The following is a 57,671-nucleotide window of genomic DNA, read 5'->3' on the forward strand; positions in this document are numbered from 1 at the left end:
CGTAGCCAAAGCTTTTGCTGCTATAACTATTTTGGAGGCCTTAGGCGAGTTAAAAAGTGCCTTGGGGATGTGGAATATGGAGGATAAAAGCTATTTTAGATCTAGATTGTTTGGTGCTTTAGCCTTAGGCGCTGGTGCTTTCCTATTATTACTTGAAAGTGGATTAGCTATAGGGATTGGTGCTGCGTTACTAGTTTTAAGTTTATATTTAATTGCTTATAGCAAAAAATACGATAATTTTACCCCTATCGATCACTGGTTAAATCGTTGTTATTTTGGGGTGCAAAAAGAGTTTGCCTATTTGGGGTACGGCGCTTATCACGAAGAGCAGCACTCATTTGTCGGTTTTGGGCATTCGGTGAATGATTATTTGGTTGCCTTGTCGGGCATTGAAACTTTTATCATCTTTAAAAAACCAAGTTCATTTAGTGGGATGAAGCTATATCACCGCCACCTCTATTTTTATTTAACATACCCAAACTGCGCTACTATTGCCCAAAAGCCGTTACAGGCTTCAGTTAAATTATTTGGCAAAAATGGGCAAAGCGATGAGGATTTGATTGAATCTCGTTTTAATATCCGTTCAACAGGGGTAAATAAAGACTCAGTAGAGGCGCATCCCCCAATCCACCTAAACGAAGATAAAGCCAAAGAAACCCTAAAAATCACAGAGTATGTGACCCTCGACAAAGGTTATTTTATGGAACATTATGAAGCAAAAACCTTTAAAACCCTCACTCAGGGCAAAGCAATATGGAAATCTGATTTTAACGATATTGAAAAAATCGAAGTGAAAAAAACCGATCCTAATCAGTCAGATAGCCACCTAACAGCCATAACATGGGTAGCGGGCACCTTTGCTTATGATCTAGTAAATAGCTATCAAATCAATATCAGCCCTAATGCACAAGATGATGACGAAATCCCACTCATCATTAATCGCAGCAGTAACCAATTTCACGATGAATAAATAAAAAGGAGAGTCATCATGCCATCAAAATACCGTCCACAAATCTTTGGTTGGTTTGGCGATCTGGATAAAGGCCCTTATAGTGTGCCCCTGCATGATCGTCGCTTAAGCTATGCCAATAATAACTACTGTGCCTTTATTCGTCAGGATCTCAATGATCAGATTTTTTATACCTGTCTCTATTTTGTTATTGTTATTGTTTTATTAATACTTCTTATTGGTTTTCCTACATTTATTATGGATTATGATCATCTAGATAGTGGTAGCATGCTTTGTTTTATTGGAATTATTGGATTTATTACCTGTTGTCTCGGTATGTATTATGCTGTTCCTCAACTGTATCATAATCTATTCTCCCATTGTGGCAGTCCCATTATATTTAACCGTAAAACGGGTAAAGTCTATGTTAACGAAAGTTACTTTTTTAACTTTAAAGTATTACGACATCCTGCGGTATTTTTACAACCGAAAAAACGCCGTATAAAGGAGTATGATTGGGACGATCTACATGGCGTTATTATTCATAATATGTCGCGTAATGCCCTAACCTCGACCGTGTTAATGGTGTGCAAACCGGGCACGCATCAAGTGATTGATCATATTATGTTAGATCCTATTCGAGCCGGCGCAGGGAGCACATTTGTTTGGGGGTGGATCAATAGTTTTATGGTGTATTATAAATCTGCCAATATCGATGATGGCGAATATAAATCAGATCAAGAAGCGGAATTTAAAGCCCATAGGATTGACGGTCAAGGCTGGCCCGAATGGATGGTTGAAGCGTTTAATGCCACATCATTAGAAGCGCTAGCTGAAATTAAACAACAGCACAATATAACGGAATAGCCCAAAAGCTGTTGCAGTTTGGCAAGAATGGGCAAAGCGGTATGGAAATCTAATTTTAATGATATTGAAAAAATCGAAGTGAAAAAAACCGATCCTAACCAGTCAGATAGCCACCTAACGGCGATAACATGGGTAGCGGGCACCTTTGCCTATGATCTAGTAAATAGCTATCAAATCAATATCAGCCCTAATGCACAAGATGATGACGAAATCCCACTCATCATAAATCGCAGCAGCAACCAATTTCACGATGAATAAATAAAAGGAGAGTAATCATGCCATCAAAATACCGTCCACAAATCTTTGGTTGGTTTGGTGATCTAGGTAAAGGCCCTTATAGTTTGCCCCTGCATGATCGTCGCTTAAGCTATGCCAATAATAACTACTGTGCCTTTATTCGTAAGATTCCTTCTGATCAAGCTTTTTATTTATGTATTTACATTATTGCTGTTATTCTTTTATGCTCTGCAGTAGTTCTATTGTCTATATTGACTTATTTATGTAACCCAATTTTAGAAACCCATATATTTTTAGTTGCGTTAAGTGGTGTCATTTTATGCTTTGTTGCTATGTATCTTGTTATTCCAGAAATTTATCAGAATCTATTTTCCCGTCGTGGTAGTCCCATTATATTTAACCGTAAAACGGGTAAAGTCTATGTTAACGAAAGTGACTTTTTTAACTTTAAGTTTTTACGGCACCCTGCGGTATTTTTACAACCGAAAAAACGCCGTATAAAAGAGTATGATTGGGATGATTTGCATGGCGTTATTATTCATAATATGTCGCGTAATGCCCTAACCTCGACCGTGTTAATGGTGTGCCAACCGGGAACGCATCAAGTGATTGATCATATTATGTTAGATCCTATTCGAGCCGGCGCTGGTAGTACATTTGTTTGGGGTTGGATCAATAGTTTTATGGTTTTTTATAAATCTGCTAATATCGATGACGGCGAATATAAATCAGATCAAGAAGCGGAATTTAAAGCCCATAGGATTGACGGTCAAGGCTGGCCCGAATGGATGGTTGAAGCGTTTAATGCCACATCATTAGAAGAGTTAGCTGAAATTAAACAACAGCACAATATAACGGAATAGCCCAAAAGCCGTTACAGTTTGGCAAGAATGGGCAAAGCGGTATGGCAAGCCCATTTTAATGATATTGAAAAAATCGAAGTGAAAAAAACCGATCCTAACCAGTCAGATAGCCACCTAACGGCGATAACATGGGTAGCGGGCACCTTTGCTTATGATCTAGTAAATAGCTATCAAATCAATATCAGCCCTAATGCACAAGATGATGACGAAATCCCACTCATCATAAATCGCAGCAGCAACCAATTTCACGATGAATAAATAAAAGGAGAATAAAATGCCATCAAAATACCGTCCACAAATCTTTGGTTGGTTTGGCGATCTGGATAAAGGTCCACGTTTAGTGCCCCTGCATGATCGTCGCTTAAGCTATGCCAATAATAACTACTGTGCCTTTATTCGTCAGGATCTCAATGATCAGATTTTTTATGCTTGCCTTTATTTTGTTGCTATTATTTTGGGAAGTATATTAGTTGTTGGTTCTTTTATAATGATTTTCTGGTTCAATGATTCTGACATTGGTGACAAACTAACGATAATGGGGATAATTGGCTTTATTGCCTGTTGTGCCGCTTTATATCTATCCATTCCTGAATTTTACCAAAATGCTTTCTCCCGTCGAGGCAGTCCCATTATATTTAACCGTAAAACGGGTAAAGTCTATGTTAACGAAAGTTATTTTTTTAACTTTAAAGTATTACGGTACCCTGCGGTATTTTTGCAACCGAAAAAACGCCGAATAAAGGAGTATGATTGGGATGATTTGCATGGTGTTGTTATTCATAATATGTCACGTAATGCCCTAACCTCGACCGTGCTAATGGTGTGCCAACCGGGAACGCATCAAGTGATTGATCATATCATGCTAGATCCTATTCGAGCCGGCGCAGGGAGTACATTTGTTTGGGGTTGGATCAATAGTTTTATGTTTTTTTGTGATGTTGCCAATATCGATGATGGCGAATATAAATCAGATCAAGAAGCGGAATTTAAAGCCCATAGGATTGCCGGTCAAGGCTGGCCCGAATGGATGGTTGAAGCATTTAATGCCACATCGCAAGCAGAGTTAGCTGAAATTAAACAACGGTACAATATAACGGAATAGCCCAAAAGCCGTTACAGTTTGGCAAGAATGGGCAAAGTCATGAGGATTTTTCAGCGGATTTAATTGCGATCACTTGTTTTTGTCTCAGTACAACTGAATAAAGTTAAAATAAATAGAATGTCTAATAACTTTAGGTTCCCAAAAATACCTATAGTATTATCAACAAAATGCTCCAGCAACTTCGTTGTACAAAGGCAAGGGATATTGATCCTAGCGAAAACAGTCAAGCTATGATTTACTTGCTCGAAACTTTTCTTCCATAAAGTGGAATGCAAATGTGTCTCTTCCCTCCAATTTTTCATTATGTCAATGTTGGCTTAATTATTCGACCTGATAAGAGGATAACCGATGCTTATCCACTATGAGATAAAAGAATCGATTATCAATTAAAAGAATAAAAAATTGCTTATTTAGGTGAATAATCAGCACTAAAATAGTGATCACTTATTTTCGATAATTCACCATTACTAATGAGCTTTTTGATCCCCTCATTAATATCTTTAGTTAGCTGTTCGCCTTTACTCCCTTTACTGATTAATAAGTAACTATATGGCGAACCAATACGATCAGCATCTTCTTTGTTTAATTCTATTATTTTAAGACTAAGATTATGTTCGTTAATCAATTGTGATAGCATCACTTTATCGATTAATTGAAAATCATATTGTCCGGTTTCAACATGTTGAAGTACTGGTAATAAATCAGCTTCACTATACACAATTTTAACAGGATTATTGGGATGCTGTTCATTATAAATCTCTAATGCGGTAGCATAATTCAGTCCCGGTGTCACTTCGGTTGATTTGCCATTTAGATCGGCAAAGTTTTTAATATCGTTATTGTTTTTTGCCACCGCAATGGCGTATTGGTTTTTAAAAATAGGATCAGAATAAAAATATTTTTCTTTGCGCTTTTCATTCATGGCATAATTATTGGCACCTACCTGATAACGTTGCGCATCAAGCCCTGCTAAAACCGATGGAAATTCTGTAAGTTCAAAGCTAATCTCATATTGCGGTAACTTTGCAAATATTGCTTTTACCACATCAATATCATACCCCATTAACTCTCCTTTCTCATTTACTGTGGTGAAAGGGCTCGGTGCACCCGATGTTGCAATAATAATTGTTTCTTTACCTTTTGCTTCTTCGCCTTTATTTTGGTTATCACAGCCAATTAATAATAAAGTCCCTACTGCTAAAATACTTAACCATTTTTTGTAATTCATAAAGCTATTTTCTCCTTAACTTTGGCTTAACATTGCCAACGGATTTATTGAACTGTTTTTTATCTACATTTTAAATAAAACCCATGTTTCTCATGTCAGTTATATGATCAGCTTGATAACGTGCCATACCTGTTTTCATTACTTCAAAACCTAAATTTTTATAAAATTCGACGGTTTGTGGATGGGTGTAAAGGATGATATTGCACTGTTTTACTTGATCAACGAGTTTATCAACAATCAGCCGTCCATACTGCTGGCCATGTAGATGTTGTGCCAATGCAATGTTATATATAGCTGCCTGACAAACACCATCAGATAACGCACGTCCAACACCCACTACTCGGTTTTTTTCCATTAAAAATACAACAGCATAGCTATTACGAAACACTAGTTCTTGTGTTTTAGCATCCAATGAACTAAGTCCATAAAAAGTCAGTAAATCAGCAACATCTTGCCAATTAATTCCATCGCAATGTTGTTGAATAATAATATTCATTCATACTCCATTTATTAAATTTCATAATCTATTTGCCCTGCAGAATAATATCTGGCTAAAAAATCTTTGGTTCTTGATTGAGTTGGATTTGAAAACACCTGCTGCGGTGAACCATCTTCAATGATTTGCCCTTTATCTAAAAATAGCACCCGAGTTGCAATATCATGTACAAAACTCATTTCATGAGAAACTAAAATCATAGTAATGCCTGATTTAGCGGCTATTTTGATGGTTGCTAACACTTCACCCACCAGTTCAGGATCAAGTGCCGAGGTGGGTTCATCAAGCAACAACACTTTCGGTTCCATAGCTAACGCCCTAGCAATTGCCACTCGTTGTTGTTGCCCACCTGATAACTGTTTTGGATAATGATAGATTCGCTCCGCAAGTCCAACCTGAGCCAATTTTTCATAGGCTATCTGCTGCGCTTTATCCTTTGGATATTTTTTCACAATCATTAATCCTTCCATAACATTTTCTAAAGCATTTTTTTGTTGAAATAAATTGAATTGTTGAAATACCATTGCTGTTTGCTGACGAAATGCGACAATTTCATGCCTTTTTCTACAACTAACATCAAATTCAAAATGATCAATACGGATCTGACCTTGTTGTGGTTTTTCTAATAAATTTAAACACCGTAAGAGTGTTGATTTACCGGCACCCGATGCCCCAATAATCGCGACAATTTCATGGGGGCGAATATGAAAGTTAAGTTGATTCAATATCAGATTATGATGAAAAGATAATGTTAAATTTTGCACATTAATCATAATAATTTTCCTCGGCGATAACTGGGGGTGTTAACACTGTCAGAAATGGTTAAGCGCTTTTCCAAATATTTCATAATCAGTTCAATAATAATGGTTAATGCCCAATAAATTAATGCCAATGAAATATAAACTTCAAAATAACGATAACTATGCCCAGCTAAAGTTTTCCCTCGACCGGTCATTTCGGTTACCGAACAGACAAATGCTAATGATGTACCTTTTAGTAAACCAATTAACGCATTACCTAAATTAGGTAAGGCCACAATAACAGCTTCAGGAATGATAATTCTTCGTAACAATTGGCTATAGGTCATGCCCAATGATTGCGCGGCTTCAATCTGCCCTTTATTCACAGACTGTAATGCTGCGCGGATTGTCTCTGAATTATAGGCTGCCTCGTTAAACGAAAAAGCAATTAACACAAACAACATTGGAGATATGCCATTAATATTGTAGTGAGTGTCATAAAAATAATTGATATAACGCAATAAGATAGGAATACCATAAAAGCTTAAATAGAGCTGTACTAATAATGGCGTTCCTCTTATAAAAGAGACAAATACCACTGATATTTGCGATAATATCGGTATTTTATTCATTTTGATGATGGCAATAATCAATCCTAATATTACCCCAAGTAGCATCGAGAAAAAGGTAATAAAAAGCGTTACAGGCAGATAAGCAAGTAACATTGGGATTTGAGTAAAAATCAATCCAACATCTAATATATTTGGCATTGTAATTATCCCATTAATAAAATTAGTGAGTTGAACTAAACTGCTTATCTCGGTTGTGGGGGGTATGCCAATGGCTTATATCTGGTCCTAAAGGTAAGATATCATAAGGATTATGCGCATTATCGCCCAAAAAATAGCCTTTCTTTATTGCTTCAAAATCAGTTGTTTCACCAAAAGCAGGTATTTGATAAAGATCTCGAGCATAAGCCCATAAGTTAGGGTAGTCGATAATTCGATTACGATTGGTTTTAAAGGCGCCATAGTAGGCAACATCAAATCGAGCTAATGTCACATAGAGGCGAATATCAGAATCAGTTATCTTATCACCGAATAGATAACGCGATTGACTCAAACGCTGTTCTAGCTTATCTAATCGATTAAAAACAAGATGATAAGCATGTTCATAAGCTTTTTGCGAACGAGCAAAACCTGCTTTATACACGCCATTATTTACTTCATGGAATATTACATCGTTTAACGCATCAATATCCGCACGTAATTTTTCAGGATAAAGATCAGGCGCCCCCCTTTTATGAAAAGGTTTAAATGCGGTTTCCCAATAATAGGTCAGTTTAAAATAATCATTATTGACAACTTTGCCCGTTTTTACATCGACAACCGTTGGCACTGTCGCCCTGCCGTCATACTCAGAATCAGTTGAAGCATAGATTTCAGGTAGATAACGAATACCCAGTACAGGATCGACACCACCAGCATCAAGCGAAAATTCCCAGCCATTAGAGGTTCTAATCGGGCTTACTTTACCTACACTAATTACATCGTCTAATCCCAATAATTTGATAGCTATCATTGAACGATGTGCCCAAGGACAAATAGCTGCCCAAATTAAACGATAACGGTCGGCTTCAACGGGTAATTGTTCGGGATTATTGCCAAATGGTGTATCAAAACGATTAGCTTGGCGGACAAATGCTCCATTTTTATCAATCTCATTATTTTCATTAGTAACGACCTTTCCTATAGCAAAAGACATATGCTTACTCCTTATTATTTTGGTACTGCAAAATTTAACTATCTAACATCTTAGTCCAATCTAGCATCAAATATTTTGCAGTTAAAATAACAAATAAGCATATTTATATAATTATCAATTATATAGAAAGTAAGCTACTATATGAAAATAGTCTTAAGTTAAATATTTATTTTCCTAAACGTCTATATAATCTTTCTGGACGACCAATCTTTCCGTGATTAAGTTCGACTGTTAATAATTTAATTTGGACACAATACTCTAAATATCGCCTAGCAGTTGTTTTGCTAATATTGGCTTTTTCTACTATTTCATCAACAGTAAGTGCGTTCTCACTCTGCATAAAAATGTCTTTCACTTTTTGTAATGTGATTTCCTCAATGCCTTTTGAGTGACGGTTCATATTAACAAAGTCTTTAGTTTGCAAATTGAAAAGCTCATCAATTTTTCTTTGATTGACGTGTTTTTGTAGGCTTTGTCGATATAAAAAGAGTTCAAAACGCTCAAGTGAATGCTTTAATCGTTGATAAGAGACCGGTTTAATCAAGTAATCAAACGCTCCATAACGAATTGCTTTACTACAAGTATCCATATCACTTGCTGCGGTAATAAAAATAACATAACAATCTAGATGATTGTTGATGATGTATTCAAATAATTCTATTCCTTTTCCATCAGGCAAATAGTTATCAAGTAATATTAAGGTTGGTTTTAATTTTTCTACCATTTTTTTAGCTTCAGATAAATTCGAAGCAATACCTACTACTTTGACTTTTGTATCTTTTTGAATAAACTCTGCATTGAGTTCTGCTAAAATAGGCTCATCTTCAACAATAAGCACTTTAATGTTATCTTCTTGAAATTCTTTCATATAATTGCCTTTCTACTATTTAGGTATAAATACAGAAAAAATTGTTCCATAAGGGGTATTATCTTCAAATGTAATATAACCATTGGCCTTTTTTATATAGGTGGAAACAAGGTGTAAACCAATGCCATGTTCTTTCCCCTCTTGAGATGTAACGCCGGGTTCAAAAATTGAATCACGAATATTTTCATCAATACCACAACCTTGGTCACTGATCTCAAGTACAAGTTCATCTGTTGCATCACTAAGATATAAATAAATTGTTTTATCGCCATGATCATTTTTTAAACTGGCATTAAAGGCATTATCAAGCAAATTACCTAAAATTGACATAAATTCTGTTTCGGTGATAAGTGAAGGTAGTGCACTTAATTGGCATGCAGGATCAAAGATTAGATTTAATCCAATTTCATGTGATTTTGAATATTTACCAATTAACAAACCACATACAGCTGGCACTTTAAAATGTGCAGTAATAAAATCTAAATTATTTTGATTATCAGCAAAATGCAATGCGATAAAAGACTGCGCTTCTTCATATCGTTTCATATAAATTAAACCTGATAACGTTGCCAACCAGTTTAAATGCTCATGCCTTAATGCACGCAAATTATCAACATATTGTGTTACTTGCGTTAATTGCATACTTAATATATTAATATCATCAAAGTTACGAAATGTAATGACCCAACCTTGAGTTTTATCATCGATGACCACCCGAACTTTGCTGGCAATGACAATAATGTTGTTGAAATAACAAATATGATCATGTATGTCTTCAGTTTGGTTATCATTTTTATAAATAAAATCGCTTGATTTAATAAACGACCTCAAATCATGTTTATGTAATTCATCATCACTTATTTTAATATCTAACATCGTACGAGCAGATTGATTAATATTGATAATTTTATAATTAAGATCAATTGCAATAACCCCCTCAAAAATCGACTCCATGATCGACTTTTGGCTTTTCACCAATAGTGCAATTGCTTTAGGCTCCAAATTAAACATCTGTTTTTTAATTGCTTTTGAAAAGCAATATGAAAAGATAAATAACGCTAAAAACAATAAAGAACAAAAAAAGATAAATGGTATAAATTGCTTTATATGCAATGCATAAATTCCATCAATCATGTAACCGACCGAGACTATGCCGATAATTTTACCATGATCGTTAATTGGTGCTTTCCCTCTTAATGCTAAGCCAAGAGAACCTTCACTAATGGAGATGCTACTATTACCGTTAAGAACCTCTTGGTTATCACCACCGACCATTGGCGAGTGTAACGGGCTATTAGCCGTGTGAAATAAACGATTAGCATTCGCATCGCCAATAACAATATAACTTGCGTCGCTTTGCTCAAATATCTCTGTGATTAAATTAGCAATTTTATTTGTATCTTTTTCTTTGACATATTCAATTAAACTTGGTAAAACAGATAGCTCTTTTGCTTGAATTTGCGCCTTTTCGCCCAAACTTCTATATAAGTTCGTTTCGGTGGTGTTCCAAATATAGCTTTGTAACAGCGCAAGAACGATCAATGAAAAAAACAAAAGCGATAAAAAAAGCTTTGTTGTAAACGATAACTGGATTTTTTTTCGCATTTTTCCATTCGCTTTTCAAATTAAACTCTGATAAGTGTAACACAGCATTAAAAAATATATAGCCTTTAAAACCATAAAAACCATAGTTAATTTATGATTTATATCACAAAATTTTCATTAATTTTTTGTAAAGATAGACACCAACAATTTCGAATAAATTAAGACATTTTGGAGAAAAAAATAAATGGTGAATTTTAACTCATCTGAAAAAAATATTAATGGAAAAGAATCAACGAGTAAGCCAGCCGAAGAGAGGTTATATGGCTGGCCATATAATTGGTGGCGACTAATGGATAACTATAAAATTGGTGTAATCCCGCTTCCATTATTTATTATTGCCGGTATTCTTATCTTTGCGGAAGTGTTAGTAACAGGCAAATTACCTAGCGAAATCGTTGTGATGGTGGTTACTTGTGCTTTCTTTGGTTTTTTATGTGGTGAAATTGGTAAACGCTTACCTGTTGTTGGAAAAATGGGAGCTGCGGCAATTTGTGCAACCTTTATTCCATCTGCACTCGTTTATTATGGTATTTTGCCTACACCAGTTGTTGAAGCAACAACCAAATTCTACAAAGATACGCATATCCTTTATTTATACATTTGCTGCATCATCGTAGGTAGTATTATGAATATGGATAAGAAAACACTTATTCAAGGATTCTTAAAAATCTTCGGTCCAATGTTATGCGGTGAAATCGTTGGTATGCTTGTTGGTGTTGGTGTTGGTTATTTACTTGGTTTAACACCATTTGAAACTTTCTTCTTCTTAGTATTACCAATTATGGCAGGTGGCGTTGGTGAAGGTGCAATCCCTCTTTCTATTGGATACGCTTCAATTTTAGGTATGGAGCAAGGGGAAGCGCTTGGACGTGTATTACCAATAGTAATGTTAGGTGGTTTAACAGGTATTATCTGTGGTGGTATTCTTAACCGCATCGGTAAAGCTTATCCACACTTAACTGGTAACGGTCGACTATTACCTGCAGACGATGAGATTGCTGATAAAAAAGCGGCGAAAACAGAATCTATTATTGATGTGACAACATTTGCTTCAGGTGTATTATTAGCAGCTATTCTTTATATGGTGGGTATGATTGGTCACAAAGTGACGGGTATTCCAGCACCAGTAGGAATGCTATTTGCGGCAGTTTTTGTTAAACTAGTATCTGGTGTTTCACCTAAAGTATTAAGTGGTTCACAAGTTGTTTACAAATTTTTCCAAACATCTGTTACCTATCCAATTTTATTTGCCGTAGGTGTGGCAATTACACCATGGGATAAAATCGTTGCAGCATTCACTGTTACAAACTTAATTGTTATTGTTTGTACGGTAGTTAGTTTAGTCACCACTGGTTTCTTTGTTGCGAAAAAACTTGGCATGTACCCTGTTGATGCTGCTGTTATTTCTTGTTGTCAAAGTGGTCAAGGTGGAACAGGTGACGTTGCGATCTTAACAGCTGCAGAACGTATGGAGCTTATGCCATTTGCACAAATTGCAACTCGTATTGGCGGTGCAATTAATGTATCAATATCATTACTAATTCTCGGCAATTTCTTAGTATAGATTTTACATTTCAAAGAGCGACCTTAGTTTATACTAAGGTTGTTCATTTTTATTTCGTATTTATAATTAACACAAACAGCTTTTAAGGAGTTTTCATGAAGCTTGTCAGTTATCTTGTCTCTGGTAGAGCAAGTTTTGGTCTTCTTACTCACAACGGTATTGTTGATTTAAAGCAAAAATTAGGTGATAAATATGCCGATTTAAAATCACTGCTTGCAGATAAAGAAGGACTATCTGTTGCCAAAACCTATCTTGATGCCCCAAGTGACATTGATGAACAAGACATTACTTATTTACCCGTCATTCCAAATCCAAACAAAATTTTATGTGTTGGCATGAACTATGCCGAAAAACGAGCTGAATTTAATGAAACCAGCTCCGCACCAACTCTGTTCGTTCGTTTTCCTGACTCTCAAACTGGTCACAAAACCAATATTATTAAACCAGCTATTACTAATGAATTGGATTATGAAGGCGAGTTAGCCATTATCATTGGTAAAGCTGGTTTTCGTATTAAGGTTGAAGATGCGTTATCATATGTAGCAGGTTATAGCTGTTATATGGATGGCTCAATTCGTGACTGGCAATATACATGGTTTACCGCTGGTAAAAACTGGCCAAGCACTGGTGCATTCGGTCCATGTATTACAACAAGTGACGAGATTGCCGATCCAAAAGAATTATCGTTAACCACTTATTTAAATGGCGAGCAAATGCAACATGATTCTATCAAAAATCTTGTGCATACGGTGCCTGAATTAATTTCATATATCAGTACATTTACTCATTTATCACCTGGGGATGTCATTCTTACGGGTTCACCTGGTGGAGTGGGTAAAAAACGTCACCCGCCTGTGTTTATGCAAGATGGTGATATTATTGAAGTTGAAATTACCAAAATTGGGCGTTTAACTAACTCTGTTGTTGCAGAAAAAAGGTAACATTATGTATGATTTAGCTGATTACACTGTTGTTGATATTTCCAAATCAAAACAAGATTATCAAGAAATTGAGCAGCTATTGTCGCGCTCTGATCTCAATTTAGATTCACAAGTTACCATTTTTATGGTCGTAAAAATCGATGCTAAAATTATAGCTTGTGCAGGGATTGATCGTGATATTATAAAATGCGTTGCTATTGATCCTGATTACCGTGGCAATCAACTAAATCTCACTTTAATGGATCACACCATAAAATATGCTAACGAAAACGGTTATTTTCACCTTTTTTTATATACAAAGCCTGAAAATATAGATTTTTTTAAAGGATGTGGTTTTTATCCTATTGTTGAAATCACCGATCTTGCTGTCTTAATGGAAAATAATCCTGTTGGCATTAAACAGTACTGTAAGCAACTGCACGCACAGCAAAAAGAGGGAAAAAAGATTGGCAGTATTGTTATGAATGCCAACCCTTTTACTAAAGGCCATCAATATCTTATACAATATGCAGCCAGCCAATGTGATTGGTTACATGTTTTTGTCGTCAATGAAAATGCATCACAATTTTCATTTGATACACGTTTAAAGTTAGTCAAAGATGGCACGAAACAGATAAAAAATGTTACTGTGCATGCTAGCTCACCTTATATTATTTCTAGGGCAACATTTCCGACTTATTTTCTAAAAGATAAGGCAAAAATTGATCGAGCCTATATGGGTATCGACCTGCTTATATTCCGAAATTATATTGCACCAACACTTAATATTACTTATCGATTTGTTGGTACTGAACCTTTTGATGAAGTCACTAAAGCTTATAATGAAGCAATGTCTTATTGGCTTACAGATAAAACAGTCAGTGAACAATCAGCAATTACTGTTGTTGAAGTTCCACGGATAACCGAAGGCGACACTATCGTATCGGCATCATTAGTGAGAAAATTATTGGCATCTGAGCAATATGAAGAGGTAAAAAAGCTAGTTCCATCTACTACATGGGATTACCTTTCAGCTAATTTGGATAAATTTAAAATTTAATACGTTTTTAAAGGTAAAAAAATGAAAATACAAAAAGAAGCCATGGCAGGGACTCTTGAATCTAGCGATTTGTTAGTCAAAGCCATACCAAACACGGGAATTGAAATTGTTATTAATAGTGATGTTAATAAACAATTCGGCGATCAAATTCGTGCAGTTGTTGAGCAAACTTTAAATGAGCTTAATGTAACCGACGGTTTAATCATTATTGATGATAAAGGTGCACTTGATTGTGCTATTAAAGCAAGAGTTCAATGTGCGGTATTACGTGGCGCAGAAGAAGAAAACTTAGATTGGAGTAAATTATTATGAAAAAATTACGTCGAAGTATGCTATTTCTTCCAGGTGCAAACGCCGCAATGTTATCGACTTCGTTTGTTTATAAACCTGACTCAATCATGTTCGATCTGGAAGATGCTGTTTCTATTAAAGAAAAAGATTCAGCACGTTTATTAGTAGCACAAACATTGCTTCTTCCTGTTTATAAAGAGCACGGAATTGAAACAGTAGTACGAATCAACTCACTTGATACTCCATTTGGTTTAAAAGACCTTGAAGCAGTAGTAAGAGCGGGTGTTGACGTAGTACGTTTACCGATGACTAACTGCGCAGAAGATATTCATGAATTAGAAGCACACGTTGAAAGAATTGAAAAAGAGTGTGGGCGTGAAGTGGGTAGCACTAAATTAATGGCGGCAATTGAATCGGCTCAAGGCGTTGTTAATGCCGTTTCTATTGCTCAATCTTCTCCACGCTTAATCGGTATTGCACTAGCTGCATTTGACTATCTTGTTGATATGCAAACAGAGCGTGGCGATGGTACTGAGTTATTTTATGCTCGCTGTGCAGTATTACATGCAGCACGTGTAGCTGGCATTGATGCATTTGATGTGGTGTATTCAAATGTTAATGATGATGAAGGTTTCTTAAAAGAAGTTAGCCTAATTAAAAAACTCGGATATAACGGTAAATCACTTATCAATCCAAGACAAATTGAACTATTACATAATGCATATGCTCCAACAGCGGCTGAAGTGGAAAATGCACAAAAAGTGGTTGAAGCAGCAGAAGAAGGTGAAAGAAAAGGCCTTGGCGTTATTTCCCTAAACGGCAAAATGATTGATGCACCGATTATAGCTCGTGCTAGAAAAGTTATCGAGTTGGCAAAATATTCTGGTGTTCGTAAAGAAATTTGATAGGATTGAAAAATGACTACTTCTATAAACAAAAAAATTGATGATTTGCTTAAACAGCACCCTGATCTCAAGAATATTACGCCTTTTGTTGACGCTAACGCAACAACACCATATTTAAAAGATGAGTCTAAATACACGCGTAAATTGTGTGATTCTATTGAACAGGCAATCAAAAAATGTGAATTACGCGATGGTATGACTATCTCTTTTCACCACGCATTCCGTGAAGGTGATAAGGTTATCAACAAAGTTGTTGAAACTATCAGTAAATTAGGTATTAAAAACTTAACACTAGCTTCAAGTTCGTTATTAAGCTGTAACTCAGCATTAATACCTCATATCGAATCAGGTGTAATTACTAAAATTTATACCTCTGGTCTACGTGGTAAATTAGCCGATGCAATTTCACACGGTTTAATGGAAAACCCTGTCCATATCCATTCTCATGGTGGACGAGTAAAACTTATCCAAAGCGGTGAAATTAACATTGATATCGCCTTTTTAGCTGTATCAACAGCTGATGAGCAAGGTAACGCGAATGGTGTATCAGGTAAATCACAATGTGGTGCTCTTGGTTATGCCATGGTTGATGCGCAATTTGCGAAGAAAGTAGTATTACTTACTGAAGATATCGTTGGTTATCCTAACCATCCAGCAAGTATTCGCCAAGATCAAGTTGACTATATTGTTAAAGTTGATGAAGTCGGTGATCCAACTAAAATCAGTGTGGGGGCAGCACGTATCACTAGCAATCCACGCGAACTGATGATCGCGCGTTATGCTGCTGATGTTATTGAACACTCAGGCTATTTCAAAGATGGTTTCTCAATCCAAACAGGTTCTGGTGCATCGTCAACTGCGGCAACTCGTTTCCTTGAAAATCGTATGCGTGCGAAAAATATTACTGCATCATTTGCATTAGGTGGTATTACAGCAAGTATTGTTGATCTTCATGAAAAAGGCTTGGTTAAACGCTTATTAGATACTCAAAGCTTTGATGGCACCGCCGGACAATCTTTAGGTAAAAATAAAGATCATATTGAAGTATCAACCAATGTTTATGCAAACCCTGCATCAAAAGGTGCGAGCGTTGATGAACTTGATATTGTTATTTTAAGTGCTTTAGAAATTGACCTTGATTACAATGTTAATGTATTAACTGGTTCTGACGGCGTTATGCGTGGTGCATCTGGTGGTCACTGTGATACAGCTGCTGGTGCAAACTTGACAATCGTTGTTGCCCCACTAATTCGCAGCCGTATTCCAACTGTAATTAAAAAGGTAACAACACTAGTTACTCCTGGTGAAAGTGTTGATGTACTTGTGACTGACCATGGTATTGCGGTTAATCCTAATCGCCCAGAAATTGCTGAACGTTTAAAAGCAGCTAATTTGCCAATTATGAGCATTGAAGAGCTTTATCAACGTGCTGTATCTTTAACTGGTGAACCAAAACCAATCGAGTTTAAAGATAAAATTGTTGGTATTGTACATTTCCGCGACGGTTCAGTTATTGATGTCGTACGTCAAGTTAAAGACTAATTTTAGTCTTAATTAATAGAGTAATGGCCTAACATGTAAAAGTGTTATGCTATTACTATTTTTATTCAATGGAAAAAATGCTAATTAAATTTGATGATGGCACTCCAATTAATCTTGAGCAAATGCTATTAGCCAAGGAAAAGCGAGTGGAAAACCAAAAACAGGCAATGATATGTTATAAACATCCGATCATATCATTAAGCCTAGTTATTCCGGGTGCTATAAAAAACAGCAGCGGTGCTCGTTATCTTTTTGATGAAGCTATCAAAGCTTTACAGCACTGTTTTTTACAAAATGACATCACGATAATCAATGAAGATCACTATCACTACATCACCGGTTCAGAAGCCATTATAGCAGTAAAATGTTCAGCTAAGACGCTTAAAAAATACTGTATGGATATTGAAAATAATCACCCTTTAGGGCGTTTGTGGGATATTGATGTTATTGACATTGTTACACAACAAAGCCTGTCACGCTCACAATTTGACAACCAACCAAGGCAATGTCTGGTCTGTCATGAAGCAGCAAAAGTATGCGGTAGAGCCAAACGACATTCAATCAATGAAATTTTTATAGCGATTGAAAAAAAGATAGAAAAATTCCAGCAAATATAAACAATAATCATCATTGCAAATAGCGCGGATTGATGAAATAACACAACTACCATATATCATCAACCCTAATTATAATCTATAAAAACAGTTAAATTGTTTCAAGTGCTTGCTGTAAATCAGCCAGTAAATCTGTAATATCTTCCAAACCAACTGAAATACGCAATAATTGATCTGAAATACCAGCTGTTTTTCGTGCTTCAGCACTAATACCTGAATGTGTCATTGTCGCTGGATGACACACAAGACTTTCAACTCCACCAAGTGATTGAGCCAATGTAAAAATATTAAGAGCCTTTAAAAATTTCGGCATCACATCGGCATCGCCAGCTAATTCAAAACTGAGTAATGAACCAAAACCTTTCTGTTGTTTTTTAGCGATATCATGCCCAAGGTTAGTTGGTAAAGATGGATGAAATACTTTGGCTATTTTGGGATGGCTAGCAAGGAATGCAACGACTCTTTGTGCATTGTCTTGTTGCAAATTCACACGTGCAGCAAGGGTTCGTAACCCACGTAATAAAAGATAACTATCAAATGATGAGGTCAATGTACCAATGTTATTTGCCCACCATAAAACATCTGTAGCAAGTTGTTGGTCTTTAAAGACTAAAATCCCTGCTAATAAATCTGAATGACCGTTTAAAAATTTAGTACAAGAGTGAGTAACAATATCAGCACCAAGCTCTAATGGTTTTTGCAAAATAGGCGTCATAAACGTATTATCGACTAAAACTAAAGCACCTACGTCATGTGCTTGCTGCGCAATTTTTTTAATATCAACAACACGCAGTAATGGATTACTTGGTGTCTCAATCAAGACTAATTTAGGATGCAAGCTTAATGCTTCTTGCAATGCGCCCAAGTCAGACTGATCAACAAATTTTACCTTAAAATAACCTTTCTGGCTCAAACTATTAAACAGCCGATAGCTACCGCCATAACAATCATGAGGGGCAACAACTAAATCATTTGGCGCTAATAAGGCAACGCTAATAAGGTGAATTGCTGACATGCCACAGTTAGTTAAAATAGCATCGACACCACCTTCTAATTTTGCAACAGTCTCTTCCACCAATCGACGACTTGGATTGGCTTTGCGCGCATAATCAAATTCTCTTGGTTTCGCAAATTCTTCATAACGATAACACGTAGATGGTGTGATAACAGGTACAACACTGCCATATTGATCATCAGTATTGAGCCCACCACGAACAGCAATTGTTCCTTGGCTTAAATTGTTAGCTTGGCTAGTCATAATAACGCTCCCCCTAAATAATACTTTGCTTACTTTAAGAATAGATTGTATAAGAATAGCACACTGATTATAGACGTCAATATGTCTGGACGTCTAAGTATCTTAGTGTATAGATTGCAGAAAAATAAAAAAAACGTTAGAATTGCCACATTATTTGTGATGTGATTTGGTGAAAATATGATGGAATGGAATGGCGAATATATAAGCCCTTATGCTGAGCATGGTAAAAAAAGCGAGCAAGTAAAAAAAATTACAGTATCAATTCCATTAAAAGTATTAAAAATCTTGACTGATGAGCGTACTCGCAGGCAAGTTAATAATTTACGTCATGCAACAAATAGTGAGTTATTGTGTGAAGCCTTTCTTCATGCTTATACTGGTCAACCTTTACCTTGTGATGAAGATTTACAAAGAGATCGTGAAGACGGTATTCCTAAACAAGCTCAAAAAATGATGCAACAATTAGGTATCAATCCTGAATTTGATTGATTATTAACTAAAAATATTAATTTTGAAAAAAAGCAAAAAGGCGCATTATGCGCCTTTTCAACTATTATAGTTTTTTATATACGGTTTTTTGGAAAATTATTTTTTACCGCCAACCATAGCAAAACGTTGTTTGAACTTATCTACACGTCCACCTGTTGCAACATCACGTTGTTTACCAGTATAGAACGGATGACACTCACCACATACGTCAAGATGAATATCATGACCAATAGTAGAATGAGTTTTGATAACGTTACCGCAAGAACAAGTTGCTGTAATTGCAGTATATTCTGGATGGATACCTTCTTTCATAATAAGCCTCTAAAATTTGTTCGTATCGCTATATAAACGGCTATAAAAGCAAGATCTATACACCATACGAATGTTAAAAAAACATGATAAGGTGGCGAATTATACGACCAATGGTCACAATAATCAAGTAGTAAAAGACCAATTAAACAGGTAACTGCCCGATGGTTACTTGCAATTCAATTCTTTCACCATTTCGCAAAACTATAATAGGGACGATCGTTCCAGGTTTCAACTCAGCAATTTGATCCATGGTTTCAACAATTGATTTAACAGGCTTATTATCTACCATAATCAAGATATCATTAGCTTGTATACCTGATTGCAATGCGGGACCTTCAGCATGAGTGACTAAAATACCTAGCACCACTGGCATGTCACTTGGATTTTGAATGGGGGCAAATTCTAATCCATCAATACCAATATAACCGCGAATAATTTTTCCATCCTGAATCAATTTATTCATAATTTTCACGGCTAAAGCGGTAGGAATTGCAAATCCAATCCCTTCAGGAACATCATTACCTAGATTTTTTGTAAAGGTAAGCGTATTAATACCCATAAGTTCACCTTTGGTATTAACTAGTGCACCGCCTGAATTACCATGATTTATAGATGCATCAGTTTGGATAAAATTCTGTCTTCTGTATGGACTCAATCCATCACGACCTGTAGCACTGATAATACCTTGTGTAATAGTTTGTCCTATATTGTAAGGATTACCTATGGCTAACACAACATCGCCAATCTTAGGTTCACGCTGGGGATTAATAAGTATAGTTGGAATATTAGAAGCTTCTATTTTTAATACGGCAATATCAACAAGTTTATCCGAACCTACAGATAAAGCTTCAAAAATTCGCCCATCTTGCAGTGCAACAATAATTTGTTCTGCATCTTCAACAACATGATAATTAGTAACAATATACCCCTGCTCACTCATAATTACCCCTGAACCAAGCGGAGTAATTGAACTATCTTGTGATTCTTGAGATACAGAATTAATTGAGCGACTATAGATATTAACTACAGTAGGGGCTGCGAGTTTAACGGCACTAGAATAACTTAATGGCTCATCACTAAAAATTGATCTTGGAAAATCTGATTCAGTCCCCTTTTGTAAGGAGGGAAAAATAATTAATAAGACAATGGCTAAAACCATTCCAATTAATATTGGCCATAGAATTTTTTTTAGCATTAGTTTCAGGATTGTAATAGGAAGAATGTACAAGATTTTAACACATCTATATAAAGGTTAAAATTGAAGTTTTCGTCGATGCCTTAGCATCGACGAGAGAAAGACCAACTAATCACCTTAAAATTAGATATAAACGACTATCGCCACGAACTATATTCAATGCAATTACTGATGGACTACTATCAATAATCTTGCGAAGATCTGCAATATTAGTTACTCGTTCTTTATTAACGCCAGTAATAAGATCGCCTTCACGTAAGCTGAGTCGAGATGCGGGTGAATTTTTAGCAATACTTTCGATTAAAACGCCCTTTTGTCCTTTAATTTCACCATTGCTAAGTGTTGCACCATCAAGAGCAGTATGCAATGATTTTGCTTCAGTTGTCACCTCATCACTGTTTTTTAGTTTGACCTCGACAGACATTTCTTTGCCATCTCGAATTAAACCTAATTTTACAGTTCGCCCAGCACCAGTTGTCGCAATTTTTGCACGTAATTCAGCAAAGCTATCCACTGGTTTACCATCCATCGAAACAATAATATCACCAGATTTAATTCCTGCAGCTTGCGCAGCTGAATCTTCAATCACTTCACTGACAAAGGCGCCTTTTTGAACATCAACATCAAACGCTTTTGCTATATCTGATGTTAATTCATTACCTTTAATGCCAAGCACACCACGTTTGACTTCACCAAATTCAATAAGTTGCGAGGTTAAACTTTTTACCATATTACTAGGAATTGCAAATCCAATACCTACATTACCACCACTTGGTGCAATAATTGCTGTATTAATACCAACAAGCTCACCATTTAAATTGACAAGTGCCCCACCAGAGTTTCCTTGGTTGATGGAAGCATCTGTTTGAATGAAATTCTCAAAACCATTCATATTAAGTCCACTGCGAGCTAAGGCTGAAATAATCCCCGAAGTAACCGTTTGACCAATGCCAAATGGATTACCAATTGCTACAGCATAATCACCAACACGCAAATTATCAGAATCGGCCAATTTAATTGCTATTAATTTTTTGGCATCTTCCACTTTAAGCAAAGCAATATCGCTTTGAGGATCTTTACCAATGAGTTTTGCTTTATATTCATGCCCATCATTTAGAGCAACTGTAATTTTATCAGCATTATCAATAACATGATTATTCGTAACAACATAGCCTTTTTCAGCATCAATAATCACACCTGAGCCTTGACCTGTAAACGATCTTGATTGGCTATCAGGATAACCAAAAAATCGTCTAAATTCCTCGGGCATATTATTTTGCATTTGAGCAATACCTTCAACCTTGATGCTTACAACTGAAGGTAACACTGTTTCAAGCATTGGTGCCAAACTTGGTTGTTGCGCATTACTACTATCGGATGAGGTAGGAGGAAAGGAAGCATGAGCATTCGCAAGTGCAGATAAGCTTATTCCCAAACTTAAAGCTAAAATAGTTAGCAATTTTTTTTGTTGTTTTAATGAATCAATCATCTTATAACTCTCGCCTTTACAAAAATTAAATCTCTATAAAAATGCTTTACCATTAGGTAATGGTTAAATAAAAGCCTACCGTAATAATTAAGATTTATTTTCATCTGATTTGAATAAACCAGAAGAATTATCAGAATAATCTCTAGGTTGATTATCAAGTGTATTTTTTTTTGTCTCATCTGGAACAGAATCGGAGTCAAAGTCCAAAGATGCCACTTTATCGCCATCAATAAATTGGCTGGAATTTTCAGCCATGTGTTGATAAAGACGACGAAACTCTTTGGCCATGTTATCCAATATCTCTGCACTGTGTGAAAAATGTTTAGCAATTATTTGTTTTTGCGTTATTAGCTCATCTTTTGTTTGAGCTAGTTCTTGTTTAACTTTGGCATATTTACGTGCATTAGGACTTATAACGCTTATAAAAATAAAACCAACAATAAAACCAATTACTAATCCGATTATCAGATAAGTTAGCATATCTTTATCCACTATTCACTCCTTATATCTGTAAGATATTTAATTTTATAAAATTGAAATCCAGTTATCGGCACTTATTTTGCATGGTTAGCAAGTTTTATCAATTGTTTTTTTAGTTTGTCCGGTGCATTTTCAGCTAATGCATATAAAAACATTGCACTTTGTGGTGTCATCACACTCGAAACTAAAGTTGGCTTAGATGTCAAAAAATGGCTCTTTGACAACTTTACTGAAATATCTGGATTTATCTGATATTGGATAGAAGATAGAGACGGTAAGATATTTTTTCGTATCTCAGATATTAAATTGCTTTGTTCATATTTCAATCTAGTTAACCAACCCGCTGTACTTACTTCTAAAATCAACACACCCTGGCGATAATTAGCTACTCTGCATTGTGCATTCAATGGTGATGGCAATAGATCATTAACGACTTTAGCCAATGACCTTAATGCATTAGCCCTATCTTGAATTTTAGACAAACAAGGCGCTTGTGTCAAAATTGACGTCAATATTTGTGGATCGTTATAACGCATATTTTGACACTATCTCCTTTCTTAATCAATAAAACAAGTTTTATTCTAAAAAATAGCCGATGTAATAATTTACCTTATTTATAACCAAAAGTCTTATTGAAAAATAATTATTTACAGTTTGATAAAAGTTCCTTTACTAAAATCAAGTTCTATATTTCACTTAAAGATAACCAGATGAAAAATATATAACTGATTATAAATTTGCAGTTTATTAGAAAGAATAAAAAAAGATTAACTACAAAAATATAATAGTTAATCTTTTAGAAAAAATTACCATTAAGCAATGATACTAATAATTAACACTGCAATTAACCCAACAATTGAATTGATTAGTTCTAATAACCCCCATGTTTTTAAAGTATCTTTGATCGATAAATCAAAGTAGCCTTTAAATAACCAAAAAGATGCATCATTTATATGCGTTAACGTATTAGAACCTGCAGCAGTTGCAAGCACAAGTAAGGCTGGGTTCACATCATTTATAACACCTGTGGTAGGATCAATAACAGCAGCCCCAATAATTCCCGCAGCCGTCATTGCAGAAACAACGCCCTGTCCTGTAGCTAAACGAATTAATACAGTAATTAACCATGCCATAATATAAGGCGATACGCCCCCTGTTGACATTAATTGACCAATAACATCACCAATTCCTGTATCAATGATAATTTGTTTTAATGCGCCTCCAGCTCCAATAATTAATACCACCATTGCAATGCTTTTTACCGCATTATCAAAAGAGTGCATAACCCATTCCATTGAATGATTGAGTTTTTTCCCAAATAATATAAATGCAGCAATCATCGCAATAAACATGGCTATTTGAGATGAACCAATAAAATTGAGCACTGAGTAAGCGGTTGTTCCTTTTTCTAACCCTATATTTGCTATTGTCGTTGCAATCATGATGTAAGCAGGAAGCAAAGGAACAGTAATTGATGTAAAAAATGAAGGGAGATTATTTTCATCAACAGATATTTCAGATTGTAAAAATGATGGTGTTGGTCTTTCTAAATTACCCAGAAATTTAGGAAGAATTATTCCAGCACAAATTACAGAAGGAATTGCGACAATTAATCCATAAATATAGACCATTCCCATATCAGCACCATAGGCATTAACTAGTGCAACAGGTCCTGGTTGTGGAGGAAATAACGAATGGGCTGTAGTTGCCGCTGCAACACCAGGAATAGCCAATTTTAAAAATGGAATTTTAGCTTCTTTAGCCAATGCAATGACTAATGGAGCCAATATTATAAATGCTGCCTCATAAAACATTGCGAGCCCAAATATAAGCCCCATAATAATAATCGCTAGTTTTACATATTTGATTCCAAGCCTTTTTAACAATGTTTGAGCAATTTGATGAGCCGCACCAGAATCAACCATTAATTTGCCAATAACTGCGCCAAATACCACAATAATAGCAAGTTCGCCAAGCGTATTGCCGAACCCTGACTTAATCGTTTTAAGTATACTCAATACATCCATTTTAGCCATCAAACCAACAAATATTGCAGCCAATAGCAATGCAACCATTGAATTTATTTTAAAACGAATATTTAAAAGTAACATTAATCCTATTCCTAGGATAACCCAAAGAATATTTAAAAATTCCATGAATTATGGCTCCTATTTTAAATTTTATTGTTAATGGTTAAACATTAATTTAGCAAAACTTAATTATTAACAGTTTGCCTAGCGCTAAATTTCGTTAATGATAGATAATATTTGGTTACATGTTCCTTAAACTTTGCATTTTTAGCATACTTCTATCACCATTCATTTTTAAAGTTTTATGACAACATTTATTCATTGGTTAAACATATTTTCACTTATAAAATATAATTTTCACTGTTATTTTGATAAAACCGTGATCATGATCACTTAAAATGGTTTATTTTTATTTAATAGACAATACTTGCATTATGACAATCAAAAATAGGTATACCAATTTCATTATGTAATTATCGAAGCTAACGCATTAAATATTCTGCTAAACAAGATAACTAGCGTATAATCTATCGTATTAATTAATAGTGTTTATTCAAAAAAGGGCAATCAAATGCAATCATCTAGCCGTCTTTATCAAGAAATTGGTAAGGAACTAAAGTTTTTGTTAAAAAATGGTACCTATAAAATTGGAGATCGGTTACCACCAGAAAGAGATATAGCAGAAACATTTAGCGTGAGTCGTACCATAGTACGTGAAGCATTAATCATGCTAGAGCTTGAAAATTTGGTTACAGTAAAAAAAGGATCAGGTGTTTATGTAATTGGTTTACCAAATGCAATATTATCTGAGCAGGATAAGCAGATAGAAGAAAACGATTTTGGACCATTTGAACTATTACAGGCACGACAATTAATTGAGAGTAATATTGCAGCATTTGCAGCCTCTCAGATAGTGAAAGCAGATATAGTAAAACTCAGGTCTATCTTAGAACAAGAACGACAGATATTAGAAAATGGTGTACTTGACGACTATAGTGCAGATGAAATGTTTCACATTACGATAGCAAAGGCTACAAAAAATGCTGTATTAGAAGATTTACTAAACGATCTATGGCAAAAACGCCATGCTAGTAAAATGTGGAATCAACTCCATAATCGTATTACTGATAATAGTTACCGAAAAAAATGGCTTGATGATCACGAAAAAATACTACAAGCCCTGCAAGTAAAAGATGCAAAGGCTGCACGACAAGCTATGTGGCAACATTTAGAAAATGTTAAACAAACATTAATGACTGTTTCAGATAGTGAAGATCCTAACTTTGATGGTTATTTGTTTGATTCTATTCCGGTTACCATTGTTAACCAGTAGAAAATCTCATCATTGTTTATCGATTTGCTTTATAAACAGGTTAATTAAATCTCACAATAGTAATAACCATAGCTACTGAATAAAAAAGAAAATTGACAAAAAACTGACAAATATAGTTCAAGCATTGTATTTGTCAGTTTAAAGCTACAAAGGCGCAGTTCACTAATTGGTTGCTAATTGAAAGCTAGTGTGCTGAGTTTTATTTTCTCTAATAAAAGTCCATAAAACAGTTGCTCCTATAACATCAAAAAAAGCTAACGCGATAAAAAATGGACCAAAACCAATAATACCAACAAATGCGCCAATAAATAAATTAAAAATCAACTGGCCTGACCATGCACATGCGCCAGCCATTCCGACCGCTGTTGCAACCTGATTTTTCTTAAATAAATCACCGCCAAGCGTTGAAGCTACAGTTGAGAGTAACTGGTGAGAAAACCCGCCAAGACTAATTAAAAATACAGCAAGATAAGGATCTTCAACAATACTTACAAATCCAATAGTCATCATAAGAATAGCACCAATGGTAAATGTAATAAGTCTTGAATTGATTAACGAAAAACCTCTATCATTAAAAAATCTAGCAACAAAGCCACTCGCTAGGCATCCCAAGTCAGCCATTAAAAAGGGTAACCAAACAAACATCGCAATTTCTTTTAAACTAAAATTCAGAGTTTCTACAAAAAAAATGGGTACCCAAAAGTTGATCGTTCCCCATGCGGGATCTGCCAGAAACCGTGCAATACCGATCCCCCAAAAATTACGTTGAGTAAGAATTGAAATAAAAGACACTTTTTCTTCTTTGCTGTTTATTTCTAAATGATTTTCTTTTCCAACTTCTATATATTGCCTCTCCTCTGGAGATAGTTTTTTTGAATCTTTAGGATCGCGATAAAAAATAAACCAAATCATAGCAGCAAGTAAAGCCAGAGAGCCAGAAACAACAAACGCAAATTGCCAGCCTTGGAATAAGATACACCAAGCAATCAAAGGAGGAGCCAACATAGCACCAAATGAAGTTCCCATATTAAATATGCCCGCAGCAATTCCTCTCTCTTTTGCAGGGAACCAAATTGAAGCTGTTTTGATGCCAACGGGGATTGCTGAAGCTTCACTAAATCCCATAATTCCACGCATAAAAGCTAATCCTTGCCATGTGCCAGTTAATGCATGCCCCATAGTAGCGAGTCCCCAAATAACCGCACAAATAGCAAATCCAAGTCTTAACCCAATGGTATCAATAAAAAATCCCATGATTGGTTGACCAATGGTATAAGCTAATTGAAATGTACTTACTATCCACGAATATTGTTCTTTCGATATACCTGTCGCATCCAAAATAGTCGGTGCAGCTATGCCTAATGCAGTTCTATCAAGATAATTGACAATTGTAATAACACAAACAAGTAATATCATATACCATCGAAAATGTTTTATTTTTTTCATCATTTTTCCTTTTATAATTATATTAAAAGTTAGTTAGCTTGTTATTACTTAGAAAAATAACGGTTGGCATTGTTAAAACAGATATCACTAATCATTGTCCCTACCAGATTAAAATCAGCTGGAATTTCACCATTTTCCATCCAATGACCAACCATATTGCATACGATGCGCCTAAAATATTCATGCCTTGTAAATGATAAGAAACTACGTGAGTCTGTTAACATGCCAATAAATTGACTTAATAATCCCATTTGTGAAAGCTGCATTAGTTGGCGCTCCATACCATCTTTTTGGTCATTGAACCACCAACCTGAGCCAAATTGGATTTTGCCAGCAATACCAGACCCTTGAAAATTGCCTGCCATAGTTGCTAACACTTCATTGTCACGAGGATTTAAACAATATAAAATCGTTTTAGGTAATTGGTCTGTCAGATCTAAAATACCCAATAAAGCGGATAGTGGTTCAGCAATAGGTCTATCACCAATTGAGTCAAAGCCTGCATCAGGTCCCAAAATTTTGAACATCCGTTGATTATTATTACGTAGAGCCCCCAAATGTAACTGCATAACCCAATTACGTTTGTGATATTGCTGTCCAAGCCAAATAAGCATTGCTGTACTAAATTGAGCTATTTCTAATTCAGAAATTTCTTGATTATTTAAACGTTTAATGAGTATTTCGTTAAGTTTTCTTTCTGTTGGTATATCAGCATACCTTAAGATTTCTATACCATGATCTGACGCTTCACAGCCGTGAAGTTCAAAATAATCCAGCCTTTTAGTTAATGCGAAGAGTAATTTTTCAAAAGAGTTGATTTCAATATTTGTAACATTACCTAATTGCAGGATATAATCGGCAAAATTTGGTAATTCAATTTTAAATACTTTGTCGGGTCGCCAACTTGGTCTTACTTTTGTCTTAAAGGTCGTATCTAAGCTGATTTGTTTGTGATACTCCAATGAATCAATTGGATCATCGGTTGTACCTACTGTATTGACCTTCATTTGAGTTAAGATTCCACGAGTTGAAAACGCTGGTGTGGCCAACTGTTCATTAACCTGATGCCAAATTTTTACCGCTGTTTGTTCATTAAAGAGCGTGTTTTTTATTCCAAATGGACGACGCAACTCTAAATGTGTCCAATGATAAATTGGGTTACCAAGTGTTAATGGCACAACTTTAGCCCAAATAAGATATTTATCATAATCAGACGCATCGCCAGTAATAAGCTTTTCATCAATACCAGCTGTACGCAGTACTCGCCATTTATAATGATCACCTGCCAGCCAAATTTCGGTCAAATTACGGAAATTTTTATCTTCAGCTATATCTTTAGGAGGTAAATGGCAATGATAATCATATATCGGCTGACCTTCTGCATAATCAAAATAGAGCCTTTGAGCAGCTTTACTTTGCAATAAAAAATTATCATCTAAAAATTTTTTCATTCTTTTTTCACCCTAATTTTAGATTATTAGTTCTTGGATCGTTTGTTTTGCCCCTTTTTGCATTAACGTAAGATAGTGTGTTGTGACTTGCTCTCTAAATTGAGAATTGTTCGGCAAATCAGCACCAAAAATCACATCCAGTTTGAGTAAACAATTGACTCGTTCTATTCCATCTACGCTAGCTTTAACGATAGTTTGTAATTGCTCTGACATTGGGTCTTTAACATCTATTGGCTGATGATTATCATCAATACCACCGACATAACGCATCCACCCAGCAACACCTAATGCAAGTAATGAAAAATCAGAGTCGTTTTTTATATGCCAGCGAATTGAATCAAGCATTCTTTGAGGAAGTTTTTGAGTTCCATCCATCGCAATTTGCCATGTTTGATGTTTTAATGATGGATTACTAAATCGTTCAATAAGTTTGTTTGCATATTCTAGCAAGTTAACATTTGATGGGACATGAAGAGTGGGAGCTTGTTGTGCCATCATTAATTGATGAGTGGCTTTTTTATAGCTTGCATCATTCATACAGTCATTGATATGCACATAACCGGCCAAATAACCTAAATACGCTAAAAATGAATGGCTTCCGTTTAACATGCGTAGCTTCATTTCTTCGTAAGGTACAACATTTTTAACAAATTCTGCACCCACTTGGTCCCAATTTGGTCGATTTGTTACAAAATTATCTTCAATGACCCACTGGATAAATGGCTCACAAGCAATACCACAGGGATCAACAATCCCACCTAATACGCCCTCAATTTCTATTAATGTTTCTGATGTTATGGCAGGTACAATACGATCAACCATTGTGCACGGAAAGGTTGTATTAGATTCAATCCATTGAGCTAATTTGAAATCGCGCGCTTTAGCTAAATCTAAAATCGCTTTCTTTAAAACTACACCATTTTCGGGAATATTATCGCAAGACAAAGCGGTAAAAGATTTTAGACCTCGTTGCATTCTACGATACAGTGCTTCAACAATAACACCTGGTGCTGATACAGGTTTCTCTGGATTAACAAGATCGGCTTTAATTAATGCATTATTAAAATCCAATCCGACTCCACCCGGTAACATACAATAACCTTTTTCAGTGATAGTAAGTGAAACTATTTCAATTAAGGGACTGGCCATCTTTTCTAAAATAACTTCAATACCATCACTCTGCGCTAATAGTGATTCTTTAACACTACCAATAACAAAAGCCTCTTTCGATTGGGCTCCTTTTTCTAAAACGGTATAAAGGTGATCTTGCTTACGAATATCTTCAATTAACTGTTCTCCACCAACAATATTTACCTCACAAATAGCCCAATCACTGTTCCCTGTATTTAATAATCGGTCTATAAACAAAGCCTGATGGGCTCGATGAAAAGCACCAAATCCTAAATGGACAATTCTAGAAACAATCTTCTTTCTATCATACGTTGGGCGTTTTTTTATATATTGAGGTAAAGCTGAAATTTCTAACATACTTATATCACCATTCAAATTTAAAGTTTAATGACAGATTTACTTATTGGTTAGACATGTTTTCATTTACAAAATAATTTTTCACTATCATTTTGATTGAATTGTGATCTAAATCACCAAAAATGGTTTATTTTTATTTAAAATTGACAATACTAATATGCTGACATTAACATTGGCATTCCAATTTAATTACATAAGTTAACTAGTGAGAAAATAACATTAAATATTCTGCTAACTAAATGATTAATATTATGTATTAAATAAAGGCAAGCCTAGTGGTCTTTATCAACCAATTGGTAATTAAATCGAGTTACTAAAAAATGACGTAATAATAACGAGTAAATTTTATGCACATTACAAGTAAAAGATGTAAAAGCGACACATTAAGCTATATAGCAATATTTAGAAAATGTTAAATCAACATTAATGGCAATTTATGATAGTGGAGATCTAAATTTTGATGGTTACCTATTTGACTCAATTCTAGTTAACATTGTTAATCAATAGGCAGTAAATAATCAGCATTGTTTATAGATCTTTTTTATTTTAGAAAAACAAATAAATGAAATCGTTAAGGAGATTTATATGGAACAAACGATGCGTTGGTTTGGACCCAATGACCCAGTATCATTAGATGATATAAAACAATCGGGAGCAACTGGAATTGTTACAGCATTACACCATATTCAAAATGGAGAAGTTTGGAGCATTGAAGAAATCCAAAAACGAAAAAATATTATTGAAGAAAAAGGATTAACATGGTCTGTTGTAGAAAGCATTCCTGTTCATGAAGAAATAAAAACCCACTCGGGAAACGTTCTGCAACATATCGCCAATTATCAGCAATCAATTAGAAATTTAGCTGCTTGTGGAATTGACACTGTTTGTTACAATTTTATGCCAGTTTTAGATTGGACTCGAACAGATCTTTCTTATGAATTACCTGATGGTTCAAGAGCATTACGGTTTGATCAAGTTGCCTTTGCCGCATTCGATATTTATCTATTAAAACGACCTAATGCAGAAAAAGATTATTCACAGCAAGATGCCATTTTAGCAAAAACATATTTTGAACAAATGACACAAGCAGATAAAGATAAACTTGTTGCAAATATCATTGCAGGTTTACCAGGTGCTGAAGAAGGTTATTCACTTGATCAATTTCGTGCTCATCTCGCAACTTATGATAATATTGATAAAGAAAAATTACGTGAAAATTATGCCTATTTTTTAAAAGCTATTGTCCCTGTTGCTGAAGAAGTTGGTGTTGTTTTGACTGTTCATCCGGACGATCCTCCGCGCCCAATTTTAGGCCTACCTCGTATTGTTTCAACGATCGAAGATATGCAATGGATTAAAGATACCGTTGATAGTATTCATAATGGCTTTTGTTTTTGTACAGGTTCTTATGGCGTTCGTAGCGATAATGATTTAGCTATCATGGCTGAAAAATTTGCCGACCGTGTCCACTTTATTCACTTACGAGCAACAGTTCGTGAAGAAAACCCACTATCTTTTCATGAAGGTGATCATTTAGCTGGTGATGTTGACATGTATGCTGTAATCAAAGCATTGATTGCAGAAGAACAACGACGTAAAAAGGCAGGAATCAAACGCCCTATTCCTGTCCGCCCAGATCATGGACATCAAATGTTAGATGATCTCAAGAAAAAAACAAACCCAGGCTATTCTGCTATAGGCCGTTTGCGAGGTTTGGCTGAAATTCGTGGTGTTGAATATGCAATCCTCCGAGCTTTTTTTAATTAATAGAACCAAGCAAATCAATTGTAATTAATACATATAAAAATCCTAACAATTGCAAGCCCTTTTTTAAGGGCAATTTTTGTTTATACAAACATACATAATATAATTCCAAGATGGATAATACCTATTTGTAAACACCTATCAAATACCTTAAAATGATGAGAATGTTTAATGGTAATTGATTTGCATATAAATAATGCGTTGTATCGTAGTACATAAAATGCTATAAAAGCATAACTATTTTGACATTCTATCCTTTTAGGCGTTATATTAATTATGATATTTTCTACATCTATATCGTTAAGCAGTTTTTTTAAGCAGTTTAAATTTGAAAGAGGTGTAATATGGGTATCTTAAATAACATTTTTTCTAAAGTATTTCCTAGTGCTCAAGCAACAGTAGAAAATGCCGTTGATACAGTGAAAGATAAAGTTGAAAATATCACTGCATCAGTCAAAGATACGGTATCAAGTGGTTCACAACAGGTTCAAGAAAAGGTAGAGCAAAGCACATCTAATGTTGATGTCACATCTATTCTTGATAATTTAGCAAAAAAGCATCCTGAAGCACTCAACTGGAAAACATCGATCGTCGATTTATTGAAATTACTAGGTATAGACAGTAGCTTAGATGCACGTAAAAAATTAGCGCAAGAGCTAAATTATACAGGCAGTACTGATGATACTACAGCAATGAATACATGGTTAATCAAAGAGGTAATGAAGAAAATAGCTGAAAAAGGTGGTAATATTACTCATCTGTTTTCTTAATCTAGCCTTCTAAGATAATGACTTGACAATCCGCTCAATTTTTGGCGGATTGTTTATTATAAGCAAGTAGTTATCCATTACCCATTTGTTATTGACTCAATAAATTAAGCCTTAAAAGCGTGCAATTTATTCATCGCAGCTTCAACTCCTTGAGATAATAAAATATCAGTACAACGCACTGATTGATCAATAGCCTCATCAATCAACTCTTGTTCTTGTTTAGAAGGTTTATTAAGAACGTAGCCAACCACTTTATTTTTATCCCCAGGATGACCAATACCAATTCTTAACCGATAATAATTTAAATTATTACCTAATTTGCTGGCGATATCTTTCAATCCATTATGACCACCATGGCTGCCACCAAATTTAAGTTTAGCTATACCGGGATTCAAGTCTAGTTCATCATGGACAATTAATATCTCTTCTGGCTTTATTTGGTAAAATGTAGCCATAGCTTGCACCGCTTTACCACTTAAATTCATAAAAGTAGTTGGAACTAATAAACGCACATCATGACCTGAAATGTTGATTCTTGATGTGTAACCAAAAAATTTGGATTCATTTTTTAATGATTGATTATAACGTTGAGCCAATTGCTCAACAAACCATGCACCTGCGTTGTGCCTTGTTGCTGCATATTCATTGCCGGGATTGGCAAGTCCTACTATCAGTTTTATCGTTGTCATAATATTTTTATTGTCACTGATTTTATTGTGAAAAATGCCCCAAAAGGGGCATTTGATTCAAAGATAAAACAGGTTATTGATGAAACATAGCTGAAATCGATTCTTCATTACTGATTCGACGAATTGCTTCAGCAAGCATACCTGATAACGTTAATTGGCGAACATTTTTCAATGCTTTTACTTCTGCTGTTAATGGAATTGTGTCACAAACAACAATTTCATCAATGGCACAGTTTTTAATGTTACTTACTGCTTTACCTGAAAATATTGGATGCGTTGCATAAGCAAACACTCTTTTTGCACCTCGCGCTTTTAAAGCATCAGCTGCTTTACAAAGTGTTCCTGCTGTATCAATCATATCATCAACTAAAATACAATCTCTATCAGCCACATCACCAATAATATTCATCACTTCAGCTTCATTTGCACGTTGACGACGTTTATCAATAATTGCCATATCAGTATCATTAAGTAGTTTAGCTATCGCACGAGCACGCACCACACCACCAATGTCAGGAGATACCACAATCGGACGTTCAAACTGACGTTGCAACATATCTTCTAAAATAACTGGGCTACCAAATACGTTATCAACTGGGACATCAAAAAAACCTTGAATTTGTTCGGCATGAAGATCAACGGTTAATACCCTATCAACACCAACTGTTGATAAAAAATCAGCAACAACTTTAGCGGTAATAGGTACACGAGCAGAACGAACTCGTCGATCTTGCCTTGCATAACCAAAATAAGGAATAACTGCAGTAATACGACCAGCAGATGCACGACGCATAGCATCGATCATAACCAGTAATTCCATCAAATTATCATTGGTTGGAGCACAAGTTGATTGAATAATAAAAACGTCTTCACCACGGACATTTTCATTGATTTGGACATTAACTTCACCATCACTAAAACGGCTTACAACAATGTCACCAAGAGAAGTATAAAGACGATTAGCTATACGTTTTGCTAGTTCGGGTGTGGCATTACCAGCAAAAAGCTTCATATCAGGCACGAGAAATCCTCAAGCATGTATTCATGATTACTTAATTCGTAATCGGTTAAATCGGGGCTACAATTATATAATCATTTATCTATCATGCTCAACCACAATATAAAAATATATCAAAAATATTTGATATATTTTTACAAATCATTAATTAAAAAAATTTGACCTTAAGATGCTTTTGCTGTGAACGCAAAATCGAGTAAACTAACAACCATCAATTAGCTTTAATCAATTCCACAACCAAAGTAAATAACGTGATGAATGAACAATTAAACTCAGATAACGAAAATATCAAATCTAAAAGAACTATTCGTAGTTTTGTTTTACGACAAGGTCGTTTAACAAAAGGACAAGAACAAGCATTAATAAACTTATGGCCTGTATTTGGTATTGAATATAATGCACATGCACCTATTTGTTTTGATGCTAACAAACCGCTAGTCCTTGAAATTGGATTTGGTATGGGGGCTTCTTTAATACAAATGGCGAAAAATGCACCTAATAAAAACTTTTTAGGAATCGAAGTGCACAAACCTGGGGTGGGTGCTTGTTTAATGGCGATAGAAGAAAACCAATTATCAAACTTGAAAGTGATGTGCCATGATGCAGTTGAAGTATTAGAAAATATGATCCCTAATCGTTCACTAGACAAAGTACAAATCTTTTTTCCTGACCCTTGGCATAAAGCTAGACATAATAAACGCCGTATTATTCAGCCCCAATTTGTACAGCTAATTCGGCAAAAATTAAAATTAGGTGGTATTTTGCACCTAGCAACCGATTGGCAACATTATGCCGAACATATGTTAGAGGTTTTAACTCAAGCAGAAGGTTTTGAAAACTTATCAGCAAACGGCAACTACATTCCAAGACCTGATGATAGACCAATTACCAAATTTGAAAAACGAGGTCAGAATTTAGGTCATGGCGTTTGGGATCTCCAATTTGTAAACAAATAATTATGCTAAGGAGCCACTATGCAAAACGAAACGATCGATCTACTTTGTCGGCATCGCTCTATTCGTGCTTATAAAGAAACTAGCTTAACTCAAGAGCAAATAACTTTAATTGTTAGCGCAGCACAGTCGGCTTCTAGTTCTAATTTTATTCAATGCTCGACAATTATTCGTATCACCGACCCCAGCAAACGCGAAAAACTAGCTCATTATGCAGGCGATCAAAAGTATGTTATCCAAGCACCTGAATTTTGGGTGTTTTGCGCCGATTTTAATCGCCATTATCAAATTGATCCAAAACTTAATCTTGGTAAAGCAGAGCAGCTATTATTGGGCTGTGTTGATACAGCAATTATGGCGCAAAATGCCGTAACTGCAGCCGAATCATTAGGATTAGGTGCTGTGTATATTGGTGGTTTGCGCAATAATCTTGATAAAGTAACGCAATTACTTGATTTACCGAAATACGTCCTGCCACTTTTTGGGCTTTGTCTTGGCTACCCCGATCATCATCCAGAACTAAAACCAAGATTACCAAAAGAGCTAGTGTTTTTTGAAAACCACTATCAACCAATTGAGCATGCCATTTTGACAAAGTATGATGCCCAAATGGATGATTACTATAAAACCCGCAGTATTCATCAAAAAGTCGGTGGTTGGAGTGATAAAATTGCTAAAACAATAAATAATGAGCAACGCGATTTTATTCTAAATTATTTGCACAAACAAGGATGGATCACGAAATGAAAAATAACCATTACCAATTAGATAAAGTCGTTATACTTAGCCGCCATGGTATTCGCACACCATTACAAAACACATTACAATTTTTAGAAAAAATTACTCACTTTAAGTGGCCAAAATGGGATCACCCATATGGTTATTTAACCACACGTGGTGGCGTATTAGAAGCCTATTTTGGCCATTATTTAGCAACTTGGCTTGAAAAGCACAATATAAAATTATCAACACATAATACTGAATTATTTGTGTATGCTAACAGCCTGCAAAGGACCGTTGCTACGGCTCAATTTTTGGCAATAGGTGCCTTTGCGGGGTATGATGTTGCTGTTCATCATAAATATCCTATTGAAAACATGGATCCGATCTTCGATCCTAGTTTGCAAGATGATTCCCCTGAATTTAAGCATGCCGTATTACGTGATATTGATGAAGCTAACAAAGCAGGCAACATCTTTAAAAATCTAGCGCCCGCTTATAAAATTCTTTCCGATATTTTAGATTATAAGCATTCGACATTATATGCAAAATATCAATGTGATTTAGCCGATATTCCATCAGAACTCTATTTTAAAAAACACCAAGAACCAGTACTGCTTGGACCACTAGCAATAGGGATTTCAGCCGTTGATGCATTTTTATCACAGTACTATTCAGCCTTTCAAAAAGAACAAATCGCATGGGGCAGGCTCACTAGCCAAGAACAGTGGCAACAACTTATCGAAATTCGTAATCAATATGTTAATTTAGTTTTCCATTCCAAAACACTTGCCAAACATTCTGCTAAACTCATCATCAATATGATAAGCGATCTTATACAGCAGGATAATAAAGTCAATCTACTTGTTGGGCACGATAGTACTATTGCTGCATTACTTGGTGCACTAGATTTTAAAGACTATCAACTACCTAACCAATTTGAAACAACACCAATTGGTGGAAAAGTAGCTTTACAGCGTTTTCGTCACTTATCTACTGGAAAATATTTCTTTAAAGCCGAATATATTTATCAAAGCTTCGAACAGCTTCATAACGGGAAAGTACTTGATGCTAATAATCCACCACAACATTATCAACTGCATTTGGAAAATGCATCTATTAATAGTGATGGTTATTATGACTGGTTGGATTTTGAAAAACGTATAAAACCCAGCAAAGCTCACTAATGGCAATTAGATTATCCATTTTCATCTATCATAGTGAGAATTAGATGTTTTCATCTTTATAAAAAGTTAAGTAACTCTTTTCGAAAAAATCAATCACATTGAAAAATGTAACCGATTTCATAAACTGTTAACAAGATCACTTTTTCAACAATTATATAATGCTATTATCATACAAAATTCACTAATAAATTACCTATCCAACAAAATGTAAACGATTTCTAAATGGTGGTGTAATCTTTTAAAGCCAACAAAGGACGTTCATTATGAATCAACAAATTCAATCATCACTAAGTAATAAGAATTATTGGGTATTTAGTGTCTACTTCTTTCTGTACTTTTTTATTATGGGTGCGTATTTCCCGTTCTTCCCTGTTTGGTTGAAAATAAATGGCCTCAATGAAGCAGATACTGGGTATGTTTTTTCATTTATTTCATTGTTTGCACTTTTTTTCCAGCCTTTGTTCGGATTAATGTCTGACAAGTTAGGATTAAAAAAACATCTCCTTTGGGCTATCACACTACTTCTTGTATTATTTGGTCCATTTTTTATCTTCATTTTAGGACCACTGCTTCAATTTAATGTCACTTTGGGTGCAATTGTTGGTGGATTTTATCTTGGTATGGTATTTAGTGGCGGTGCACCAGCCATTGAAGCGCTCGTTGAAAAAATAAGTAGACGTAGTCAATTCGAATTTGGCCGTTGCCGTATGTTTGGTTGTTTTGGTTGGGCAATTTGTGCTTCATTTGTTGGCATTATGATTTCTAAAGATGTCAATGCCGTTTATTGGTTATGTTCTGGTTTTGCATTAATTCTTCTATTTTTAGTCAAAATTGCCGATCCAGCAAAAACAACAACGACTGAAGTTGTTGAGCAAATGGGGCTAAATAAACCTGAACCATTTAATTTAAAACTTGCCATTAATTTGCTAAAAATGCGCAAAACTTGGTTTTTTATGCTATACATTATTGGCGTTGCCTGTACTTATGATGTATTTGATCAACAATTTGCTAACTTTTTTACCTCATTTTTTTCTAGTGAACAAGCCGGGCGAGAAGCATTCGGTTATGTCACAACGCTTGGTGAGTTTTTAAATGCATCTGTGATGTTTTTTGCGCCACTGATTGTAAAGAAAATTGGCAGTAAAAATACATTACTTGTTGCTGGCGCTATCATGTCAATTCGCATTACAGGCTCAGCATTTGCTAGCACAGCTGTTGAAGTTGTTATACTCAAAACTTTGCATATGTTCGAAGCACCTTTACTACTTGTGGGTGCATTTAAATATATTACTAAATACTTCCCTATTCGCTTATCGGCAACCGTTTACTTAATTGCATTTTGTTTTGCAAAACAACTATCTATCATGTTTATGTCCACCTTTGTAGGGCTAATGTATGTTAAAATAGGCTTCGCAGGAGCATATCTAGTCCTAGGTCTGATCGCATTTAGTTTTACGCTGATTTCCTCCTTTACATTATCTGGGCGAGGGCCATGGGATCTATGGAAAAATAAGAACAGTGAAGAATCTGAAGATTAACAGACGCTCACTATAACAATTACATTAGATAAAGGTTTTATTATGAAAATATTAGTAACTGGTGGTTGTGGATATATAGGAAGTCATACTTGTGTTCAACTGATTCAATCAGGCTACACACCCATTATTATTGATAATTTGTTTAACAGTAAAGCATCAGTGCTAGATAGAATACAAAAAATTACTGGTCAACCTGTCATTTTTTATCAAGGTGATGTGTGTGATGAAAAACTATTAACTAAAATTTTTTCAGAACATGACATTAAAGCGGTTATTCATTTTGCTGGTCTAAAAGCTGTCGGCGAATCGGTAAATAAACCGCTTGAATATTATGAAAACAACGTCTACGGCAGTATAGTACTGATGAAAGCAATGCGTGCTGCTGGTGTTAAACAGTTAGTGTTTAGCTCATCGGCCACTGTTTATGGTGAACTCGCTCCTGTACCTTATGTTGAAACCTTACCACAAGGTTTACCAACTAGCCCATATGGAAAAAGTAAATTAATGGTAGAGCAATGTATTATGGATTTAGCCGTTGCTGAACCGGATTGGTCACTGACTTTACTAAGATATTTTAACCCTGTTGGCGCACATCCAAGCGGATTAATGGGCGAAGATCCACTTGGAATTCCTAATAATCTTATGCCTTATATTACCCAAGTTGCTGTAGGCAAGCGAGAATCATTAGCGGTTTTTGGAAATGATTATCCAACAGCTGATGGCACTTGTGTCCGTGATTTTATACATGTCGTTGATTTGGCTGATGGACATATTGCTGCACTCAAAGCCGATCATAACAAAACTGGCGTACATATTTATAATTTAGGTTCAGGTGTCGGTTACAGTGTATTACAACTCATCAAGGCATTTGAAAAGGCGTCAGGAAAATCACTTAATTGGCATTTTGCACCGAGACGAGCAGGTGATTTACCAGCATTTTGGGCTGATGCTAACAAAGCTGAACAAATACTGGGTTGGAAAACCAAACTCACGCTTGATGACATGGTAAAAGACTCTTGGAATTGGCAATCTAATAACCCACAAGGTTATCCCGATTAACAAATTAAGTTAAATAATATTAAAACATGCAAAATTAAAAGAAGAGGCAAAATGGATATTTTTAACCCTGTTGATCATCCTCATCGTCGTTACAACCCATTGACCAATCAATGGGTGCTTGTTTCACCGCATAGGGCAAAACGCCCTTGGCAAGGACAACAAGAAATATTAAACGAAGAACAAAAACCAAGTTACGATCCAACTTGTTTTTTGTGTCCAGGTAACAAACGGGTGACAGGAGATATCAATCCTAATTATAAGGGAACATTTGTTTTTACTAATGATTTTGCAGCATTAATGGAAAACACCCCAGAATCGTCCCAAAACCACGACCCATTATTCCAAATACAAAGCGCAAAAGGCACCAGTCGAGTGATCTGTTTTTCTCCTGATCACAGTAAAACATTACCTGAACTTGATTTGCCAGCCATTGAAAAGGTGATTAAAACTTGGATAAATCAACAAATAGAATTGGGTAAACACTATCCTTGGGTACAGGTATTTGAAAATAAAGGGTCGGCAATGGGGTGTTCTAACCCACATCCACACGGACAAGTTTGGTCGAATAGCTTTTTACCCAATGAAATTGCGTGCGAAGATCTCAACATGCGCAATTATTTTGAAAAATATCAGCATAATTTATTAGTAGATTATGTCGAAAAAGAACTAATTAATCGAGAACGAATTGTTGTCGAAACTAAGTACTGGGTTGCCATCGTCCCTTTTTGGGCAATATGGCCATTTGAAACATTATTATTACCCAAAATTCATATTCCTCAATTAACCATGTTAAGTGACGAGCAACAAAGTGATTTAGCCATTGCATTAAAAAAATTAACGAGTCGCTATGATAATTTATTTCATTGTTCTTTCCCATACTCTATGGGTTGGCATGGTGCGCCATTTATGAAAGATAGAAATGATTACTGGCAAGTGCATGCACATTTTTATCCCCCTTTATTACGTTCCGCCACAGTAAAAAAGTTTATGGTCGGTTACGAAATGTTAGCTGAAGTGCAACGTGATTTAACGCCAGAACAAGCCGCAGAAAAGTTACGCAGTGTTAGTGATGTTCACTATAAAGATAGCAAGGATAAATAAATGAAAACATTAATCGATAAAACTATGCAAGCTTTTGAAATTAAATTCGGTTATAAACCCGATACAGTTGTACAGTCTCCAGGTCGCGTTAATTTAATTGGTGAACATACCGATTATAATGATGGTTTTGTTTTACCCTGTGCTATCGATTATCAAACGGTAATAAGTTGTCACAAGCGCTTAGACAATCTTATTCGGGTCATTGCGGTAGATTATGATAATCAACAAGATGAATTTTTGTTAGATTCTCCTATTGAACAACATCCAAACTATAGATGGGCTAATTACATACGTGGTGTGGTAAAACAGTTAAAAAAATATGCAAATAATATTAATGGTGTCGATTTTGCTATTAGCGGAAACGTTCCTCAAGGAGCAGGACTAAGTTCATCAGCATCCCTAGAAGTCGCCGTTGCTAAAATGTTCCAAGTGCTTTACAACTTACCTTTAGATGGCACCAAGTTAGCATTAATTGGTCAACAGGCAGAAAACCAATTTGTCGGTTGCAACTGCGGCATCATGGATCAACTAATATCTGCCCTAGGACAAAGCCAACATGCATTATTGATTGATTGTCGATCACTAGAAGCTAAAGCTGTTTCAATTCCTAAAGATTTTTCTGTGGTTATCATCAACTCAAATATCAAACGTGGATTAGTTGATAGTGAATATAATACTCGACGTAAACAGTGCGAGGCAGCAGCACAAGCACTTGGAGTAAAAGCGCTTAGGGACGCATCTTTAACTGAATTAAAACATATTGAAAATACACTAGATCCCATTGTCTTTAAACGCGCACATCATATAATCACCGAAAATGAACGAACACTAAAAGCAGCACAAGCACTTGCAAGTGGCGATTATAAATTATTATCAACACTCATGGCGCATAGTCACAATTCCATGCGTGATGATTTTGAAATTACCGTGCCGGCTATTGATTACTTAGTTGAAATAATTCACGGTGTCCTTGGTGAACAAGGCGGTGTACGGATGACTGGTGGTGGTTTTGGTGGTTGTGTTGTGGCGTTAGTGCCGAAAGATAAAGTTGATGCGGTTAAAACCATTGTTAGCAATAATTATGCTAAAAAAACTGGTATTAAAGAAGATTTTTATGTCTGTACACCAAGTGAAGGAGCTCATGCGATATGCCTATAAAACAGATTATTAAACTTTCGAATAACCAAGGAATGCATATCAAGCTCTCAAACTGGGGAGCAACATGGCTCTCCTGTGTATTACCCGTTCATGGACAAAATCGTGAAGTACTGCTCGGATGTCAATCATTTGAACAATACCAACAGCAAGATGCCTATTTAGGTGCCACTATTGGCCGTTATGCAAACCGCATTGCCAATGCGTCAATTGACATTGACGGTAAACATTACATGCTCGCTGCCAATCAAGGCGTCAATCAGTTGCATGGTGGAAAAATAGGTTTTGATAAGCGATTATGGCACATTCAATCTCAATCCGATCAGCAAGTGACATTTAAATTAATTTCACCTGATGGAGATCAGGGGTTTCCGGGAGAATTAAATGTAGAAGTCAATTATCAACTCACTGATGATAATCAAGTCATTATATTGTTTAACGCAACGACGACAAAAACCACGCCAGTTAATTTAACTAATCACGCTTACTTTAATCTTGATGGTGAAACAAGCAAGGACATACTAAATCACAGATTAAAAGTGAATGCTAACTATTATTTACCCGTTGATGCCAATGGCATTCCCCATAATGATCTAGTTAGTGTCAATATGCACGATATGGATTTACGTCGGCCGAAACTTTTATTTGAGAAACTTCTTGAGAGTCAAGAACGACAAATAACTGGTGGTTATGATCATGCTTATTTATTAGATAAAACAAAAGCTATCGCTGCCGAGCTCATTTCGTCGGATAATAAAGTAATAATGAATGTGATTACAACCAAACCTTCGTTACAAGTTTATACCGGCAATTTTTTACAACACACACCAAATCGGCACAATGGTGAATATGGTAACTTTGCTGGCGTGGCATTAGAAGCACAATTTTTACCTGACAGCCCTCACCATGCTAGCTGGCCACAACCAAGCTGCTTTTTACACCCAGACCAAATTTATCGTTATCAAACAACTTATCAATTTATTGTTTCATAAGAGGATGAATAATCGCAAAAAATAAAATTAAAAAAATAAATAAAATCAAACACCTATCTGAGCTATTTTTATCAATATAGTTATTAATACAGGTACTGCCAAGTAATATCACACCATTATTTGTATTGATGCAATAAATAGGTTTTTATTAGCTTAAACTAACAATCCATAACAAAATTAGGTATCATATAACCATCATCGCTAATGGATAATATGAAATATGAAAAGCAAAACCTTAACGGCTATTTTCCCTGGCACTTTCGATCCCATTACCAATGGTCATATCGATCTTATTACACGAGCGTCATTACTCTTTCCTCGCTTAATTATTGCTATTGCAGAAAATCCAAGTAAAAATACGCTCTTTACCTTAGAAGAACGTGTTAATTTAGCTTCAACCGCAGTTGAACACCTACTTAACGTCGAAGTGATTGGCTTTAATAATCTAATGGCCAATTTTGCTCAAACCCATAATGCGACAGTGATTGTTCGTGGTGTTCGTACAACACACGATTTTGAATACGAAAGGCAACTTGCTGAAATGAATCGTGCGTTAAAATCTGATTTAGACACTATCTTTTTGATGCCATCTATTGCAATGGGATTTATTTCATCAACAATCGTGAAAGATGTTGCTTATCATGGTGGTGATATTACAAATTTAGTACCACTGCATGTCAAAACAGCATTATTAAAGCGCTTAGCATAAAAAACGTTTATGGTTAATTTTTACACTCCACAGAAAAAAAAGCTGACACCGCAAAAGTTGACAGTAACAGTCTCATCCTTAGATGCTTTTGGGCAAGGTGTTGCCAATCATAAGGGTAAAACAATTTTTGTTAAATCAGCCTTGCCAGATGAAACAGTTGATATTGAACTGACTGAAAATAAAAAAAATTACGCTAAAGCCAAAGTCATTAGATACCATAATCATAGTAAAGATCGCGTTAAACCACTATGTGAATATTATCAACAATGTGGAGGTTGTGAATTGCAACATGTTGCACCACATTTACAACAACAAGCAAAATATGATGCGTTAATCAACCTGTTACAAAAAGAAACAGGGCAACCTTTGACAAATATTATTGAAAGCTCCCCCCAAATTATTGCCGATAAACCTTACTATTATCGTCGACGAGCAAGACTTTCGATTAATGTTGTTAAAGGCAAATTGGTCATTGGATTTCGCCAAGCTGAATCAAATCAAATAATTAATATCAAACATTGTCCGGTATTAGTTGACGAATTAGATGCGTTGTTAGCACCATTACACAGCATGCTCAATTGCATAAAACAGAAAAAAGCACTTGGCCATATTGAATTAATGTCGGTCGATAGTGGTATTATTTTTGTGTTAAGGCACACCATGCCTCTGGTCGATCAGGATGTTAACCTATTAAAACAATTTGCCGAAAATAACAATATTTCGCTTTATTTTCACGGCAAAGATTTAGTACATATTACCGGTAATACTGAACATTTTTATTTAATTAATCATTTAAAATTAACCTTCAGCCCACTCGATTTTATTCAAGTAAATAGTAAAATTAATCAAAAGATGATCGATCAGGCACTTGATTGGCTTACGTTACAACCTACTGACCAAGTATTAGATCTATTTTGTGGTATGGGTAATTTTTCATTACCTATAGCTACATTAAGTAAAACATTAACGGGCATTGAAGGTGTTGATGCTCTGGTTGAAAAAGCAAAATTCAACACTATATTAAATAGTACTGAGATTTGTGCGGAAACCAATTTTCTAACTAGTAACTTAGACGATACCCAACAATTTTCGATATGGAGTCAATCACAATATAATAAAGTATTATTAGATCCAGCAAGAGCTGGTGCATTTAATACAACACTAGAACTTGCAAAATTAGCTCCGTCAAAAATCGTTTATATATCGTGCAATCCTGCGACGCTAGCACGAGATAGCAAACAACTTTTAGATGCAGGATACCAAATTGATCAAGTTGCTATATTAGATATGTTTCCGCAAACCAAACACATTGAATCAATGTTGTTGCTAATAAAATCAGGAACATAAATTATGGTATCTATTCGAGGTGCACACCAACATAGTGAAGAACATTATTCTCTTGCTCAATTTGATGTTGAACGATGGATAAAACAAGAATTGTTATTAACCAATCCAACATTTTATAAAAAGTTTAGAGAGGTTTGGGATTTTTGTTTTGAAAACAGCGCAGGTGCGCCGGAGCAAACTTTTTGTTTCGAAAATGCAATAGAAATGGTCGAGATCTTATCGACACTTAATATGGACATTAATAGTTTATGTGCCGCTTTATTGCTTCCTTTTGTTGATAACAAAATCATACGTCGAGAAGATATTCCTGAAGATTTTGATCGTGAAATTTCTCATATTATTTCTAACATTGTCAGAATGAAGGAAATTCGCCAACTACGAGCCATTCGTAACGGCAGCGCCACTACCGAACAAATTGACAGTATCCGCCGCATGTTGCTAGCGATGGTCAATGACTTTCGAAGTGTAGTAATTAAATTAGCAGAACGTATTACCTATTTACGCAATTTAATCAATGCATCTCAAGAAGAACAAGTGCTTGCAGCTAAAGAATGTTTTAACATTTATGCCCCTTTAGCTAACCGTTTAGGCATAGGTCAATTAAAATGGGAGTTAGAGGATTTTTGTTTCCGCTATTTATATCCAGATGAATATCGTTTGATTGCTAAAAAATTGCAAGAAAAGCGATTAGATCGTGAATTGTATATCAAGCAATTGGTTAACCATTTACAAGAATTGATGAATCAAGATCATATCCGCGCTGAGGTTTATGGTCGCCCTAAGCATATTTATAGTATATGGCGCAAAATGGAACGTAAGCATCTTGAATTCGAAGATCTATATGACATTCGTGCCGTACGTATTATCTGCGATCGTATAGAAGATTGTTATAATGCATTGGGCATCGTCCATAGCCATTACAAACATATCGCCAAAGAATTTGATGATTATGTTGCTAATCCAAAACCAAATGGTTATCAATCCATCCATACTGTTGTTTACGGACCACAAGATAAAACAATTGAAATACAAATCCGTACTGAACAAATGCACAACGATGCTGAACTAGGCATTGCCGCCCATTGGAAGTATAAAGAAGGCAGTACCGACAAAATGACCGCTTATGATCAGCGAATTTCTTGGTTGCGTAAATTATTAACATGGCAACAAGAGATGTCTGAAAGCGGTGAGATTCAAGAAGCTGTGCGTAGTCAAATTTTTGATGACCGCGTTTATGTTTTCACCCCTAAAGGCGATGTTGTTGACTTGCCTGCGGGATCAACTCCACTTGATTTCGCTTATCATATACACAGTGATGTTGGTCATCGGTGTATTGGCGCTAAAGTCGGCGGAAGAATTGTACCATTTACCTACAATTTAAAAATGGGTGATCAAGTCGAAGTCATTACCCAAAAACAACCTAATCCAAGCCGTGATTGGTTAAATCCTAATACCGGATTTGTAAACAGTAGCCGAGCAAGAGCTAAAATTCAAGCATGGTTTAAAAAACAAGATCGGCATAAAAATATCGCTACAGGTCAGCAAATTTTAGAGCACGAGCTTGAACCTTTAAATATTAGTTTAAAAAGTGTTGAAAAACTCTTAATCAATAAATATAACGCTCACTCTTTTGACGAGGTACTCGCTGGTATTGGTAGTGGTGATGTAAGAATTAATCAATTAGTTAACTTCATTAATGCTCAATTTCACAAACCAACAGCTGAAGAAGAAGATGAAGCCGCATTAAAACAGATTGCCCAAAAAACGAATGCACAAACTAAAAATACCAATAAAACTGGTAATAAAAAAGGCAGTGAAATTATTATTGAAGGTGTGGGTAACTTAATGTATACCATTGCAAATTGCTGCCGCCCTATTCCTGGCGATCCAATCGCAGGATTTGTTACTCAAGGGCGAGGTATCTCAATTCATCGTGCTGATTGTGAACAATTACAAGAACTTAAAAATCATGCTCCTGAGCGTATTACCCATGCAGTTTGGAATAATAATACCTACTCAAGCTATACCATGGTGGTACAAATTGTTGCCAACGATCGAAGTGGTTTATTACGAGATATTACCACGATTTTGGCGAATGAAAAGGTTAATGTCCTTGGTCTAATGAGTCGCTCGGATATGAAGCAACAATTAGCGACTATCGATGTAGATATGGAAATTTTTGATCAGGATTCGTTAAATCGAGTACTGAATAAAATAAAACAACTACCCGATGTTATTGAAGCCAAACGTTTTCAAGGCTAATTGGCAGGTCAAATTGCCACTTTTTATTTAGTGGCAATAGGCCAATACTTATTATTTTCTTTCTAAAATTTCAAACTGATATGGATAGCTATTTTTATCATTGGCTTGATGTGCTTCTTGATAAATAACTTGCCATTGCTCAGGCGAGTAATCAGGAAAAAAGGTATCGCCTTGTAGTTTTGCATCTATATGCGTTAAATAAAGTCGATTTGCTAAAGGTAACGCTTGTTTATAAATATTACCACCACCAATAATAAATGCTTCATCAACAAGCTGTGCTTGAGCTAACAATATTGCAGCATCAATTGATGGTACCCAACTTACATTTGGAACTACGTTAGATTCTATTACTGTTTGTCTTGAAATAATAATATTATGACGTCCCGGTAATGGGCGACCAATTGACTCAAATGTCTTTCGTCCCATAATAACAGGTTTATTAAGAGTATTTTTTTTAAACCATGCCAAATCTGCAGGTAAATGCCAAGGCATTTGATTATTTAAGCCAATTACATGATTATCAGCCATGGCAACAATCATACTTACTATCATATTCATTCCTTTACACATATCCTAAAGATTTTATTCGTTGATTCACATTTTCCGGAAAGATAGTTTGACACCAAAGCCGTTCACTTAAAGAAAGTAACGACTCTTTTTGTTTTGAAACAATCCAGTTTGCTAATTCAGTTGCAACATTAGGATATATTATTGGTTTTGGAGAGGGTAGACTAAGCCAATATTTAAGCTTAATGCCATTTAAACTTTCCATGACAGTAGCCATATCTAAAGTTTGTAAACACCGTGCATTATAGATCTGCTCAAATTGCCCCGCTACTGGTTTAGTTAAAATCTTTTTACCTAACGCTAAGGCTTCTGAAATTAATGCAAAACCTGTATTGGCAATAATACCTGAGCAACTGACTAATGCATGTGTAAAATTATCACGTCCAATTTTTTGGAAAATAATATTATCTTGTTGTGATTCTTGTTTTATATCTGGGTGAAAACAGATAAATTGATGCGCCTTAAACTGCTTTAGAAATACTGTAATTTCATCTAATGCTTCAAATGGCAAATAAACGACAATATTTCCATCTTCGGTTGGTGTAGCCTCAAAGGTGTCAATCATCGGAGGAATGAGCTTATGCCCAAAATGAAACCAATGTAAACCAATTGGTTTAGTGACCGGAGCATAATATTTCATAATCACATTTGCGACTAATCCATACTCTTTAGGCTTAAGATATTGGCATACCGCCTGATTACTTATACCTAAACATTCACGATGCTGATGATGTGCCGCCCAAGCGCTTACTGGTTCAAAATCGCTAATTATGTAATCATATTTTGATAAATCAAGCTCACGGACATCTTTAATGAGCCTAAAAGCTCGAATTCGTTGCACGGTTTTGCGAAAATTAATTTTACCATTATGCGTTGCAAACGTGACACCACGGTAGGTTTTATAATCGCCAAAAGCTTGCATATCAAAATAGTCTTTAGGATCACGGCCACTGAAAATATAATCAACATCAGCACCTGCCGTTTTCAGTGCGTTAGCTAATGTTCTGCAACGACTGACATGGCCATTGCCTGTTCCTTGAACACCAAAGAGAATTTTCATATCTTTATGATTCGTCAATTTAAGTTATACAAATATAATAGCAGAACAGCTTATTATTATGTATGATTAAATGCAACTATTACATTAGTAGTTGTCATAATTCAATATTGAATATTACGTTATTACTCATTAATCTAAATGAAGTCACTACGAACAAAAATATTTACTATAAAATAGTGGAATCTTCGCTTCAAGTGTTTAAAATCTGTATAACTTTGCTTCTTTTTTCAGTACAATAATTAAAGTATTTATGAGATGAATAGTGAGATTTACATATGTCATTAAGAATCATCAATAAACAAACTTATCTTATTGTTGCATTAGCAATCATCTTCTTTTTTCTCGCTTATTTCGCTAGATATTTGGCAATTACAATTAATTCATCAGTGATTGTTAATAATATTTCATACCGAATAATATCTAAGCCAGGCATTTATGGGCATAATAATCACCACTCTTTATTACAAAAGTCATCTCAAAGTTTAACTTGTATCACCACTACCCCGTGTTCACCATATAATACATTACTGTTGAACTTTCAGTTTTTACCATATTGTGAACGATACCTTACATATTACTTTGCTCAAAAATATAAAGAATTTATTTCTAGATTAAAACCACTAAAAATTACTTAAATAACTTGTATTTCCAATAAAACATTAACCTAACTATATATATTTAGAGTAAAAATTTTTTGTTATTAGTTTTTATCATTAATCACTAAATAGTGATTGTTTATCAAAAACAATGATTATAGGAATATTATGAAACGTCGAAATTTTCTGTTCAATATTGCAGCAGCTTTAAGTGGGGTAGCAGTTACAAAAGCCTTCGCCAAAATGAATGATTCAACCATGCCAGGTATGGCTTGTGAAATCAACTCTGATGATTGTAAAACAGGTGAAATGGGAGATACGAATATGAATATGAATATGAATATGAATATGGGTAATAAAGTTTCACAAAAATTATTAGCAACTTCAGCTTTACCGCAAGGACTGGATTTACCACAATTACCTCGTTTAGAAAATACCAGTAATAAACAAGGTATTTTTGAAGCAATCTTGGAAGCAAAACCTGTTAAGTTAAAGTTAACACAAGATATCACAACAGAATTTTGGGCTTATAATAGTCATACCCCCGGTCCAGTGATTGAAGCTTTTGAGGGAGATGACGTTAAAATTACTGTTAAAAATAGTTTAACACAAGCGACAACCGTACATTGGCATGGTTTACTGATCCCATCTAATCAAGATGGTAATCCACAAGATCAAATTCCTGCTGGAAGTAGCCGAACTTATGAGTTTACTATACCTGAAGGAAATGCAGGCACCTATTGGTATCATCCACATGGACATGAAACAGTAGCAGAACAAATTGCACGAGGATTAGCTGGCATATTTATTGTACGCAGCAAAAACGATCCGCTCGCATTCTTGCCTGAACAACACTGGTTTTTTTCAGATTTAAAATTGACTGATAAAGGCGAAATTGCGGATAATTCAATGGTTGATTGGATGAATGGTCGCGAGGGACAATTTGTGTTAATTAATGGTGCCTATCGTCCCAAAATCACCATAAATACGGCAACAAGAGTACGAGTTTGGAATGCATGTTCTGGTCGTTATCTTAATTTATCCGTTCCTGGCTGTGATATTTATTTGGTAGGTACTGATGGAGGATTAATGCCTGCACCTGTTTTACTCAATAAACCGCTGCTATTGTCTCCAGCTGAACGTGCAGAGCTTGTCATTTTACCAAAACAATCTGGTACAGTTTATTTACAATCTATCGGTTACGATCGCGGTAAAATGGGCAATGTACCACCAGAGCAAGATATTATACTTGGTGAATTGGTATTGACACAGTCAAAATCAATTCACCTGCCATCAACCTTACGTGTATTGCCAAAACTTGGGCAGGCAACTACTTCTAAATATCTCGAATATACTGAAGCTATGGATATGAAGGAGCCGCGAGGTGGTATGTTATTTTTAATTAACGGCAAACGTCATGATATGCAAAGGATCGATTTGCAAAGTAAAATTCATGAGATTGAAGAGTGGACAATTTTCAATAACTCTCATATGGATCACAATTTCCATATACATGGTGCACAGTTTGTCGTTGTTTCACACGAATTGAATGGTGAAAAAAAACCACCAGAATATGTCGCATTAAAAGATACCATTAATTTACGTCCGCATGAAAAAATTACCATAAAGATTCAACAAAATATGTCGGGATTACGTATGTATCATTGCCATATTGTTGAACATGAGACACTCGGTATGATGGGGCAATTAATGGTGAAATAGTCTACTTACAACGATTCCCGTTTATTATAGTTCAATCATTATTGAATTAATGACGGGGATCGACTCTATAAAAAATCCTTATGACACAACTATCTATAAAAAATAATAATTGTTTTTCATTTTGGCAAAAAATGCTAACATATCACTATTATGACCATGATCAATTATTGGCAAAAACTCAGCAAACGCTTAATTATTAAAACCGCTTTATCACACTTATTGTTAGGTGTGATTGCTGCTGGGTTCAGTTTATGTCAACACGAAGCACTTCCTGCAGAAACTTCTATTTCGCAAATTGGCATTATTGCCATTGCATCAATTGTTCAAGATCACAAAAAAGCAGATCGAAAAAAATCACAAGCACTACCACATTTAAAAAAGCAATGCATCACAGCGCGCTTTATCACACCAAGTTATGTTGAATTTTCACCAAGTAAAGTCATTCGGCTATCCCCTTATAACGGCATACGAGCTGGACCTAAAGCTACCGCTTAATGAGTTTATAACTCAAATAAAACTAATTTTTATATAAGGTTAATTCCTTAAATCCGCATTGAAAAACAAGAGAAGAGTTATGTTATTAAAATTATTAACAAAAGTATTTGGTAGCCGCAATGAGCGCGTATTAAAAAGCATGCGCAAACGAGTTGAAAACATTAATGCACTTGAACCAGCAATGGAAGCATTAACCGATGATGAACTAAAAGCAAAAACCACTGAATTTAAACAAAAGATTGCCACTGGAACCCAATTAGATGATATTTTAGAAGAAGCTTTCGCAGTGGTACGCGAAGCGAGTAAACGTGTATTTGGCATGCGTCATTTTGATGTGCAATTGATCGGTGGTATGGTACTCAATCAACGTTGCATTGCTGAAATGCGTACCGGTGAAGGTAAAACCTTAACGGCAACATTACCTGCTTATTTAAACGCATTAACTGGTAAAGGTGTGCATGTTGTTACAGTTAATGACTACTTAGCACAGCGCGATGCTGAAAATAATCGTCCTTTATTCGAATTTTTAGGATTAACTGTTGGTATTAATTTACCTAATATGCCGCCACACATAAAACGTGAGGCTTACCATGCTGATATCACCTATGGCACTAATAATGAATATGGTTTCGATTATCTACGCGATAATATGGTGTTTAGCAAAGATGCTCGAGTACAACGCCCATTGCATTATGCTTTAGTCGATGAAGTCGACTCAATTTTAATTGATGAAGCAAGAACACCATTGATTATTTCAGGTCAAGCCGAAGATAGCTCAGACAGATATATTAGCGTTGATAAAATTATTCCTTATTTAACCAGTCAAGAAAAAGAAGACTCTGACCACTTCCAAGGGGATGGAGACTTCTCAATTGATGAAAAATCACGCCAAGTTAATTTAACTGAACGTGGTTTAGTTAAAGTTGAAGAGCTATTGATTAAACAAGGTATCATGAAAGGTGATGAATCACTTTACGCACCAAGCAATATCGTATTAATGCATCACGTTAACGCTGCCTTGCGTGCTCATCACCTATTCCATCGTGACGTTGATTATATTGTTAGAGATAATGAAGTTATCATCGTTGACGAACATACGGGGCGAACCATGGATGGTCGACGCTGGTCTGATGGTTTACACCAAGCAGTTGAAGCAAAAGAGCAGGTTAAAATCCAAAATGAGAACCAGACACTGGCTTCAATTACCTTCCAAAACTATTTCCGTTTATACGAAAAATTAGCGGGAATGACAGGTACAGCAGACACTGAAGCATTTGAATTTAACCAAATTTATGGTCTAGATACAATTGTTATTCCAACTAATCGTCCAATGCAACGAAAAGATCAATCTGACCTTGTCTATATGACTGAAAAGGAAAAGATCAATGCAATTGTCACTGATGTACAAGACTGTGTAAAACGCGGTCAACCCGTTTTAGTTGGGACAGCATCAATCGAAAAATCAGAACTAGTTTCACAGGCATTTAATAAAGCAGGTATTAAACACAATGTGTTAAATGCCAAATTCCATGCTCAAGAAGCAGAAATCATTGCTAATGCAGGGAGTAAAGGGGCGGTGACCATTGCAACCAACATGGCTGGACGTGGTACCGATATTATGCTTGGTGGTAATTGGCAAAGTGACATAGCTAAAATTGAAAATCCAACACAAGAAGATATCGAAAAAGCGAAACAAGCTTGGCAAGCAAAACACGAAGAAGTCATTGCATTAGGCGGACTTTATATTTTAGGTACTGAACGCCATGAATCGCGTCGTATCGACAACCAATTACGTGGACGTGCAGGTCGTCAAGGTGATCCAGGCGCTTCACGGTTTTACCTATCACTTGAAGATCCATTGATGCGAATCTTTGCCTCAGATCGTGTGGGTAACATGATGCGCAAACTAGGAATGAAAGAAGGCGAAGCCATTGAGCATCCATGGGTCACAAAAGCCATTGCCAATGCACAAAAGAAAGTTGAAAGTCGCAACTTTGATATTCGTAAACAACTTCTTGAATATGATGATGTTGCTAATGATCAACGTAAAGTAATTTATCGTGAACGAAACGACTTACTTGATAATAACGACATAAAAGATACCATTGATTCAATCCGGGGAGATGTATTTAACACCTTAATTGATCAATACATTCCACCACAATCGATTGAAGAGATGTGGAACATTCCAGGGCTTGAAGCTGCACTAAAAACAGACTTTGATTTAGATTTACCTATCGCAAAATGGCTTGATGAAGAGCAAAACCTGCATGAAGAAACATTGCGCGAGCGTATTTTACAAATTGCACAAGAGAGATATGTAGAGAAAGAAAATACGGCTGGAGCTGAAGCATTTAGGCACTTTGAAAAAAGTGTCATGCTACAAACACTTGATACGCTTTGGAAAGAGCATTTAGCAGCCATGGATTATTTACGCCAAGGTATTCATTTGCGTGGCTACGCACAAAAAGATCCAAAACAGGAATATAAACGTGAGTCCTTTAATATGTTTGCTAACATGTTAGAATCGTTAAAATATGATGTTATTGGTATTTTAAGCCGTGTACAAATACGATCACAAGAAGAGGTTGATCAAGCTGAACGTCAACGCCTAGCTGAAATGGAAAAACTAATGGCAAAACAACAAGCTAATCATGAATCAATAGCGGGTATAAATGGCGAAAGTGAAGAACAATCAGCTGGCGCTACACCACAACCGATAGTGCGTACTGAAGCCAAAGTTGGTCGCAATGATCCATGCCCTTGTGGTTCAGGTAAAAAATATAAACACTGCCATGGTGCTGTTCAGTAAGGCAAAAATTTAGTATCATCACGCAAAGTTAATGCTTAAATCGTCGATTAGGATCGGCAGTAGATTGAAAGAGGGGAAGTTGTAACTTTCCCTAATTTTACTCATAGGCAAATAGAGTTATGAATAAACACATTAAAATTGCTGTAGGTATTATTCGTTCACAAAATTGTCAAATCTTTATCACCCAACGCGGTGAAGACTCTCACCTTGCTGGTTTTTGGGAATTCCCAGGTGGAAAAATTGAGGCTGGAGAAACGCCATATCAAACCCTACAACGTGAAATTGCAGAAGAAGTAGACATCCATATCCATCAAGCCCAATTCTTAGAAATATTTGAACACAGTTATGATGATCGTGATATCACAATTCATGCTTATTTAGTTGAAGAATGGGATGGCGTCCCTTTTGCTAAAGAAGGCCAACCAAGCCGTTGGGTTGACCAAGAAGATCTAAATGCCGATGAATTTCCTGACGCCAATCGACCAATTATCGAAATGCTGAAAAATTTGGATAAACACATCTAGCCTATTTATTGGATTTATTTTTGTCTGCTTTCCTTATTACGAGCAGTACATTTTGTCATTTCTATTCTTTTTGTTTTAAACTTCAAACAGTTTTAATATCGGTTTTATAAATCAATATGCTAAACAACTAAAAACACATTGCTAATTTCCATTACTATCATGTTAAGTTTTTCATGTAATCTAAAATGGCACACAATAAACAGATTAAACACATCTATTTTTAAGTAGAATAAATTGTTTTTACTCATTAGATAATAAGAATCAAAAAATATACAATACCACAAGTTTGCGATGTCAATTATCATTAATATATTGTTAAATTAAAATAAATTGTTAAGGTTTGGGTATTATGAAAGAATATAAGGTAGTTGTTTTTCAAGAAAGCTCATTGTCTTCATTACTTTTAGGTACAGCTAATGCTAATGAGGTTAAATTCTCAGAATTTTTAAATAAACATGCTCAAGCGGGTTGGCGCGTAGTAACGATGGCAAAAGATATGCGTCGCTTGTTCTTGTTGTGGAAAAAAGAATCCTATTTAATTGTAATGGAACGCGAAGGTAGCTAAAAAAACTAAATATCATTACCGGTTCATTTTAAAAAAATGCATTCAACGCTGCATATTGCGGATTAATCATTTCGTCTTTTTCAAAGTGATGATATTTACAACGCATAACGTGTCTGACAAAAAGTGAAAATATATAATATTAGCTGTTGTCAAAATTGAAAATCCATAGAGCTATTGATTATATTTCGACTAAATCGGGCAAACTAGCCCCTAATCAATCCTTTTTAAACTAGACAATATTATCTCTTAACAAAAAATTTCAACTAAATGCTACATTTTTATAAAAAGCAAAGAAGAACTTAAGATTTACGCTGCAATTTTTGCTCAGCCAGAGCTAAAAAAACAATACCAGCAATAATACATAAACCACCAAGCATGCGCGTCAATGTAATTTGCTCATCAAAAGCAATAACCGAAACCAACATAACTGTTACCACCTGTAAATGAGAAGCGGCAAAAGCGGGACCTACTGGTGCTTTTTTTAATAATACCATCCAAGTGACAAATGCCCCTGTATAACCAAGCATTACTAAATAAGCCCAGATATGTGAAAAAACCCGAATTAACCAATTAACACTGACTTCAAGTGGCATTGCCGATAACGCTGTTAACTTAAAGCTTGTTTGTCCAAACGTATCAAAAAATAGTAGTAAAATAAATCCAATAATATAAAATTTTTTCATTATGTAAGCCCGACTAAAACGACACCGGTAGTAATAAAAAATATTCCAATGATACGAAATAAAGTAAGATGCTCTTGAAATAAAATTCGCCCAGCCAACATAACAGTAATTATGTTAAATGATCCTAATAAAATGCCTTGCGACAAAGGTACTTTACTTAAAAAAGCCAGCCAAAAAATAAACCCAATAAAGTATGCGGCAAAGCCCAGCCAAAGCCAAAAGTTACCAAATAATTTTTGCCAATAATGTAAACCGTGGTTATTGTTCGAGGTAATTGCGGCATACTTAAATGCAATTTGTCCTACTGTATCGCAGGTGATATTAATTAACCAAAGAATAACAATTAAGATTGACACTTCTGACAAAATCCATGTATTTCAAGCACGCTATGTTTGATTAAAAAATCAGTTTGCTGAGCTAACAAATTAAATTGATGTTCAATATCTTGCGAATGTTTTTCAATGATCTGTTGACACTTATCGCAAATAAATAAAATAGAGATATGCTGTGGATCTTGAAAATGCGGGCAAACAATATAGCTATTGGAAGATTCAACTTTATGGATAAAACCTTGCTCTAGTAAAAATTCAAGCGCACGATAAATTGTTGGCGGTTTAGCTTGAGGTTCACTGACTTTAAGTAGATCCAAAAGATCATAGGCACTCATTGCTTTATTTACGGTTAACATAATATCTAAAACTGTTCGACGTTGTGTCGTCAGTTTAATACCACGCTTTTTGCATAAAGTTTCAATCTTTTCAATTAGCAGATTATGCATTCGGTTTCCTTTGCCTTTC

At 35.4% G+C, this 57,671-nt stretch carries 58 protein-coding genes (1 of these 58 running past the window's edge); 33 read left to right on the top strand and 25 right to left on the bottom strand.

All coding sequences use genetic code 11. The annotated features are described in order from the left end of the window. From BQ5209_RS10715 to BQ5209_RS09045, 6 genes are all read left to right on the top strand, one after another. On the top strand, window positions 1–970 hold a 970-nt coding region (locus BQ5209_RS10715; RefSeq protein ID WP_167370338.1), incomplete at its 5' end, for a hypothetical protein. An 18-nt stretch (window positions 971–988) separates the two neighbouring features. Next, window positions 989–1,816: a DUF6708 domain-containing protein gene (locus BQ5209_RS09025; protein ID WP_085248271.1), complete on the top strand. Its 828-nt coding sequence runs from the start codon at window positions 989–991 to the stop codon at window positions 1,814–1,816. A gap of 18 nt (window positions 1,817–1,834) precedes the next feature. Beyond that, window positions 1,835–2,074: a hypothetical protein gene (locus BQ5209_RS09030; RefSeq protein WP_143421899.1), complete on the top strand. Its 240-nt coding sequence runs from the start codon at window positions 1,835–1,837 to the stop codon at window positions 2,072–2,074. A 17-nt stretch (window positions 2,075–2,091) separates the two neighbouring features. Beyond that, a complete protein-coding gene (locus tag BQ5209_RS09035; RefSeq protein ID WP_085248275.1) occupies window positions 2,092–2,916 on the top strand; it encodes a DUF6708 domain-containing protein in 825 nt (274 codons plus the stop codon). Between the two features lie 18 nt (window positions 2,917–2,934). Next, window positions 2,935–3,174, top strand: a complete 240-nt coding sequence (locus BQ5209_RS09040; RefSeq protein ID WP_143421900.1) for a hypothetical protein — start codon at window positions 2,935–2,937, stop codon at window positions 3,172–3,174. Window positions 3,175–3,190: 16 nt separating this feature from the next. Next, window positions 3,191–4,018 (top strand): DUF6708 domain-containing protein, encoded by an 828-nt coding sequence (locus BQ5209_RS09045; RefSeq protein ID WP_085248279.1) that lies wholly within the window; start codon window positions 3,191–3,193, stop codon window positions 4,016–4,018. Between the two features lie 406 nt (window positions 4,019–4,424). On the opposite strand, the gene BQ5209_RS09050 is transcribed toward BQ5209_RS09045, so the two are convergent. The 7 genes from BQ5209_RS09050 to BQ5209_RS09080 form a co-directional block, all read right to left on the bottom strand. Further along, window positions 4,425–5,246: a transporter substrate-binding domain-containing protein gene (locus BQ5209_RS09050; RefSeq protein ID WP_085248281.1), complete on the bottom strand. Its 822-nt coding sequence runs from the start codon at window positions 5,244–5,246 to the stop codon at window positions 4,425–4,427. 70 nt (window positions 5,247–5,316) lie between these two features. Continuing rightward, a complete protein-coding gene (locus BQ5209_RS09055; RefSeq protein WP_085248283.1) occupies window positions 5,317–5,742 on the bottom strand; it encodes a GNAT family N-acetyltransferase in 426 nt (141 codons plus the stop codon). Window positions 5,743–5,756: 14 nt separating this feature from the next. Next, window positions 5,757–6,515 (bottom strand): amino acid ABC transporter ATP-binding protein, encoded by a 759-nt coding sequence (locus BQ5209_RS09060; RefSeq protein WP_085248284.1) that lies wholly within the window; start codon window positions 6,513–6,515, stop codon window positions 5,757–5,759. Then, the gene (locus tag BQ5209_RS09065) at window positions 6,512–7,252 is read right to left on the bottom strand and encodes an amino acid ABC transporter permease (protein WP_085248286.1); all 741 of its coding nucleotides are present in this window, start codon (window positions 7,250–7,252) and stop codon (window positions 6,512–6,514) included. Before BQ5209_RS09065 ends, BQ5209_RS09060 begins: the two co-directional genes overlap by 4 nt. Window positions 7,253–7,274: 22 nt before the next feature. After that, window positions 7,275–8,246 carry a glutathione S-transferase family protein gene (locus BQ5209_RS09070; protein ID WP_085248288.1) on the bottom strand — a complete coding sequence of 324 codons (972 nt, stop codon included), beginning with the start codon at window positions 8,244–8,246 and terminating at the stop codon, window positions 7,275–7,277. Window positions 8,247–8,412: 166 nt separating this feature from the next. Next, window positions 8,413–9,114, bottom strand: coding sequence for a response regulator (locus tag BQ5209_RS09075; protein ID WP_085248290.1), 702 nt, complete (start codon window positions 9,112–9,114; stop codon window positions 8,413–8,415). Window positions 9,115–9,129: 15 nt separating this feature from the next. After that, window positions 9,130–10,719 (bottom strand): ATP-binding protein, encoded by a 1,590-nt coding sequence (locus BQ5209_RS09080; protein ID WP_085248292.1) that lies wholly within the window; start codon window positions 10,717–10,719, stop codon window positions 9,130–9,132. A 184-nt stretch (window positions 10,720–10,903) separates the two neighbouring features. On the opposite strand from BQ5209_RS09080, the gene BQ5209_RS09085 reads away from it, so the two are divergent. The 7 genes from BQ5209_RS09085 to citX all read left to right on the top strand — a co-directional run bounded on the left by BQ5209_RS09085 (window position 10,904) and on the right by citX (window position 17,618). Then, the gene (locus BQ5209_RS09085) at window positions 10,904–12,283 is read left to right on the top strand and encodes a 2-hydroxycarboxylate transporter family protein (protein ID WP_085248294.1); all 1,380 of its coding nucleotides are present in this window, start codon (window positions 10,904–10,906) and stop codon (window positions 12,281–12,283) included. Between the two features lie 95 nt (window positions 12,284–12,378). Next, on the top strand, window positions 12,379–13,224 hold the full coding sequence (locus BQ5209_RS09090) for a fumarylacetoacetate hydrolase family protein (protein WP_085248296.1): 846 nt from the start codon (window positions 12,379–12,381) through the stop codon (window positions 13,222–13,224). A gap of 4 nt (window positions 13,225–13,228) precedes the next feature. Beyond that, complete coding sequence (gene citC, locus BQ5209_RS09095; protein ID WP_085248298.1) at window positions 13,229–14,263, top strand: [citrate (pro-3S)-lyase] ligase; 1,035 nt, start codon at window positions 13,229–13,231, stop codon at window positions 14,261–14,263. A 21-nt stretch (window positions 14,264–14,284) separates the two neighbouring features. Continuing rightward, window positions 14,285–14,575 (top strand): citrate lyase acyl carrier protein, encoded by a 291-nt coding sequence (gene citD / locus BQ5209_RS09100; protein WP_085248300.1) that lies wholly within the window; start codon window positions 14,285–14,287, stop codon window positions 14,573–14,575. Beyond that, the gene (gene citE, locus BQ5209_RS09105; protein ID WP_085248302.1) at window positions 14,572–15,459 is read left to right on the top strand and encodes a citrate (pro-3S)-lyase subunit beta; all 888 of its coding nucleotides are present in this window, start codon (window positions 14,572–14,574) and stop codon (window positions 15,457–15,459) included. The genes citD and citE overlap by 4 nt, the downstream gene beginning before the upstream one ends. A gap of 12 nt (window positions 15,460–15,471) precedes the next feature. Then, a complete protein-coding gene (gene citF / locus BQ5209_RS09110; protein ID WP_085248305.1) occupies window positions 15,472–17,001 on the top strand; it encodes a citrate lyase subunit alpha in 1,530 nt (509 codons plus the stop codon). Window positions 17,002–17,078: 77 nt separating this feature from the next. Further along, entirely contained in the window at window positions 17,079–17,618 is a 540-nt protein-coding gene (gene citX / locus BQ5209_RS09115; protein ID WP_167370339.1) for a citrate lyase holo-[acyl-carrier protein] synthase, read from the top strand. An 88-nt stretch (window positions 17,619–17,706) separates the two neighbouring features. On the opposite strand, the gene metB is transcribed toward citX, so the two are convergent. Then, entirely contained in the window at window positions 17,707–18,873 is a 1,167-nt protein-coding gene (gene metB, locus BQ5209_RS09120; protein ID WP_085248309.1) for a cystathionine gamma-synthase, read from the bottom strand. Window positions 18,874–19,050: 177 nt separating this feature from the next. Here metB and metJ point away from each other — a divergent pair, with 177 nt between their 5' ends. Beyond that, complete coding sequence (metJ, locus tag BQ5209_RS09125) at window positions 19,051–19,362, top strand: met regulon transcriptional regulator MetJ (protein ID WP_085248311.1); 312 nt, start codon at window positions 19,051–19,053, stop codon at window positions 19,360–19,362. A gap of 96 nt (window positions 19,363–19,458) precedes the next feature. On the opposite strand, the gene rpmE is transcribed toward metJ, so the two are convergent. The 6 genes from rpmE to gntP all read right to left on the bottom strand — a co-directional run bounded on the left by rpmE (window position 19,459) and on the right by gntP (window position 24,994). Further along, window positions 19,459–19,674: a 50S ribosomal protein L31 gene (gene rpmE, locus BQ5209_RS09130; RefSeq protein WP_065557564.1), complete on the bottom strand. Its 216-nt coding sequence runs from the start codon at window positions 19,672–19,674 to the stop codon at window positions 19,459–19,461. Window positions 19,675–19,816: 142 nt separating this feature from the next. Then, on the bottom strand, window positions 19,817–20,869 hold the full coding sequence (gene degS / locus BQ5209_RS09135; protein WP_085248313.1) for an outer membrane-stress sensor serine endopeptidase DegS: 1,053 nt from the start codon (window positions 20,867–20,869) through the stop codon (window positions 19,817–19,819). Window positions 20,870–20,981: 112 nt separating this feature from the next. After that, the gene (locus BQ5209_RS09140) at window positions 20,982–22,358 is read right to left on the bottom strand and encodes a Do family serine endopeptidase (RefSeq protein WP_085248315.1); all 1,377 of its coding nucleotides are present in this window, start codon (window positions 22,356–22,358) and stop codon (window positions 20,982–20,984) included. Between the two features lie 87 nt (window positions 22,359–22,445). Continuing rightward, complete coding sequence (locus tag BQ5209_RS09145; protein WP_085248317.1) at window positions 22,446–22,850, bottom strand: Z-ring associated ZapG family protein; 405 nt, start codon at window positions 22,848–22,850, stop codon at window positions 22,446–22,448. A gap of 62 nt (window positions 22,851–22,912) precedes the next feature. Beyond that, window positions 22,913–23,374, bottom strand: a complete 462-nt coding sequence (locus tag BQ5209_RS09150) for a DUF721 domain-containing protein (RefSeq protein ID WP_085248319.1) — start codon at window positions 23,372–23,374, stop codon at window positions 22,913–22,915. Window positions 23,375–23,650: 276 nt separating this feature from the next. Next, entirely contained in the window at window positions 23,651–24,994 is a 1,344-nt protein-coding gene (gntP, locus tag BQ5209_RS09155) for a gluconate permease GntP (RefSeq protein ID WP_085248321.1), read from the bottom strand. A 445-nt stretch (window positions 24,995–25,439) separates the two neighbouring features. Here gntP and BQ5209_RS09160 point away from each other — a divergent pair, with 445 nt between their 5' ends. Continuing rightward, a complete protein-coding gene (locus BQ5209_RS09160) occupies window positions 25,440–26,201 on the top strand; it encodes an FCD domain-containing protein (protein WP_085248324.1) in 762 nt (253 codons plus the stop codon). Between the two features lie 162 nt (window positions 26,202–26,363). On the opposite strand, the gene BQ5209_RS09165 is transcribed toward BQ5209_RS09160, so the two are convergent. Genes BQ5209_RS09165 through BQ5209_RS09175 form a run of 3 tightly spaced genes read right to left on the bottom strand, consistent with a single transcriptional unit; the run spans window position 26,364 to window position 30,592 of the window. Further along, window positions 26,364–27,647 carry an MFS transporter gene (locus BQ5209_RS09165; RefSeq protein ID WP_085248326.1) on the bottom strand — a complete coding sequence of 428 codons (1,284 nt, stop codon included), beginning with the start codon at window positions 27,645–27,647 and terminating at the stop codon, window positions 26,364–26,366. A 44-nt stretch (window positions 27,648–27,691) separates the two neighbouring features. Next, the gene (gene uxaC / locus BQ5209_RS09170; RefSeq protein ID WP_085248328.1) at window positions 27,692–29,098 is read right to left on the bottom strand and encodes a glucuronate isomerase; all 1,407 of its coding nucleotides are present in this window, start codon (window positions 29,096–29,098) and stop codon (window positions 27,692–27,694) included. Window positions 29,099–29,116: 18 nt separating this feature from the next. After that, window positions 29,117–30,592 carry a mannitol dehydrogenase family protein gene (locus BQ5209_RS09175; protein WP_370737838.1) on the bottom strand — a complete coding sequence of 492 codons (1,476 nt, stop codon included), beginning with the start codon at window positions 30,590–30,592 and terminating at the stop codon, window positions 29,117–29,119. Between the two features lie 579 nt (window positions 30,593–31,171). Between BQ5209_RS09175 and uxuA the strand changes: the two genes are divergently transcribed. Together uxuA and BQ5209_RS09185 are read left to right on the top strand one after the other, a co-directional pair. Continuing rightward, entirely contained in the window at window positions 31,172–32,353 is a 1,182-nt protein-coding gene (gene uxuA, locus BQ5209_RS09180) for a mannonate dehydratase (protein WP_085248332.1), read from the top strand. 341 nt (window positions 32,354–32,694) lie between these two features. Beyond that, a complete protein-coding gene (locus BQ5209_RS09185; protein WP_085248334.1) occupies window positions 32,695–33,120 on the top strand; it encodes a DUF3597 domain-containing protein in 426 nt (141 codons plus the stop codon). A 104-nt stretch (window positions 33,121–33,224) separates the two neighbouring features. On the opposite strand, the gene pth is transcribed toward BQ5209_RS09185, so the two are convergent. Then, on the bottom strand, window positions 33,225–33,809 hold the full coding sequence (pth, locus tag BQ5209_RS09190; RefSeq protein ID WP_085248336.1) for an aminoacyl-tRNA hydrolase: 585 nt from the start codon (window positions 33,807–33,809) through the stop codon (window positions 33,225–33,227). Window positions 33,810–33,882: 73 nt separating this feature from the next. Continuing rightward, window positions 33,883–34,830, bottom strand: a complete 948-nt coding sequence (locus BQ5209_RS09195; protein ID WP_091120159.1) for a ribose-phosphate pyrophosphokinase — start codon at window positions 34,828–34,830, stop codon at window positions 33,883–33,885. 248 nt (window positions 34,831–35,078) lie between these two features. Here BQ5209_RS09195 and trmB point away from each other — a divergent pair, with 248 nt between their 5' ends. The 11 genes from trmB to relA all read left to right on the top strand — a co-directional run bounded on the left by trmB (window position 35,079) and on the right by relA (window position 47,850). Continuing rightward, window positions 35,079–35,783: a tRNA (guanosine(46)-N7)-methyltransferase TrmB gene (gene trmB, locus BQ5209_RS09200; RefSeq protein WP_370737836.1), complete on the top strand. Its 705-nt coding sequence runs from the start codon at window positions 35,079–35,081 to the stop codon at window positions 35,781–35,783. A gap of 18 nt (window positions 35,784–35,801) precedes the next feature. Next, a complete protein-coding gene (gene nfsA, locus BQ5209_RS09205) occupies window positions 35,802–36,527 on the top strand; it encodes an oxygen-insensitive NADPH nitroreductase (RefSeq protein WP_085248340.1) in 726 nt (241 codons plus the stop codon). Beyond that, window positions 36,524–37,687 (top strand): histidine-type phosphatase, encoded by a 1,164-nt coding sequence (locus tag BQ5209_RS09210; RefSeq protein ID WP_167370340.1) that lies wholly within the window; start codon window positions 36,524–36,526, stop codon window positions 37,685–37,687. The genes nfsA and BQ5209_RS09210 overlap by 4 nt, the downstream gene beginning before the upstream one ends. A gap of 263 nt (window positions 37,688–37,950) precedes the next feature. Next, on the top strand, window positions 37,951–39,225 hold the full coding sequence (locus BQ5209_RS09215; RefSeq protein ID WP_085248344.1) for an MFS transporter: 1,275 nt from the start codon (window positions 37,951–37,953) through the stop codon (window positions 39,223–39,225). Between the two features lie 42 nt (window positions 39,226–39,267). After that, window positions 39,268–40,284 carry a UDP-glucose 4-epimerase GalE gene (gene galE / locus BQ5209_RS09220; protein ID WP_085248346.1) on the top strand — a complete coding sequence of 339 codons (1,017 nt, stop codon included), beginning with the start codon at window positions 39,268–39,270 and terminating at the stop codon, window positions 40,282–40,284. Between the two features lie 51 nt (window positions 40,285–40,335). Continuing rightward, window positions 40,336–41,385: a galactose-1-phosphate uridylyltransferase gene (gene galT, locus BQ5209_RS09225; protein ID WP_085248348.1), complete on the top strand. Its 1,050-nt coding sequence runs from the start codon at window positions 40,336–40,338 to the stop codon at window positions 41,383–41,385. Then, a complete protein-coding gene (gene galK, locus BQ5209_RS09230; RefSeq protein WP_085248350.1) occupies window positions 41,386–42,543 on the top strand; it encodes a galactokinase in 1,158 nt (385 codons plus the stop codon). It abuts the gene before it with no gap. Then, window positions 42,534–43,532, top strand: coding sequence for a galactose-1-epimerase (gene galM, locus BQ5209_RS09235; protein WP_085248352.1), 999 nt, complete (start codon window positions 42,534–42,536; stop codon window positions 43,530–43,532). Before galK ends, galM begins: the two co-directional genes overlap by 10 nt. Window positions 43,533–43,752: 220 nt before the next feature. Beyond that, window positions 43,753–44,241, top strand: a complete 489-nt coding sequence (gene coaD, locus BQ5209_RS09240; RefSeq protein ID WP_085248354.1) for a pantetheine-phosphate adenylyltransferase — start codon at window positions 43,753–43,755, stop codon at window positions 44,239–44,241. Window positions 44,242–44,250: 9 nt separating this feature from the next. Continuing rightward, a complete protein-coding gene (rlmD, locus tag BQ5209_RS09245) occupies window positions 44,251–45,588 on the top strand; it encodes a 23S rRNA (uracil(1939)-C(5))-methyltransferase RlmD (RefSeq protein WP_085248356.1) in 1,338 nt (445 codons plus the stop codon). Window positions 45,589–45,591: 3 nt separating this feature from the next. After that, window positions 45,592–47,850 carry a GTP diphosphokinase gene (gene relA / locus BQ5209_RS09250; protein ID WP_085248358.1) on the top strand — a complete coding sequence of 753 codons (2,259 nt, stop codon included), beginning with the start codon at window positions 45,592–45,594 and terminating at the stop codon, window positions 47,848–47,850. 51 nt (window positions 47,851–47,901) lie between these two features. Here relA and folA read toward each other — a convergent pair whose 3' ends face one another. Further along, window positions 47,902–48,402 (bottom strand): type 3 dihydrofolate reductase, encoded by a 501-nt coding sequence (gene folA, locus BQ5209_RS09255; protein WP_085248360.1) that lies wholly within the window; start codon window positions 48,400–48,402, stop codon window positions 47,902–47,904. Window positions 48,403–48,412: 10 nt separating this feature from the next. Beyond that, window positions 48,413–49,477 carry an MJ1255/VC2487 family glycosyltransferase gene (locus tag BQ5209_RS09260; RefSeq protein WP_085248362.1) on the bottom strand — a complete coding sequence of 355 codons (1,065 nt, stop codon included), beginning with the start codon at window positions 49,475–49,477 and terminating at the stop codon, window positions 48,413–48,415. 764 nt (window positions 49,478–50,241) lie between these two features. Here BQ5209_RS09260 and BQ5209_RS09265 point away from each other — a divergent pair. From BQ5209_RS09265 to BQ5209_RS09285, 5 genes are all read left to right on the top strand, one after another. Next, window positions 50,242–51,795 (top strand): multicopper oxidase family protein, encoded by a 1,554-nt coding sequence (locus BQ5209_RS09265; protein ID WP_085248364.1) that lies wholly within the window; start codon window positions 50,242–50,244, stop codon window positions 51,793–51,795. Window positions 51,796–51,945: 150 nt separating this feature from the next. Next, window positions 51,946–52,290 (top strand): hypothetical protein, encoded by a 345-nt coding sequence (locus tag BQ5209_RS09270; protein WP_085248366.1) that lies wholly within the window; start codon window positions 51,946–51,948, stop codon window positions 52,288–52,290. 79 nt (window positions 52,291–52,369) lie between these two features. Then, window positions 52,370–55,102 carry a preprotein translocase subunit SecA gene (gene secA / locus BQ5209_RS09275; RefSeq protein WP_085248368.1) on the top strand — a complete coding sequence of 911 codons (2,733 nt, stop codon included), beginning with the start codon at window positions 52,370–52,372 and terminating at the stop codon, window positions 55,100–55,102. Between the two features lie 119 nt (window positions 55,103–55,221). Beyond that, window positions 55,222–55,626: an 8-oxo-dGTP diphosphatase MutT gene (gene mutT / locus BQ5209_RS09280; RefSeq protein WP_085248370.1), complete on the top strand. Its 405-nt coding sequence runs from the start codon at window positions 55,222–55,224 to the stop codon at window positions 55,624–55,626. A 349-nt stretch (window positions 55,627–55,975) separates the two neighbouring features. Beyond that, on the top strand, window positions 55,976–56,191 hold the full coding sequence (locus BQ5209_RS09285; RefSeq protein WP_085248372.1) for a DUF4177 domain-containing protein: 216 nt from the start codon (window positions 55,976–55,978) through the stop codon (window positions 56,189–56,191). A 299-nt stretch (window positions 56,192–56,490) separates the two neighbouring features. On the opposite strand, the gene BQ5209_RS09290 is transcribed toward BQ5209_RS09285, so the two are convergent. The 4 genes in view from BQ5209_RS09290 to BQ5209_RS09305 are tightly spaced (each overlapping or abutting the next) and all read right to left on the bottom strand, a layout consistent with a single transcriptional unit that may run on beyond the window. Continuing rightward, entirely contained in the window at window positions 56,491–56,874 is a 384-nt protein-coding gene (locus tag BQ5209_RS09290) for a DMT family transporter (RefSeq protein WP_085248374.1), read from the bottom strand. Beyond that, on the bottom strand, window positions 56,874–57,230 hold the full coding sequence (locus BQ5209_RS09295; RefSeq protein WP_085248376.1) for an EamA family transporter: 357 nt from the start codon (window positions 57,228–57,230) through the stop codon (window positions 56,874–56,876). The genes BQ5209_RS09290 and BQ5209_RS09295 overlap by 1 nt, the downstream gene beginning before the upstream one ends. Next, window positions 57,218–57,652, bottom strand: coding sequence for a zinc uptake transcriptional repressor Zur (zur, locus tag BQ5209_RS09300; protein WP_085248379.1), 435 nt, complete (start codon window positions 57,650–57,652; stop codon window positions 57,218–57,220). Before zur ends, BQ5209_RS09295 begins: the two co-directional genes overlap by 13 nt. Continuing rightward, on the bottom strand, window positions 57,645–57,671 hold the end of the coding sequence (locus BQ5209_RS09305) for an RnfH family protein (protein ID WP_208610009.1). Its footprint extends 276 nt past the window's final position; the window shows 27 of its 303 coding nt (coding positions 277–303); the start codon falls outside the window, past its right edge — the gene reads right to left on this strand; its stop codon occupies window positions 57,645–57,647. The genes zur and BQ5209_RS09305 overlap by 8 nt, the downstream gene beginning before the upstream one ends.

The organism is Gilliamella mensalis, assembly GCF_900103085.1.
GTDB classification, from domain to species: Bacteria; Pseudomonadota; Gammaproteobacteria; order Enterobacterales; family Orbaceae; genus Gilliamella; species Gilliamella mensalis.

Bases quoted from the DNA above. Each gene is read 5' to 3' on its own strand.
- BQ5209_RS09025 (WP_085248271.1), top strand. From the start codon at position 989: ATGCCATCAAAATACCGTCCACAAATCTTTGGTTGGTTTGGCGATCTG.
- BQ5209_RS09035 (WP_085248275.1), top strand. From the start codon at position 2,092: ATGCCATCAAAATACCGTCCACAAATCTTTGGTTGGTTTGGTGATCTA.
- BQ5209_RS09045 (WP_085248279.1), top strand. From the start codon at position 3,191: ATGCCATCAAAATACCGTCCACAAATCTTTGGTTGGTTTGGCGATCTG.
- BQ5209_RS09050 (WP_085248281.1), bottom strand. From the start codon at position 5,246: ATGAATTACAAAAAATGGTTAAGTATTTTAGCAGTAGGGACTTTATTA.
- BQ5209_RS09055 (WP_085248283.1), bottom strand. From the start codon at position 5,742: ATGAATATTATTATTCAACAACATTGCGATGGAATTAATTGGCAAGAT.
- BQ5209_RS09060 (WP_085248284.1), bottom strand. From the start codon at position 6,515: ATGATTAATGTGCAAAATTTAACATTATCTTTTCATCATAATCTGATA.
- BQ5209_RS09065 (WP_085248286.1), bottom strand. From the start codon at position 7,252: ATGCCAAATATATTAGATGTTGGATTGATTTTTACTCAAATCCCAATG.
- BQ5209_RS09070 (WP_085248288.1), bottom strand. From the start codon at position 8,246: ATGTCTTTTGCTATAGGAAAGGTCGTTACTAATGAAAATAATGAGATT.
- BQ5209_RS09075 (WP_085248290.1), bottom strand. From the start codon at position 9,114: ATGAAAGAATTTCAAGAAGATAACATTAAAGTGCTTATTGTTGAAGAT.
- BQ5209_RS09080 (WP_085248292.1), bottom strand. From the start codon at position 10,719: ATGCGAAAAAAAATCCAGTTATCGTTTACAACAAAGCTTTTTTTATCG.
- BQ5209_RS09085 (WP_085248294.1), top strand. From the start codon at position 10,904: ATGGTGAATTTTAACTCATCTGAAAAAAATATTAATGGAAAAGAATCA.
- BQ5209_RS09090 (WP_085248296.1), top strand. From the start codon at position 12,379: ATGAAGCTTGTCAGTTATCTTGTCTCTGGTAGAGCAAGTTTTGGTCTT.
- citC (WP_085248298.1), top strand. From the start codon at position 13,229: ATGTATGATTTAGCTGATTACACTGTTGTTGATATTTCCAAATCAAAA.
- citD (WP_085248300.1), top strand. From the start codon at position 14,285: ATGAAAATACAAAAAGAAGCCATGGCAGGGACTCTTGAATCTAGCGAT.
- citE (WP_085248302.1), top strand. From the start codon at position 14,572: ATGAAAAAATTACGTCGAAGTATGCTATTTCTTCCAGGTGCAAACGCC.
- citF (WP_085248305.1), top strand. From the start codon at position 15,472: ATGACTACTTCTATAAACAAAAAAATTGATGATTTGCTTAAACAGCAC.
- citX (WP_167370339.1), top strand. From the start codon at position 17,079: ATGCTAATTAAATTTGATGATGGCACTCCAATTAATCTTGAGCAAATG.
- metB (WP_085248309.1), bottom strand. From the start codon at position 18,873: ATGACTAGCCAAGCTAACAATTTAAGCCAAGGAACAATTGCTGTTCGT.
- metJ (WP_085248311.1), top strand. From the start codon at position 19,051: ATGATGGAATGGAATGGCGAATATATAAGCCCTTATGCTGAGCATGGT.
- rpmE (WP_065557564.1), bottom strand. From the start codon at position 19,674: ATGAAAGAAGGTATCCATCCAGAATATACTGCAATTACAGCAACTTGT.
- degS (WP_085248313.1), bottom strand. From the start codon at position 20,869: ATGCTAAAAAAAATTCTATGGCCAATATTAATTGGAATGGTTTTAGCC.
- BQ5209_RS09140 (WP_085248315.1), bottom strand. From the start codon at position 22,358: ATGATTGATTCATTAAAACAACAAAAAAAATTGCTAACTATTTTAGCT.
- BQ5209_RS09150 (WP_085248319.1), bottom strand. From the start codon at position 23,374: ATGCGTTATAACGATCCACAAATATTGACGTCAATTTTGACACAAGCG.
- gntP (WP_085248321.1), bottom strand. From the start codon at position 24,994: ATGGAATTTTTAAATATTCTTTGGGTTATCCTAGGAATAGGATTAATG.
- BQ5209_RS09160 (WP_085248324.1), top strand. From the start codon at position 25,440: ATGCAATCATCTAGCCGTCTTTATCAAGAAATTGGTAAGGAACTAAAG.
- BQ5209_RS09165 (WP_085248326.1), bottom strand. From the start codon at position 27,647: ATGAAAAAAATAAAACATTTTCGATGGTATATGATATTACTTGTTTGT.
- uxaC (WP_085248328.1), bottom strand. From the start codon at position 29,098: ATGAAAAAATTTTTAGATGATAATTTTTTATTGCAAAGTAAAGCTGCT.
- uxuA (WP_085248332.1), top strand. From the start codon at position 31,172: ATGGAACAAACGATGCGTTGGTTTGGACCCAATGACCCAGTATCATTA.
- BQ5209_RS09185 (WP_085248334.1), top strand. From the start codon at position 32,695: ATGGGTATCTTAAATAACATTTTTTCTAAAGTATTTCCTAGTGCTCAA.
- pth (WP_085248336.1), bottom strand. From the start codon at position 33,809: ATGACAACGATAAAACTGATAGTAGGACTTGCCAATCCCGGCAATGAA.
- nfsA (WP_085248340.1), top strand. From the start codon at position 35,802: ATGCAAAACGAAACGATCGATCTACTTTGTCGGCATCGCTCTATTCGT.
- BQ5209_RS09210 (WP_167370340.1), top strand. From the start codon at position 36,524: ATGAAAAATAACCATTACCAATTAGATAAAGTCGTTATACTTAGCCGC.
- BQ5209_RS09215 (WP_085248344.1), top strand. From the start codon at position 37,951: ATGAATCAACAAATTCAATCATCACTAAGTAATAAGAATTATTGGGTA.
- galE (WP_085248346.1), top strand. From the start codon at position 39,268: ATGAAAATATTAGTAACTGGTGGTTGTGGATATATAGGAAGTCATACT.
- galT (WP_085248348.1), top strand. From the start codon at position 40,336: ATGGATATTTTTAACCCTGTTGATCATCCTCATCGTCGTTACAACCCA.
- galK (WP_085248350.1), top strand. From the start codon at position 41,386: ATGAAAACATTAATCGATAAAACTATGCAAGCTTTTGAAATTAAATTC.
- galM (WP_085248352.1), top strand. From the start codon at position 42,534: ATGCCTATAAAACAGATTATTAAACTTTCGAATAACCAAGGAATGCAT.
- coaD (WP_085248354.1), top strand. From the start codon at position 43,753: ATGAAAAGCAAAACCTTAACGGCTATTTTCCCTGGCACTTTCGATCCC.
- rlmD (WP_085248356.1), top strand. From the start codon at position 44,251: ATGGTTAATTTTTACACTCCACAGAAAAAAAAGCTGACACCGCAAAAG.
- relA (WP_085248358.1), top strand. From the start codon at position 45,592: ATGGTATCTATTCGAGGTGCACACCAACATAGTGAAGAACATTATTCT.
- folA (WP_085248360.1), bottom strand. From the start codon at position 48,402: ATGATAGTAAGTATGATTGTTGCCATGGCTGATAATCATGTAATTGGC.
- BQ5209_RS09260 (WP_085248362.1), bottom strand. From the start codon at position 49,477: ATGAAAATTCTCTTTGGTGTTCAAGGAACAGGCAATGGCCATGTCAGT.
- BQ5209_RS09265 (WP_085248364.1), top strand. From the start codon at position 50,242: ATGAAACGTCGAAATTTTCTGTTCAATATTGCAGCAGCTTTAAGTGGG.
- BQ5209_RS09270 (WP_085248366.1), top strand. From the start codon at position 51,946: ATGACCATGATCAATTATTGGCAAAAACTCAGCAAACGCTTAATTATT.
- secA (WP_085248368.1), top strand. From the start codon at position 52,370: ATGTTATTAAAATTATTAACAAAAGTATTTGGTAGCCGCAATGAGCGC.
- mutT (WP_085248370.1), top strand. From the start codon at position 55,222: ATGAATAAACACATTAAAATTGCTGTAGGTATTATTCGTTCACAAAAT.
- BQ5209_RS09285 (WP_085248372.1), top strand. From the start codon at position 55,976: ATGAAAGAATATAAGGTAGTTGTTTTTCAAGAAAGCTCATTGTCTTCA.
- BQ5209_RS09290 (WP_085248374.1), bottom strand. From the start codon at position 56,874: ATGAAAAAATTTTATATTATTGGATTTATTTTACTACTATTTTTTGAT.
- zur (WP_085248379.1), bottom strand. From the start codon at position 57,652: ATGCATAATCTGCTAATTGAAAAGATTGAAACTTTATGCAAAAAGCGT.